Below are 57671 nucleotides of genomic sequence, written 5' to 3'. Positions count from 1 at the left end.
GGTCAGTGCGTTGAACAGCTTCGGGTTCTTGAGCATACCCCGGAAGATGGCGCGCTTGACCGGCGAAAGCCCGAAGTAGCCGGTCATTATGGCCCGGGCCTTGAGGAAGATGTCCATGATCTTCACGCCGCTTGGACAGTTGGACTGACAGGTGCCGCACAACAGGCAGCGGTTGAGCTTCTCGTTGACGCCTTCGGCGTCGGAAAGCATCTCGTGGGCCAGACCGTCGAGCAGGGCGAGCTTCCCACGGGTGACATCGGCCTCGCGCCCGGTCTGGGCAAAGACCGGACACACCGCCTGACACATGCCGCAGCGCATGCACCCGACCAGCTGGTCGTCCAGCTCCTGGAACATTTGGGCGAGCTTGTGGATGTCTGCCATGACTCCACCTACCCTTCGGACTTGGGGCCGATGATCTTGCCGGGATTGAGGATGCCCTTGGGATCAAGCACGGACTTCATGCGCCGGGAATATTCCAGCGTGGCGCGGGAGGTCTCCTGCTCCAGGTACTTGGACTTGGCCATGCCGATGCCGTGCTCGCCGGACAAGGTGCCGCCCAGGGCCAGGGCGCGGTCGAATATCTCGTCGATGGCGTGTTCCACCCGCTCCCACTCCTTCTTGTCGCGCTTGTCGGTAAGGATGGTCGGGTGCAGGTTGCCGTCGCCCGCGTGGCCGAAGGTGCCGATGGTCAGGTCGAACTTCTTGCTGATCTCGTCCAGGGCCTCGATCATGGCCGGAATCTTGGAGCGGGGCACAGTGGCGTCCTCAAGCACGCAGGTGGGCTTGAGCTTGGCCAGGGCGGGCAGCGCGTCGCGCCTCGCCTGCCAGACCGCGTCGCGCTCGGCCGCGTCCTTGGCCACCTTCAGCTCGGTGGCGCCGTTCTTCCGGCAGAGATCCTCCACCTTGGCGGCCTCGTCCGCCACCTGAGCGGGATGGCCGTCCACCTCGATGAGCAGCAGGGCCGCCGCATCCACAGGCAGGCCCGCGCCACGGAAGTTCTCCACAGTGCGGATAGTGAAGTTGTCCATCATCTCGAGGGTGGCGGGCACGATCTTGTTGGCGATGATGGCGGCCACGGTCTCGGAGGCGGCCTTCATGGACGGGAAAATGGCCATCATGGACTTGGCCGACTGGGCCGGGGGTATGAGCTTGAGGATGATCTTGTCAAAGACGCCCAGCGTGCCCTCGGAAGCGACCATCAGCCCTGCCAGATTGTAGCCGGTGACACACTTGACGGTGCGCGACCCGGACTTGACCAGTTCGCCATTCACGTCCCAGAAGTCCATGCCCATGACGTAATCCTTGGTCACGCCATATTTGAGCCCGCGCAGTCCTCCCGCATTCTCGGCCACGTTGCCGCCCAGGGTGGAAACGGTCTGGCTGCCAGGGTCCGGGGGATAGAAAAGGCCGCGCTTGGCCACCTCGGCAGCGAACTTGGCCGTGACCACGCCGGGCTCGACCACGGCGTACATGTCCTCCTCGTTGATTTCGAGGATACGATTGAGGCCGTTGGTCAGGACCACCACGCCGCCAGGATGGGGAATGGTGCCGCCCGAAAGATTTGTTCCCGCGCCGCGCACGGTGAGCGGCAGGCCGTTGTCGTTACACAGTTTGGTGGCCTTGCCCAGCGCCTCGCTGGTTGTGGGCCTCACCACCAGGGCGGGCATGACGGAATCGAGCACCGCCGCATCATAGGAATAGGCGTGACGGTCGGTCTCGCTGGTCATGACGTTGTCCGCGCCGACGGCGGCCTCGAAATCCTTGGTAATGGCGTCTTTGCTCATTTCTGGCTCCTTGGATCATGAAAATTGTTCTACAGAACCTTTTTGTCGGTCATGTCCCATTTGCAATGAGGATCATGTTCCTAAACTACCACATCTGACCGCATTGGCAACGGGGAGGGACGGCGGACCGTCCCTCCCGCATGTCTCTAGAAGAGGTGGGGCAGGAACACGAAGCTCATCAGCGAGGCCACGATACCCACGACCAAGCCGTAAAGCAGGAAGGGCCAAACGGTCCGCTTCAGGATCGCACCTTCCATGCCGGACAGACCGACAACAGCGCACACAGCCACAATGTTGTGGATGCAGATCATGTTGCCCATGGCGCCGCCGGTAGCCTGAGCGGCCACGATGATCTGGCGCGGCAGTTCCAGGTTGGCGGCAACGCCCCACTGGAATTCGGCGAACAGCAGGTCGGAAACCGTGTTGGAGCCGGTGATGAATGAACCAAGACCACCCACGAAGGAGGCGAACATGGGCCACGCGTTGCCCGCGTAAGCGGCGACGGCCTTGGCCATGGCCAGAGGCATGGACGGGTAGTTGTTCGGGTTCAAAGCGACATCGGCAATGCCGGAGCCTTGGAAGATGGAGACCAGGGCGACCGCCGCGAACAGGGCGATGGTCGGGTTTTTCATGGTCGAAAAGGCCTGTTTCCAGGTGAGCTTGACCTTGTCGGCAGGCATGCCGTGAATGAACACGGTCAGGATGGCGACCAGGGTGAATGGAATGGTGCCCGGCAGGTAGAGGTAGGCGATGGCCGCGTTGACGCTCTCGTAGCCGAGAATGTTGCTGAAGGTGACGGCCTGGGCTGCCAGGAAGCCCTTGAGGCCCAGTTCGGGAATGCGGGTGACGACCAGGATCAGACCGATGAGAATATACGGCAACCAGGCCTTGAACTGACTCATGTGGGCCTTGAACTCGGAGGACTCGGCGGAAACACTGCCGGTCCATTCGGCACTCCACTTGTCGGCGGGGCCGAAATCCCAGCTATCCTTGGGCATGCAGAAACCGGCCTTGGCACCGGCAACGATGATGCCCAGGCCGACGAGACCGCCGATCAGGGACGGGAATTCCGGGCCGACGTTCCAGGCAAAGATCAGGTAGGGAACGGCAAAGGAAACGGCTGCGAATATGCAGAACTTCCAGGCGGCCAGGCCGGGTTTCCAGCTGCGTTCGGGGCCGAAGTAGCGGGTGATGAATCCGAGCATGAAGATGGGCAGGATGAAGATCATGCTCAGGTGCATGAGGGTGGCCCACTGGCCGACCAAGGCAATGAAATCACCCATGGAGCTGAAGTTGACACCGGCAGCTCCGGTGGCCACGGCCTGATCAACGCCCGGAGCAAGGAACTTCAGGCCGAGTACGACCGGGGTTCCGACTGCGCCGAAGGTCACGGGGAAGGAGTTGAAGACCAGGCAGATGATGGCGGCGGCCAAGGGGGGGAAACCCAGGGAAAGCAGCAGCGGCGCGGCCAGTGCTGCCGGGGTGCCAAAGCCTGCCGCGCCCTCGATGAAGGCAGCGAACATGTACCCGATGATGATCGCCTGGATGCGGCGGTCAGGCGTGATGTTCTGCATCCCGTGCTGGATGGTCTCCATGCCGCCGGAATGCTGCAGGGTGCGCAGGATGAGGATGGCACCAAAAACAATGATCAGGATGCCGATGGCCGTGACGAACCCCTGCAGGCTCAAGGCGGCAACGTATTTGACAGGCAGCCCCCAGACGACGACGGCTCCGGCGGCAGCGGTGAGCCAAGCCAAGGACATGGCCTTGGTGGCGGGCCAGCGCATGCCCACCATGAGAACAAGCGCCACCAGGATAGGGAGCAGCGCAACGAGAGCAAGAACCTCCAAAGACATTATGAACACCTCCATTGTTGTGAACGCCAGGGTTCACACTGTTACAAACAAGCGGGGCGCGGATCAGGCAGAGCCTCCGCAAAAATCCGCACCCCGCGCAAACCTCAAACGCTATCTACCGTCGTCGCACGGCTCGCCGGAGCCGGGGCTTTCGGCCGACACACCCGTGTCGCACGCGGCCTTTCCGGCTTCGTCGTCCTCAGCGGCTGCGCTGAAGTCGGCTTCGGCCATGTGGCTCAGGATCGCGTAACGCGTGGCGTAGTCCTTTTCTATTTTTGCCCGGAACGCCTGGGAGATTTCCGGGTGGAACTTCTCCAGCATGGCGTAGCGGTTTTCACCGGAGAGGAACTCCTGCAAGGTGCCGTCAGGAGCCTTGGATTCGAGTACGAACGGGTTCTTGCCCTCGTCCGCCAGAGCGGGATTGAAGCGATAGAGCGGCCAGTAGCCGGAATCGACAGCCAGCTTCTGCTCGTACTGGGTCTTGCCCATGCCCTTCTTGATGCCCTGGTTGATGCACGGCGCGTAGGCGATGATCAGCGAGGGGCCCTTGTAAGCCTCGGCCTCGCGGAAAGCCTTGAGCATCTGCTGCTTGTCCGCGCCCATGGCCACCTGGGCCACGTAGACGTAGCCGTAGGTCATGGCCATGCGGCCCAGGTCTTTCTTGCCCGTGGTCTTGCCCGCGGCCGCGAACTTGGCGATGGAGCCAAGGGGCGTGGCCTTGGAGGACTGGCCGCCGGTATTGGAGTAAACCTCGGTGTCCATGACCAGGATGTTGACATCCTCGCCAGAGGCCAGGACGTGGTCCACGCCGCCGTAGCCGATGTCGTAGGCCCAGCCGTCGCCGCCGAAGATCCAGACCGATTTCTTGGTGAAGAGGTCGGCCATGGAGGCGATCTCGACCAAGGTCGGATCGGTTGCGCCCGCAAGGGCGGCCTTGAGTTTGCCGCCCCACTGGCTGGAGCCATCGGCATCGTCGCGGTTGGCAAGCCAGCCGGCCAGGGCCTCCTTCAATTCGCCTGAGGCGGACTCAAGGGCCTTTTCGGCCAGCCGGGCCAGATGCTCGCGGCGATGGGACACGGCCATGTCGATGCCGTAGCCGAACTCGGCCGCGTCCTCGAAGAGCGAGTTGCCCCAGGCCGGACCGTGGCCGTGGCTATTGACGCAGTAAGGCGTGGTCGGAGCGCTGGCACCCCAGATGGACGAGCAGCCCGTGGCGTTGGCAATGACCATGCGCTCGCCGAAGAGCTGGGTCAGCACCTTGACATACGGGGTCTCGCCGCAGCCCGAGCACGCGCCAGAGAACTCCATGAGGGACTGGCGGAACTGGCTGCCCTTGACCGTGTCGCGCTTGAAGGCGTCCTTGTAGGAGATGGTCTCGGTGAAGTCGAAGTTGGGAACCTGCTCAGAGGTCTGGGTGGCGATGGGCTTCATGACCAGCGCCTTGTCCTTGGACGGGCAGATGTCCACGCAGTTGCCGCAGCCCAGGCAGTCCAGCGCGGCGACCTGGAGGCGGAAGCGGAGTCCCTTGACATCCTTGCCCTTGGCCTCAAGGGTGGTAAAGGTCGCCGGAGCGCCGGCAAGCTCCTCGTCGGTGGCCAGCACCGAGCGCAAGGCCGAGTGAGGACAGACAAAGGCGCACTGGTTGCACTGGATGCAGTTGTCCGCGATCCACTCTGGCACGTTGATGGCCACGCCGCGCTTCTCGAACCTGGAGGTGGCCAAGGGCATGGTGCCGTCCACGCTGAATGCAGAAACAGGGAGATCGTCACCCTTCTGGGCCAGCACCGGGCGCATGACCTTGCTCACGTATTCCGGCTCGCTGCGCACGACCGGGGCATCGTCGGCCAAGGTCTTCCATGCTTCGGGCACGGATATCGCGACGATGGCGTCCACCGCGCTGTCCACGGCGGCGTTGTTCATGTTGACGATCTTGTCGCCCTTCTTGCCGTAAGCCTTCTTGATGCCGTCTTTCAGCAGGGCCACGGCCTGGTCAAAGGGAATGACATCCGCCAGCTTGAAGAATGCGGTCTGCATGATCATGTTGATGCGCCCGCCAAGCCCCACCTGCTGGGCGATCTTGACCGCGTCCACGGTGTAGAACTTGAGCCCCTTCTGCGCGATGGTCCGGCGCATGGCAGCAGGCAGCTCGGCATCCATCTGTTCGGCGGTCCAAGGGCAGTTGAGAACAAAAGTGCCGCCGTCCTTGATGCCGTCGAGCACGTCGTAGAGGTGCACGTAGCTTGGGTTGTGGCAGGCGATGTAGTCGGCCGCTGAGACCAGGTAGGTGGACTGGATGGGCTTTTCGCCAAAGCGCAGGTGGGAGATGGTGATGCCGCCGGACTTCTTGGAGTCGTAGGCGAAATACCCCTGGGCGTAGAGATCGGTATTGTCACCGATGATCTTGATGGCCTGCTTGTTGGCGCCCACGGTGCCGTCCGCGCCAAGACCCCAGAACTTGCACTGCACGGTTCCCTCGGGGGTGGTGTCGGCCACGGCGGGCACGGCCAGCGAGGTCTTGGTCACGTCGTCCTCAATGCCCACGGTGAAGTGGCGCTTGGGCTCGGCAGCGGCCATGTTGTCGTACACGGCCTGGACCATGGCCGGGGTGAACTCCTTGGAGCCCAGGCCGTAACGGCCGGCCAGCACGTTCAGGCTCATGCCCTGCTCGCCGAACACTGTACGCACATCCTGGTAGAGCGGATCGCCCAAAGCACCCGGCTCCTTGGTGCGGTCGAGCACGGCCACTGTTCTGGCCGAGGCGGGCAAAACGGCCAGAAAATGCTTGGCCGAGAACGGGCGATACAGCCGGACCTTGATCAGACCCACCTTCTCGCCGCGAGCACACAGGGCGTTGACCACTTCCTCGATGGCCTCGCAGGCGGAGCCCATGGCGATGACGACGCGCTCGGCATCGGGTGCGCCCACATAGTCAAAGGGCTTGTAGTTCCTGCCGGTCAGGGCCGAAACCTTGGCCATGTACTCCTCCACGATGCCAGGGATGGCGTCGTAGTAGGCGTTGGTCGCCTCGCGACCCTGGAAGTAGATATCGGGGTTCTGGGCCGTGCCCCGGATGTCCGGATGCTCGGGGTTCATGGACCGGGCGCGGAAGGCGGCCACCTTGTCCATGTTCAGGAGCGGCTTCATGTCCGCATAGTCGATGGCTTCAATCTTCTGGATTTCGTGGGAGGTGCGGAACCCGTCGAAGAAGCTGAGGAAGGGCACGCTGGCCTCCACCGTGGCCAGATGGGCCACCAGGGAGAGGTCCATGACCTCCTGGACGCTGGCCGAGGCAAGCATGGCGAAGCCGGTCTGGCGACAGGCCATGACATCCTGGTGATCGCCGAAAATGGACAGGGCATGGGCAGCGATGGCCCGGGCCGAGACATGGAAGACTCCGGGCAAAAGCTCGCCGGAGATCTTGTACATGTTCGGGATCATGAGCAAAAGCCCCTGGGACGCGGTAAAGGTGCATGTCAGGACACCGCCGGCCAGTGCTCCGTGCACCGCGCCCGCTGCGCCCGCCTCGGACTGCAGCTGGCGGATACGCACTTTCTGGCCGAAAATGTTCTCGCGACCCTGCGCGGCCCATTCGTCCGCGATCTCGCCCATGGTGGACGAGGGAGTGATGGGATAAATGGCCGCCGTCTCGCTCATGGCGTAGGCAACCCAGGCCGCAGCCGTGTTGCCGTCCATGGTTTTCATCTTGGACATGTGGTCGTTCTCCTCTGAGGCGTTGTTGTCAGAAATATTCCGCGGGTGCGGTCACATGCGGACCGGACAATCCGGCCCGGCTTAATCAACATCCATGCCAAAAAAACTGCTTGGGAATTTATCACGCCATGACGGGGCGTTGGGTCTGGTCGGGTGGGAATAAGAACAGGGGGGGGGTCGCCAATGCGTCCGAAAAAACGGACTCCCCTGCCAGCGTGAAGATCGGGAGAAGACTACGGCTGATGGCGACTCTGCTCCATAAAGTTAGGCTGTTACGAAAAAAACACAACACGAAAATGAATCCGAAAAAACAGACGTGTCCGTTTTCATGGAAAGAACAAGGAAACAATCCCCTGCCCGGACATGAAAAAAAAAGAGGGAGCCCTCCCGAAAACCGGGAGGGCTCCCTCGCCAACAGCGCGGGCGCGAACTACTTAACAGCTTCCTTCAGAACCTTGCCGGGCTTGAACTGGGCAACCTTGCAGGCGGGGATCTTGATGTCCGCGCCGGTACGGGGGTTGCGGCCGGTGCGTGCCTTGCGCTCGCTGACGCTGAAGGTGCCGAACCCGGTCAGGGTCAGCTTGTTTCCGGCGGCCAGCTCGGCCTGGATGACTTCGAGAATGGCATTCATGGACGCCTCGGCCTGGGCCTTGGAGGTGCCGTTCTTCTCAGCGATTTTGGCAACAAGTTCTGCTTTGGTCATCTGTCTCTCCTATGTTGATGAAAATGGTTTCCGTGCACGGAACGCAAAAGTATTAGCCCTCCATACACACATGACGAAATGAAAGGAAGCCCAAAAAAGCCCCTGCGCAAAAAAAATTGCGGCTATTGGGGGTTAACCGGACCTCCTGACGGCAACCGACATGAGAATCGTCCGTTTTTTCCCCAGCCCGTCAGAGGGACAGCCCATATTTCTTGAGCAGGGAATACAAATGAGAGCGGGAAAGACCGGACACTTCCAGGATTCGTGCCAGATCACCCCCGGATTGGCGGATCAACTCGCCCAGATAGACTTTTTCCGCCGTTCCCTTGAACTCGCGCAGGGAAGGGAGCGCCTGGTCGAAGATATCCTCGAAAACATCCTGTCCGATTTTTCGGACGACCATGCCGTCCACCAGCCCCACGTTTTTCCCGGGCACCACCTCTGAGCCGGTCATGCGCTCGATCTGCGCCTTGGCCACCTCAATGCGCAGGGCGCGTGGCAGGTGCATGGCGTAGATGGTCTTCTCGTTGCCCGCCGCTATCACGGCCCGCTCAAGGATATTGAAGAGCTCACGAACATTGCCCGGCCAACTGTAGCTTTCGAGCACGGTGAAGAAGTTGGAGCCAAAGCTCTTGCGCTCCATGCCGTACTGACTGCACAGCCGCTCCACATGGAACAGGGCCAGAGAGCGGATGTCCTCCGGCCGCTGGGATAACGGCGGAAGATGGATACGCATGGTCTTGATGCGGAAAAGCAGATCGGCACGGAACTGGTCCTTCTCCACCATGACATCAAGGTCGCGATTGGTAGCGGCCACCAGCCGGAAATCACTGGTCTGTTCCCTGGTATCGCCCACCGGGCGGAAGGTGCGCTCCTGGAGCACACGCAAGAACGCCTTCTGAATGGACAGGGGCATCTCCCCCACCTCGTCGAGGAAGAGCGTGCCCTTGTCGGCCAGCTTGACCAGGCCGATACGGTCGGCCTGCGCTCCGGTAAAGGCTCCCTTGCGGTGGCCAAAGAGCGTGGACTCCACCAGGGTCTCGGTCAGCCCTGCGCAATCCACCACAACAAATCTGCCGTCCCGGCGGCGCGAGTTCTCGTGGATGGTGGAGGCGAAAAGCTCCTTGCCCGTGCCGGTTTCGCCAGTGATGAGCACGTTGGTGTCCGTGCGGGCCGCCTGGGCCAGCAACTCGAAACTCGCCCGGATCAGCGGGCTCTTGCCCACCACATCCGAAAGATCAAGGGACTCTATCTCCGACTTGCCCGCCTTCTCTTCCCGATACTTCAGCGCACGTCCCAGGGTGAGCGAGATTTCACGCACGCTGGACGGCTTGAGCAGGTAGTCCCACACTCCGCCCTCGATAGCCATCTCCGCCCCGTCCGGGTCGCCCTGGCCAGTGAGGATGACCACCTCGGGAGGATTGGGGAGCGCCATGAGCCGGGGCAGTATGTCGAGCCCGTTCCCGTCGGGCAGCCGCACATCGAGAAAAACGACATCATAGGACTTGCCCTCGGCCAGGGACAACCCCCGCCCCAGGGTCTGGGCCGTGTCGCAGTCGTGCGAGAGTCTGCCGATGAGGCTCTCCAGGGTCTCGCAGACCTCGATATCGTCGTCTATCACCAGGATGTGGGCCACGTCCTCTTCCTCGCTTGTCCGGTCACTTCGTTACCTTGAGCGCGCCCGCTATGGCGGCCGCGAGATCGTCCTTGTCGTAGGGCTTGATAACCACCTGCCGGATATTGGGCAAGAGGACGGCCGCAGATGCCGCATCCTCGCGCCCGGAAACCAGGACCACCGGCAGAAGCGGAGCTATCTCCCCCAGCCGTCTGGCCAACTGTGTGCCGCTCATGCCCGGCATGTCATAATCGGTGATGAGCAGGTCAAAGGGGCACGGCAGGGCCTCGGCCAGGGCCAGGGCCTGATCCGGGGCGTCTGCCGCGGTAACGCGGTAGCCCATGGATTCGAGTAGGCGGGGAGTAGACTCCAACTGATCCCGGTCGTCCTCCACGAAGAGGATGCGGCCCCCGGGCAGGACCGGGCCGGTCGGCCGCGCCGGGCTCTCCGAATCAATGCCCTCGGCCAGGGGCAGGAAAACCTCGAAGACAATGCCTCCGCCCGGCTTGGGCAGAACCCGCAATCCGCCCCTGTGGCTCCTGACTATGCCGTGGACAACGGCCAGTCCCAGCCCGGTACCCTCGGTCTTGTCCTTGGTGGAGAAAAAGGGGTCAAAGATCTTGTCCAATATCTCCGGCGGAATGCCCGGCCCGTTGTCCTCAATGCACAGGCATACATGTTCGCCCGGTTCAATGCCCATGGCCGTCGCCTCGTCCTCGGCGAGAGCCATCTGGCCGACACGCGCCTCAATGACCCCGCCGGTCTCGCGAAGGGCGTGGAAGGCGTTGGTGAATAGATTCATGGCCACCTGATGCAGCTGGGTGGGGTCGGCCAGTACGCAGGGCAGATCCGGGGCCACCCGGGAGCGGACCTCGATGTTGCTCGGCATGGACGCCTCCAGCAGCCCCAGGGCCTCGGCAACCACCGCGCCTGCGTCCGTGGGCCGGAACCCCTCGGTGGACGGGCGGCTGAAGGCGAGGATCTGCTTGACCACACGTCCGCCGCGCCGGGCGGCCTTGAGCACCCGCTCCAGGTCGCGGCGCGTCACCGAATCCGGCTCCACATCGCTCAAGGCCAGCTCTGTGGAATTGATTATTGAAGTCAATATATTATTGAAATCATGCGCTATCCCTCCGGCCAACGTGCCGATGGCCTCCATCTTCTGCGACTGGAGAAGCTGTTTTTCAAGATTGTGTTCCTTGGTGATGTTCTCCGCCGTACTCAGCACACCCACCACCCTGCCCGACTGGTCGCGAATGGGCACTTTGTTGACTTCGAGCCATGCCTGAGCCCCTGATCCGTCCGCCAGCTTTCGCCGCACCTTGCGCACCGCCTCCGGATCGTGCATGGCCTGCTGGTCTCCGGCCATGGCCCAGCGCACATACTCCAGGTCGTCAATGACCTCGCTGGTGGTCCTGGAGACGATGGACGAGGAGTCGCCATGGCCGAAGAACTCGGCAAAGGCGCGATTGGCCCCGAGGTAGCGGCCGTTCATATCCTTCCACGAAAGCAGTTGGGGCACGGTGTCCATGAGGGTTTCCTGGAAGGCGAGCTGATCCTTGATCTTGCGCTCCACCTTGCGCCGCTCAAGCATGGCGAAAACCAGGAACACAGTGACCACCAGCAGCAGGGCGAAGCTGACCATGATGGTCCAGAACAGTTCCTTGGGCATCTCGTAGAACGCCTTGGGCGCGTTGATGATCCGACTGCCGCGAGGCAGCATGCCCTCGGTCAGGCCCAACCGGGTCATGGCGATGTGGTCGAAGACGAACTCGCCCCCGACATCATAGAGCACCTTGATGCTGTCGGTCGATCTGCCGGCCAGGATGTCAAGGGCCATGGCCGCAGCGGTCTGACCGTGCAGGAAACCGGAAAGCACATGGCCGCCCACAGCTCCATGCCCGATGAGAAACTCCCATGCCGTATAGATGGGAACGCTCGAATGGGTGTAAATGGCGGAGACCACCTCTTCTGCGGTGTAGAAGTTATCGCCCATGGTCTGATAATAGGGAATGAAGAAGAGAAAGGTCTCCGACGGAAGCTTGGCCACGCGGGCCAGGACTTCGGCAAGCGAGATGTGCGTCCAGTAATCCACCGAGAGATCGGGGCCATAGGAGGACACGGCCTCCTCCACCTGCTGCTTGATGGCCAGCCCGGCCGTGGAGGCATCGCCCACCACCACCATGTGACGCTTGTCCGGGTGGAGCCTGCGGGCCACATCCAGAGTCAGGGAGAGGTCGAAATGTTCATTCACGCCCGTGATGTTGCCCACGGCGAGTTCTTCGGGCGCAAGGGCGTTGACCCCGCAAAAGACAAGCGGGACGCCTGGAAAAAGCTCATCGCGATAATGCCGGGCGAAATTGAAGGCATCGTTGTCCGAAACCAGCACCACGTCGAACCGCTCTCCACGGAACTTCTCCTTGTACAGGCGCAGGAGCATTCCCGTGACATCCTCGTAATTGTATTTCTTGGCATCCATGTACTCGATTTGGAGGTCGATCTTGTACGGCCCCGCCTCCAGCACCGAGCGTATGCCGTCGAAAATGTCGTCGGACCACTTGTAGCCACGATGGTAGGAATTGAGGTAGAGGACGTTCTTCTTGGCCATTTCGGCCAGCCCCGGCGACGGAGCCAGGCAGACGAGAACCAGGAAGACAAGGGGCATCAGGTATGTCATGCGTCGCATCGTTCACCTTTGGGGCCGGAGTTCAGCAAGAGCCCGGATACGGGCCTGCGGCGATCCAACAAATACTGCAAGAGACGGGCCTGAAAAGTTTCACAGGGCATGGATACGTCCACGGATTTATGTTAGCTTCACAAAAAAGCACTCCCTCCTTCTGTACAAGGCGGGCGGATTGAGGCTATCATCAAACCAACCTGAAAAAAAGGAAGGTACCCAATGAAACATACCGCGATCATCGCCCTTCTCATCTGCTTCCTGACCGCTGGCTACGGCTGCGCCAACAAGGCCCAGCAGGGAGCAACGGTCGGCGGCCTGGCCGGCGCCACCATCGGCGCCCTGACCTTCAAGGATAAGCTGCTCGGCGCAGCCGTGGGCGCGGGAGTCGGCGTCCTCATGGGCTATATCGTCGGCAACGAATGGGACAAGCACGACGAGGCCCAGGTCCAGCGCTCCCTGGAAAACAACCGTAGCGGCCAGCCCACCAAATGGACCAACCCTGACACGGGCCACGCCTACACGGCCACGCCCAAGGAGCCTTACATGGCCGACAACCGCATCTACCGCGATGTGGTCATCAAGGACGAAAAGTCCGGCGAGTCCATCATGGCCAAGGCCTGGCGCGACGAAAACGGGGTCTGGCACCTCAAGCAGTAACCGCCCGGCCCCAACCGGAGCCGACAACCGACCGAGACTAAAACAAGCCCGTGCGCAACTCACTCAGCGCACGGGCCTTTTCTTCTCATGCAGCCATCAGAGTCCTGAGTCAGCTGACGATATAACTCGTGGGAAAGGAGCGCTTGAGCCGCTCCAGCACCTGCTCGGCCTTGTCGCGACTGTCGAAACTGCCTGCCTGGACGACGTGCAGCACGGTTCCGTTACGATCCTCCATGCTCACCCGCGCCTCGGGATAACCGCTCTCCACCAGCTGCCGATGAACACGATCGGCATTGGCCCGGACGGCAAAGGCCCCGACCCGGACATGATAATGCTTGACGGCAGCGCCCGCAAGCCGCGTGGCCGAGGGCGCCACGGTGTCTACGGCCTCCACGCGCACCCTGACCACCCCGCGCTCCACCGTGCCCAAATGCCGCGCCGCCCCATAGGACAAATCAATGATCCGCCCGTCCACAAACGGACCACGGTCATTGATCACCAGGGTCAGTGTTCTGCCGTTTTCGAGATTGGTCACACGGACGCGGGTACCCAGAGGCAACAGCTTGTGCGCCGCCGAGATGCCGTACATGTCGTAGATCTGGCCGTTGGCCGTGGGTTTGCCGTGAAAGTCCTTGCCATACCAGGAAGCATGGCCCACTTCGTCGTAGCCGTGGGCCGAAATGAGCGGGTAGTAGGTGCGCCCCATCACCGTATAGGGCCTGGTCTTGGGGTCTGTGGTCGGCTGGACGACCGGCGCATCACGCTGGCTCGGCGGCGTGGAATGGATGCTCTTGGGAAACGGACTCAACGAGGCGCACCCGGCCACCGTCAACAGGCCCAGGCCCAAAGTCAGTGCAATGATCCGACGCATGCTCCCTCCTTGTCCATGGAAGCAGGAATGAGGCGCGGTCAGGCTCGCACCGCCCCTCCGGCCCCGACGGGCATCCGGTACACTCTGGATAATGTCTAGAAAGATAGCGCAAATCCGGGCCAAAGGCAAGAGGGACGCCTCTCGCCAAGCAGACAGCCAGCGCAGCTACCGCCCGAGAACATAACGCGGCCTGACCATGTTCTCGGGCTTGAGGATGTCCTCAAGCTCTTCGCGGCTCAGGTACCCCTTCTCCAGCACGATGTCGTAGACCGAACCGCCGGTTCGCAGCGCCTCCTTGGCGATCTCGGCCGATTTCTCGTAGCCGATATGGGGATTGAGGGCCGTGACCAGACCTATGGAATTCTCCACCAGTTCGCGGCACCGCTCGCGATTTGCCGTGATGCCCGAGACGCACTTGTCGGCCAGGGTCAGGCAGGCGCGCCGGAGCATGTTGATGGTCTGGAAGAGCGACAGGGCGATGACCGGCTCCATGACGTTGAGTTCCAGCTGCCCGGCCTCGCTGGCCATGGACACGGTCACATCAAGGCCGATAACCGCAAAGGCCACCTGGTTGACCACTTCGGGGATGACCGGGTTGACCTTGCCCGGCATGATGGACGATCCGGGCTGCATGGGCGGCAGGTTGATCTCGTTGAGTCCGCACCGGGGACCGCTGGAAAGCAGACGCAGGTCGTTGCATATCTTGGAGAGCTTGACCGCCACCCGCTTGAGCACGCCCGAGAGCTGGACATAGGCCCCGGTATCCTGGGTGGCCTCCACCAGATCCGGCGAGGAGACGAGCTTCAGCGTAGTGATCTCCACCAGCTTCTCGGTCACGGTGCGCGTGTAGTCCGGGTGGGAGTTGAGGCCGGTGCCTATGGCCGTGGCCCCCATGTTGATCTCGAAAATCAGGTCCTCGGCCTCGTCCACGCGCTGCACGTCCTCGCCTATGGTCACCGCCCAGGCCGAGAACTCCTGCCCCAGGGTCATGGGCACCGCGTCCTGCAACTGCGTACGGCCCATCTTGATCACGTCCGCAAACTCCTGTCCCTTGCGCCAGAAGGCTTTGCGCAGATGCTCCATGGCGTCGATCAGCTCGCGCAGATCGAGGATGAGGGCGATGTTCAGCGCCGAGGGATACACGTCGTTGGTGGATTGGGACATGTTCACATCGTTGAGGGGGTGGAGAAATTCATACTGGCCTCGCTGGTGGCCCATCATCTCCAAGGCGCGGTTGCAGATGACCTCGTTGGCGTTCATGTTGGCCGAAGTCCCTGCTCCGCCTTGCAAAACGTCCACCACGAACTGGTCTCGCAGCAGACCCGAGGCAACCTCCTCGCACGCCCTGGCAATGGCCCTGGCCTTGGACTCGTCAAGGAGTCCCAGAGAGGCGTTGGCCCTGGCTGCGGCATGCTTGACATGGGCCAGGGCGGTAATGAACCGGGGATAGTGGGCCATGGTGATGCCCGTGATATGAAAGTTCTCCATGGCCCGCAGGGTCTGGATGCCGTAGTATGCCTCGGCCGGAACACGCATTTCGCCCAAGCTGTCGCGCTCGGTTCTGTACTCGCTCATGATTCTCCTATTGCCCTTGTCGGGCGTTCCAGTATTCGATGTCGGGCGTGATATGGACAAGGCCGGTCATCTGGGCCAGCTCCACAAGCAGGACCAGGGAGAAGACGCAGACAATGACCCATCCGGCCAGCCGTTTGCGCGAGCCGGGCTCCCCCTGACGGATGAGCAGCAATCCAGGCAGGATGCCGAACAGGCTGCCCACGCCCAGTCCGCCGACCACGTTCAAAGCGTCTATGAAGATGTCCGGGTACAAGGCACCCACGGCCAGGGGCGGGACAAAGGCGACGAGCCATACCGCCAGCCGGTTTTTCCCCAGCCGCCCGGCCACGTCGCGCAGGAAACTCAGCATGGCCACCCCGGTGGCCATGTAGGCCGTGGTCATGGCCACCACGGCAAAGGCCACGGACACGTCGACGAAGGCCCTGGTGGCGATGAGACGGCCAAGAGGGACTGTGGCCGGCTCGTTGTGGCTGAAGGCCGAGACGATATCCACGGAATTGGCGGACTCCATGGGCAGGGTCATGAGCACGGCCAGGGTCCAGATGAAGGTCATGACCATGCCAAGGCCGGAGCCGAGCCAGATGGCGCGGGTGATGGACTTTCGGTCGTGACCAAGCACCCGGCACACGGTGGGAATGACGTTGTGGAAATTGAAGGCCACCACCAGGATGGGCAGGGCCGAGGTGAAGAAAACCAGATCGATCCCGCGGACGCCATGGCCCTCGAAGTGCGGCAGGACCATGACCACCATGGCGGCAAAGAGCAGCCACATGATGGTCATGAACACGGTGGCCCCCTTGCGCAGCACCGCGTCGCCAAAGGAGGCGAAGAGCGTGGCGACGCAGAAATAGCCGACCAGGGCGGCCCATCCGGGCACATCAAGCCCCAGCGACCCCACCAGCACCGAGGCGGCCCCGGCGAGGTACGCGGTGAGCAGGCCGTAGAAGATGACCAGGTTGGCAGCCACGCTGACCCACTTGCCCACCGGGCCGAGGACCACTTCGAAGAAGGTGGGGAGGTCCGCGTCCCTGTTCTGTGCCAGGAAGGGCTGGCGGGCGATGATCAACGCGTTGCAGGTCATGAGCGCCCAGATTCCGAGCAGACCGAGCGCAGCGGGCAGCAGTCCGGCCGGGCCGAGGTCGATGGGCAGGGCCAGGATGCCTGCGCCGAGCATGTTGCCGGTGACGATGAGGGAGGTTGTGACGACCTTGCCCGTTGAGGGAGTTCCTTGGGCCATGCGATTCTCCAGATAATGGCGGATTCTGAGTCGCGCCCACGCTATCCGATTTCAGACCGAATTCAAACGAAATTCTTGCACGACACACATTCTCCGCTTGCCAGCCACCACGCTTTCGGCTAACCGCTTGCCTGCGCGTATGCGCCCATTACTATATACCTATGCCGGAGCCCCCATGAGCAGCAGGATCAACAACCAAAAAGTTCGCAATATCGCCATCATCGCCCACGTCGATCATGGCAAGACCACCCTGGTCGACGCCATGTTCAAGCAATCGGGCCTGTTTCGGGAAGGCCAGAGCGTGGATGAACGCATCATGGACTCCATGGACCTTGAGCGGGAACGCGGCATCACCATCGCCGCCAAGAACTGCTCAGTCACCTGGAAGGGCGTGAAAATCAATATCATCGACACTCCGGGCCACGCCGACTTCGGCGGCGAGGTGGAGCGTTCCCTGTCCATGGCCGACGGCGCCATATTGCTGGTGGACGCCTCGGAAGGCCCGCTGCCCCAGACCCGCTTCGTACTCAAGAAGGCCCTTGAGCAGCGGCTGGCCCTCATGGTGGTCATTAACAAGGTGGACCGCCAGGACGCCCGGCCGGATGAAGTGCTCGATGAAATCTACGACCTGTTCATCGACCTCGACGCCCGCGAAGACCAGCTCGACTTCCCCCTGCTCTACGCCGTTGGCCGTGACGGCATCGCCATGAAGACCGCCGAGGAACGGGGCGAGAACCTGCACATCCTGCTGGACATGATCATCGAGAAGGTGCCCGGCCCGGTCCACGATCCTGCCGAACCCTTCCAGATGCTCGTCTCCGATCTCTCCTACTCCGACTACCTTGGCCGACTTGCCATCGGCAGGGTCCACCACGGCAAGGTGCGATCCAACGACGTCCTGGTCTGCCTGCCCGAAAACGGCAAGCCCATCCCCCTCAAGCTGACCAAGCTCCAGACTTACGACGGCCTCAAGGTGACACCCACCGAAACCTGCGAACCCGGCGACATCGTGGTCATCGCGGGCATTGAGGATGTCCACATCGGCGACACCATCTGCACCCGAGAATCCCCCAAGGCCCTGCCGCGCATCACTGTGGACGAACCCACCGTGGCCATGAAGTTCGGCATCAACACCTCTCCCCTGGCAGGCACCGAGGGCAAGCTGGTCCAGGCGGGAAAGATCCGGGAGAGGCTGTTCAAGGAGACCCTGCTCAACGTGGCCATCCAGGTGGAAGAAAGCGAGACACGCGAATCCTTCATCGTCAAGGGACGCGGAGAATTCCAGATGGCCATTCTCGTGGAGCAGATGCGGCGCGAGGGCTTCGAGCTCTCCGTGGGTCGGCCCGAGGTCATCTTCAAGCACGAAAACGGGACCAGGCTCGAACCCATCGAGCACCTCTATGTGGACTGCGACGAGGCGTTCATGGGCATCGTCACCGAAAAACTCTCGTCCCGCAAGGCCAGGATGACCAACATGGTCAACCACGGCACCGGCCGCGTACGCCTTGAGTTCTCCGTGCCCTCGCGCTCCCTCATCGGCTATCGCGACGAATTCCTGACCGATACCAAGGGCACCGGCCTGATGAACTCCTACCTCGAAGGCTACGGCGAATACCGGGGCGACTTCCCCTCGCGCTACACCGGCTCCCTGGTGGCCGACCGCGCAGGCAAGGCCGTGGCCTACGGCCTGTTCAACCTGGAGCCACGGGGACGCATCTTCGTGGTCCCCGGCGACGCCATCTACGAGGGCATGATCATCGGCGAGCACAACCGGGACAACGACATCAACGTCAACCCGGCCAAGGAAAAGAAACTGACCAACATGCGCGCCTCAGGCAAGGACGAGGCGGTCATCCTCACCCCGGTCAAGCCCATGACCCTGGAGTTCGCCCTCAATTTCATCAAGGACGACGAAATGGTTGAGGTCACGCCCAAGTCCATCAGACTGCGCAAGCAACAGCTCTCGGCCCTGGTCCGTCACCGCGAGGATGGCAGGAAAAAGAAGGCCGACGCCTAGGAGGCTGTCGAAAAACGGAGAACTGCGGACGTTAAGCGACTGTAGGCGAGTCTTCGAGCGTACAGAAAGCTCATTCAAAAAGTTCACCAATCCGCAGGACAGCGGATTTGGACGGGGCGAATCAGATCCTCGCGTTCCGGGAGTACTTTTCTGCTCTCATGGTCCGTAAGGCTCGAAGACTCGCCAACGGCTCAAGAGCTTCGGCCTCGTACTTTTTTCGCGCCGAGCATCTCGCCCGTTTTGAACAGCCTCCATGTGGTGACTTTTGCAGCGGTCAGCCAGGCCTAGGCTGACACCGACCCGCCACGCCATGCAACCCGCCGGGGGGAGGTCCGTCCATCGGGCCTCCCCCTTTTTCGCGTGTCGGCCAAATGGACCGGAACCATTGACTTTGGCCTGTGCGCAGGTACACTTTCAATCATCCCGCATCACCTGAAAACCCGGGGCCGACGACCATGCACATCCCCTTCATCAAACCGTCCACCCGCAACTACTTCCGCATGGCCCGCAGCCAGGGCATGCCGCTTTTCGACAGGCTCCACGGCTATGTCTACGGCCGTTTCGCCTACCACTACATCGGCATGGCAGGCGACAAAAAACCCTGGTGGCGTTTCCTGCTGGCTCCGCTGGTGATGCTGCTCAACCGCCACTCCCCCTTCCTGCCCACCAAGGGCAGCAGCACAGGCGATCCAGCCCAGGAAAAACCCACCTTTGCCGACACCTACCACGGCAAGGCCATGCCCCTGGCCGAAGCGAGCAAGCTGGTCAGGCTCGACCGGCCGGTGAGCACCCGCGTTTCGGAACAGGTTCTGCCCTACACCCGCGCCCGGGACATCGTGCTGGCCAACCCGGAGAAGATCGTTCTTCTCGACTGTCCCTGCCGCTCGGGCATGAAAAACCCGTGCACCCCCATTGATGTCTGTTTGCTGGTGGGCGAACCCTTCTGCTCTTTCATGCTCGAACACCATCCCGACAAGACGCGCCAGATCGACGCCGACGAGGCCGTACGCATCCTCAAGGCCGAGAATGCCCGAGGCCACGTGGCCCACGCCTTTTTCAAGGATGTCATACTTGGCCGGTTCTATGCCATCTGCAACTGCTGCGCCTGCTGCTGCGGGGCCATGAAGGCCCAGCGGGCCGGGGTGCAGATGCTCTGTTCCTCGGGCTATCTGGCCGAGGTGGATCAGGATGCCTGCTCTGGCTGCGGCACCTGCGTCCGGTTGTGCCAATTCAAGGCGGTCGGGCTGCGCCAGGGCAAGGCGTTCATTCGGGCAAAGAGATGTATGGGCTGTGGCGTGTGCGAACAGGCGTGCGCCAAAAGCGCCATCACCCTGCGGCTGGCTCCGGAAAAAGGCGAACCCCTGCGGGTGGACGCCCTGTAGGCGATCTCCCTTCACGCAAGAAATCGGCCGGAGCCGACGAGCGGGACAGGCTCGTCGGCTCCGGCCGATTGTGATGCCAACGGCTCGGCGTCCTTGTCAGGCGTTGCCCTTGGGCGTGTCGTCGTCGCCTTTGGCGGCCTGCGCCACGCGGGACATCTGCGCCCGGATGTAGTTCGCCGCCACATCGCCCAGATCAGAACCGGACGCCTTGAGCCCGTGCTCGCGCAGATCGGCGTCGATCTGCCGCTCCATGCGCGCCGATTCGAGAAACATGACATAGGCCAGGACCAGGGCCGCGTTGTTGTCCGCGCTGCCGTCGCAGAGCAGCTCGATGTTGCGAGCGTCCACGGTTTCAAGCAGGCGGTCCACAAACAGGGAAATCCACTTCTCGTACAACTCGCGCATGATGGGCGGAATCAGGTCGGCCACTGTCTCGACCGCATTGCCGGCAGTGCCGGTCACGGCCATGAACTCGGCCAGGGCCTCGGTGCGCCGGGCCTCGTCCTGTTCCTCCACCTTGCTGATGATCACGGAAAAAATGTGCTCTCGAAGTTGCCTGGGGGTCATGGCCATGCTGTCTTGTCTCCCGAATGTCGCCAAAGGGTCGCGCCAATATGGCGCAACAGACTCTATCCCATCCCGCTTCTTCCGGCAAGGGTCGGCGTCTCATTGCCAAAACCCGCTCCACGCCTCAACGCCAGTCCGAAATTCGCCGTTTTCTTTCGTTCGGAATGGGGGTACCACCTTGCCTGGGAACACGCTCAACCCTCCCGGAGGCCCTCAACATGGAATCCCTGCTTCTCAAGCTTGCGCCCTTTCTCAAGATTCTCTTCGCCTTCGCCATCATGCTCGCAGGTATGCGCCTCAAGGTGGGCCTTGGACTGTCCATCCTGACCGGCGGGATCATCCTCGGCCTGACTTTCGGCATGGCGCCCATGCCCATCGCCCTGACGGGCGCGGCTGCCCTGGGCCAGAAAAGCTTCCTCTTCCTCGCGGCCATCGTCGGACTGATCCTCGTCCTCTCCGACGCCATGGAACGCTCGGGCCAGTCGGCCAGGTTGATGGAGGCGCTCTCGGGCTACCTGACCAGCCCCCGGCTGAGGCTGGTTTTCTTCCCGGCCCTGATCGGACTTTTGCCCATGCCCGGCGGGGCGGTCTTCTCCGCGCCCATGATCAAGACCGTGTCCGAAAGCATGAGCATCACAAACAGCGACCGGGCCGTGCTCAACTACTGGTTCCGCCACATCTGGGAGCTTTGCTGGCCGCTGTACCCCGGCATCATCCTGACTGTGGCCCTGGCCGACATCACCCTCATCGAACTGATCTCCAAGACATGGCCGGGCACTCCCGTCATGCTCCTGACCGGGTGGTTCTTCTTTCTGCGGCCCGGCGTCCTCGGCGCCGGGGACATCGCAGTGGCCGTCCCGCAAGCCGGCCCCGGCAAACGGGCCGCCCTGCGCCAGGGACTGCCGCTGCTCATCGCCATCTGCGGGGCCATAGGGCTGGAGAGCGCCATCGCCGCCCTGACGCCGAACATCGCCTTCGAGTGGGGGGTGCTGGCCGCCCTGGCTGCGGCCGTAACCTGCGTCATGGTCCAGAACACCCAGCTCGGTCTGCCCTTCCTCAAGCAGGTGCTGGCCAAGAAGTCGCTGTGGTCCATGCTCTTCGTCATCGTGGCCGTCTTCATCTTCAAGGACATCATGCAGGTCTGCGGGGTGGTGGAGGAGATGTCACGCGCCGCGGGCGGCGGGGCCGCGCTCATCGCCTCGGCCACCTTCCTGCCTTTCCTGGTGGGCATGGTGGCGGGAATCAACGTGGCCTTCGTGGGTGCCACATTCCCCCTGCTGCTCGGCGTGCTGAACACCCTGGGCATGCAGGACCAGACCATCCCCTATCTGGTGCTGGCCAGCTTCTGCGGCTTCACAGGAGTCATGATCTCCCCCATCCACATCTGCTTCGTGCTCACCTGCCAGTATTTCAATTGCGATCTGGCGGGCACCTGGCGCAAGGTGGTCTGGCCCTCCATAGCATTCCTGCTCTCGGGGGGCGGTGTGTTCTGGGTTTTGCTGACACTCTCCGTCTAGCGCGAAAGCCCTTGAAGGCCACGTTGATTTTTTGTAGAGAACTCGTTGCTGCACATCTGTACACACAAGCACACTGGAGAAACGGCATGGGTCATTATCAGGATGTCTTCACCCGGGAAAAACTGGCGGAGCTTTTTCCTCCCGACCGCACCGAGCAATTCTTCGAAGCCCTGTTCGGCGATGCCGAGGAAGGAAGCTACACCATCGAACTCGGCTACTCCGGGGGCTGTGACACCAGATTGCAGTTCGAACTGCGGCTTTTGCAACGGCCGGGCAAATGTCTGGCCTGCAACCTGACCTATGGCCTGCCCCAGGTCTTTTCGCGCCATCCCATCATCAACGTGTCCGGCATAGCCGAGGCCGTGGCCCAGGCCACGGGCAAGGGCAACGCCTCCTGGAAGCTCGGTGCCACCCGCGAGGTATCGGCCACCCTGCACGTCATCCCCCTGCTCATCGAAGTGGCCTGACAGACGGCCCGCTGCCCATCAAGAATAATCAAAGGCGCTTCCCGCGAAGCGCCTTTTCCTTTGCCCCCGAACCGACCCATGGTAAAAGCTTTCATTCGCTGACGGGTTGCAAATTTTCCAAGGGCACCCATCCTTCAGTATTTGCGGCGGCATGCCGACACCAAACCCATCCGTTCAGTTTTCGCGCCCCGATCAGCACGTCGCCCTCGTCCACGTCCAGTTCCATGGCGGTATAGTCTTCCAGGGCCTGAGCACCACCGCCTTCTGTGCGTTCAATGATCTGCCGAGGCACCCAACCGCCTTCGTGTCCGGGAATGGTGCAATAATACCAGTCCTCCCAATCTTCTGGCCCTTCATACTTTTCCCCGATGATGATGAAGGCTCCCTTTTTAAGCTTGATGGGATTGGGAAACTCGCTTCGATGGGCTTTGACGACGAGATAATTCAAGGGAGGCTCCTTTTCTGAAAAACAAATAGCCAGACCGCCAGGCCCGCTCCTCCAGCTTCACTGCCCTTTTAGACCCATGTCGTGATGAAGTGGGATACCCCTAGACCATGCGTGTCGCAACCCAGTCGAGGACCATGGCCGGATTGACCGGCACCTGGGTATTCAGGGCATCCTGGGCTTGGTCGAGGGCCAGGCCGATGCGGCGCAGGCCGCGAGAATCATAGGTGCGGGCCAGACTGGCCGAAAGCGGTGTGGCGCACGAGCCGGAAAGGGCCTCGCGCAGTTCGCGCTGCATACCCAGCACCACCCGCATGGCCAGATGCCGGTCCACCGCCCCCTTGGTCGAGGTGCGCTCGAACCACCCCCGGCCCGACTGCCAGAACCCCGCCATGGCCGCGGTCCACTCCGCGATCTCGGGATCGTTCTCGCGAATGTCCGGCCACGACAGCGTGATCACCCAGGACCGCGAGACCAGGGTTTCGAGCAGGCGTTCGCGCTGGGGCGCGGCCAGGACAAAGACATTGCCCGGCCGGGGCTCCTCCAGCGACTTGAGCAAGGCGTTGGCCGCCTCGGTCATGAACATCTGAGCCTCGGCAAAGATGGTCACGCGCCAGCCGTCGCCGTGGGGCGGCTGGCCCCAGGTGGAGCGGCGTTCGCGCACGGATTCCACCTTGATCAACCCCTCGCGGCCGTCAAAAAAGAGCAGATCGTTGAAGGCGAGATCCGCGATCTGGCGACATGCCGGGCACTGACCGCAGGGAACCGAGCCGGTCGCGCAGTTGAGGCGCATGGCCCAGTACAAGGCAAGGGCGACGCGGCTGTCCGCGTCGCCGCCCTCAATGACGATGGATTGCGGGGGATCGTTGGCGATGGCGTTCAGACGCCTCACTGCATGTTCCTGCCCGGCGAGGGCGGCCAGCGGGTCGGCGTGGGAAATCATCGCGCCCTCGACCTCAGAAGGTTTGCGCCCTGTCCGGCCCGACGGAGACCATGCCGATGGACACCCCGGTGATGGCCTCGATACGGCGCAGATAGCTGACCGCGTTGGCAGGGAGGTCGTCCCAGGATCGGGCGGCCGAGATGTCCTCGTCCCAACCGGGCATGGTTTCGTAAACCGGAGCGACATGGGCCATGCCGTTCTGCTCCTGGGGCGGATAGGCCACGGTCTGGCCGCGGTATTCGTAGGCCACGCAGAGCTTCAGTTCCCCAAGGCCGGAGAGCACGTCAAGCTTGGTGATGGCCAGTTCGGTGGGACCATTGAGACGCACCGACTCCTTGAGCACCACCAGATCGAGCCAGCCGCAACGGCGCTTGCGTCCTGTGGTGGCCCCGAATTCGTGCCCCTTTGCCTGAAGATATTCGCCGTCGGCGTCAAAAAGCTCGGTGGGAAAAGGCCCGCCGCCCACCCGGGTGGTGTATGCCTTGACGATGGCCACGATGCGATGCAGATCACGCGGGGAGCAGCCCGACCCGGAGGCCGCATTGGCCGTAACCGTGTTGCTCGACGTGACAAAGGGATAGGTGCCGTGGTCTATATCCAGGTGCGTGCCCTGGGCGCCCTCGAAGAGAACCATGCCGTCCTCCTGGGCCTCCTGGATGGCCGTGGACACATCGCCCAGGTAAGGCACAAGCCGCTGGGCAAAGGGCTGCACCTCGGCGAACACCGCATCGGCATCAAGCGGATCCAGACCATAGAGGTGCTTGAAAAGAACATTCTTTTCCTCAAGAGCCAGGCCGATCTTCTCCCGCAGCAGTTCCGGGTCGGCGAAATCCCCGGCGCGGATGCCGCAACGGTGCATCTTGTCCTCGTAGCAGGGACCGATACCGCGCCCGGTGGTGCCGATCTTCCCGGCCTCGGACTTGACCGTTTCGCGGGCGCCGTCGATAAGCCGATGATAGGGCATGATGACGTGGGTTTTCTTGCTGACCATCATCCTGGCCGGGGAGACATCGAGCCCCTTGGCTGCCAGCTTGTCGATCTCCTGACAGAAGACGACCGGGTCGAGAACCACGCCATTGCCGATGACACAGAGCTTGCCGGGATGCAACACGCCCGAGGGAATAAGGTGCAGGATGCACTGCTCGCCGTCCACCACCAGGGTGTGGCCCGCGTTGTTGCCGCCCTGAAAGCGGACGATGGCGCTCGCCTGCTCGGCGAGGATGTCGACGATCTTTCCCTTGCCCTCGTCCCCCCATTGGGAGCCGAAAACGACAATATTGGCCATGCCTTGCTCCTTGAAAACCGGGATCGCTCCCCGGCGTGAATTGCGCACACAAACGGTTATCTTCCGTAAGGATAAACGTGCGCGTATGTCAACCTCACAGGCGGACGACCTCGCCATCGCGTTCGGGACGGCAGGGCGGTCACGCCGACGGAATCGCGCCGATGTTCGACTATTTCTTCTTTTTCGGCTGGAGGGTGAGCAGCTTGCCCTTGCGGTCCGTCCGGGCGGGGGACGTGGAAGCGGCGTCCGATTCGGAAGCCGCACCCTTGCGGGATTTCGGTACCTCGCGCATGGTCGGCCCTGGTGCGGTCAGGGCGGCCAGATCCACATCGGGATGCGGATCTCCGGGCATGCGGGATTGTGCCCAGTTGAAATTAAAGAGCTGATTCTTCAAGCGCGTGGACTGGATGAGGTTGAAGACGAGCACCGCCTCCTCCCATCGCTTGGTGGGCTCGAAATGACGCACCTTCTCGGCGTATTTCTCCCACAGGCTCATGAGGGATGCCTCGTCGTAAGCGTTGAGCTGTCTGGCGAGCTTGACCAGGGCCTTTTCCATGTAACTCTCGGACATCATCTTTCCTTGAAACAGATTCTCGATCAGGACGCGGCACCATGCGACGCCGACGGCGCGACTGTCTGCATAGCAGAAAGACTTGCCCCGCGCCACGCAAAATCCGCGCATTCCGCGCCCGGCCTTCTCTTGACCGGCCAATGCCTAGTAGATGCCGCGCTCGTTGAAAAACGGGCTGTACTTCTTGTCTACGCCCTTGATGTGCTTGACCAGCCAGTCCTTGAGGAAGTTCATGACCTCCATGGTCACTGACGACTTACCCGAGAGGATCTGCTGCTCGAAGTCCAGCACCTTCTGCACAAATGCCTTGTGCGTGGCCACGTGGTTTACCTGCCCGGCGTAGCCGTGCTCCTCGAACATCGCCTCCTCGCTCGAGAAGTGGAACACAGTGTACTGCTTGAGTTCATCAAGTACCGCAGCCGTGGCCTGCATACCCTTGCCGGAACGCATGGCGGCATGGAGCTTGTTGATCAGATTGATCAGCCGCAGATGCTGCTCGTCGATCTCCCGGATGTTGACCGACAGGTCGTCGGACCACTGCATGATGCCGTCCTTGTCCTCGGCCTTGAGCCCCGAGCGATCGGACTGCCGGAGCGCACCCTTGGCCTCGGGCGCGGGTGCGGCATTGGCATGGCCGTTCCCGGCGGAGGCCGCTTTGGCAGAGGCGCTTTTGGAAGGAGCCTTTTTCACGGGCTGCGTCTCCTTGCGCGGGGTCTCGGCTTGCCTTGACAGCGTGTCTTTCTGTGCCGTCGGGCCTGCGGTAGCCCCGTCGCCGGTCATGTCGCGAATCACTGCATCCAGATCAGCGGCCATGGCGGCCATGGCGTCCAGCGCCTGTGCCGCCCGGCTCATGCCCTGGGCAGTCTCAAAGGCGATGCGGGTGACATCGGTGACCGCCTGATTGATCTCCTCGCTGGCGGCGGACTGCTCTTCCGACGCAGTGGCGATGGACTCCACCTGGGCGGCGGTCTCACCCACGATGGACACGATCTCGGCCATGAACTCCCCTGACTCATTGGCCGCGGCAGTGGACTTGACGATGTCCTGCACCGAGGTCTCCACCGCCTGGATGTTGGCCCGGGCCTGGGCCTGGATGCGCGACACGGCGTCGCCCACCTCCTTGGTGGCCTGCATGGTCTTTTCGGCCAGCTTACGCACCTCGTCGGCCACCACAGCGAAGCCGCGGCCGGCGTCGCCCGCCCGGGCGGCCTCGATGGCCGCGTTGAGCGCCAGCAAGTTGGTCTGGTCCGCGATGTCCGTGACCACATTCATGATTTTGCCGATGTTCTCGGCCTGATTGCCCAGTTCGCCCATGCTCGAGTTGAGTTCAAGGATCTGGTCCTTGATGGCGTCAATGGAGGCCACGGCTGCCCGGACCCCCTCGGCCCCGGTCCTGGCGTTCTCCCTGGCCCGATCGGCGGAATGGGCGGCGTTGGAGGCGTTGCGAGCCACCTCAAGCACCGTGGCATTCATTTCCTCCATGGCCGTGGCCGTCTCGGCCATGCGGTCGCGCTGCACGTCGGTGCCATGGTTGACCTCGTCCACCTGCCTCGCCAACTGGACCACCGAGGCGGCCACATCGCGAGAAATGTCGCTGGCCTTGGCCGCGGCCCGGCTCATGGTCTCAAGCAGGGTCCGCACCTGCGTCTGCCGCTCGTCGGCCTTGGCCACGGCACGGCGAGCCTCCTCGGCACTTCGCTCCGCCTCCCTGCCCCGGGTCTCGACCTTGGACATGGTCTCGCCAAGGGCGTCCACCATGGTCACGATGGCGTTTCGCAGGTCAAGCAACTCCTCGGTGTATTCCCCCCGGCTGACCGCCTTGAGATCTCCCCCGGCCACGGCCTCGGCGTATCGTCTGAGATTGCCAAGGGGCATGGTCAGCTTGGTGCGCAGATTGTAAAGCACCAGCAGCACGATGACCACACCGACGCCCACGCAAACGGCCTGACTGACGAGCAGCGTTGCCACGCGGCCCTCGGATTCGCGCTGCAGCAGGACCACGGCCTCGTTCATGGCCGCGACCACGGCCGCACTCCGGGCCGTGATGCCCGCCACATCCGGACTGCCCGAAGCCACGCCCTGCTCCACCAGGGCGCGGTAAGCATCCCAATGCTGGCGGACCTTGAGCAACTGCGCCTTGGCCTCGCGGCTCGCCGCGGGCAGTTCACCCTTGGGACCACGCGGATCAAGGGTCAGAGGAACGGGGCCTGAGGCGACAAGGGCCGCAAGGGAGGACTCGAAAAGGCCGAGAGTCACCTCGATCTGACCGCGCAAGGCCGCATCGCGGCTCATGCCGAATGCCATCGTCTCCTTGCCGAGTTTTTCGGCAAGCATACGCTGGCGTCCGGCGATGTTGATGACCAGGCTGTCGCTCTCCTGACTCGATGTGACCACCCAGGTGGCGGTGAACATTCCGACGATAATGAGAAAAACAAGAACGATGGAGCCGATGAGACGAAACGAGATGTTCACGGGGGTTCCTCCGACAATGGGAAATCAGGTGCAGATCGAAACGACGGGCTCCCGCCGCCTGACCATTGCGGGACTCGCAGACAACTCTACATGCTCGCCTGGCAAAAGACAACGGCGGAGCCGCCCCTGACCGGGGCGGCTCCTGTGGTGCCATAGGGCTCTGCCCGTTAGAAGCGCTCGAATCCTGAGTCGTCGTCCATGTCGAGATCCACCCCGCCGTTTGAGGCCTTCGCACCTGGCGCTTTGGCGGTCGGCAGAGGCTTTGGCGGATTGGCGGGCCGGACCACCGGCCCTGACGCACCCTTGCCGGCGGCCTTGGCAACCACCTTGCCCGTGGTCGGGTCAAAGACCTTCTTGCCCTTGCCTGCCCCTGTCAGCGGAGCGGAGATGTCTCCCGAGTCCACCTTGAAGAACCGGATGGTCTGCTGCAGCTGCACGGCATGGCTCGACAGTTCTTCGGCGGTGGATGCCACCTCCTCGGAGGCCGAGGCGTTCTGCTGGATGACCTTATCCAGTTCCTGGATGGCCTTGTTGACCTGCTCGCCGCCCGCGTTCTGCTCATTGCTGGCCGCCGCGATCTCTTGGACCAGTTCGGCGGTCTTGCGAATGTCGGGCACGATCTTGGCGAGCAGTCCGCCCGCCTCCTCGGCCACCTTGACACTGGAAGTGGACAACTCGCTGATCTCGGCTGCGGCCGCGCCGCTTCGCTCCGCCAGCTTGCGCACCTCTGCCGCCACCACGGCGAAGCCCTTGCCATGCTCCCCGGCCCGGGCAGCCTCGATGGCCGCGTTAAGGGCGAGCAGGTTGGTCTGGCGGGCGATCTCCTCGACGATGAGAATCTTGTCCGCGATCTGCTTCATGGCCTCCACCGTCTTGGCCACGGCCCGGCCCCCGCTGTCGGTATCCACGGCGGCCTGGTTGGTCATGGAGTTGGTGGTCTGCGCGTTTTCGGCGTTCTGTCCGATGCTTGAAGTCATCTCCTCCATGGACGCCGAGACCTCCTCGACGCTGGCCGCCTGCTCGGTGGCCCCTTGAGACAACTCTATGGCCGAGGCGGCCAACTCTTCGCTGCCCGCTGCCACCTGCTCGCTGGCCGAACGAACCTCGCCCACCACGCGCCGCAGTTCCTCGACCATGTTGGCAATGGCACCTGAGAGCTGGCCAACCTCGTCGTGGCTGCGCACCGCGACCTGGATATTCAGATCGCCTCCGGCCATGCGGTTGGCGGCCTTCACCGCTTCCTCAAGAGGTGTGACCATACTCCTGACCACGAAAATAACCACCAGCACGATAAGCCCCATGACCAGGACGGTGGGCAGGAGAATCTGCCAACGCAGGGAGGAAATCTGCGCATCCACGTCGTCCACGTAGATGCCGCTTCCCACCATCCAGCCCCAGGGCTTGTACAGCTTGACATAGGAAACCTTGGGCTGGGGTCTATCCGCCCCGGGCTTGGGCCACAGGTAGGGCACAAATCCCTCGCCAGCCCTCTTGGCGACTTCGACCATGTCCACAAAGAAGAGCCGTCCCGCAGGGTCCCTGACCTGGGACTGATCCTGCCCGTTCATGTCCGGCCGGATGGGATGCATGATCATGGTCGGGCCCATGTCGTTGATCCAATAATAGTTGTCGCCCATGTAGCGCATGGCTCCAATGGCGGCCTTGGCCCGATTCTGCGCCTCGGTCTGCTCCAGGGCTCCGGCCTCGGCCATCTCCCCGTAATATTGCAAGACCGAGTAGGCCGTCTCCACGGCGCTGCGAGTGGCCACACGCTTCTCCTCCATCAGCGATTCGCCGACAACGGGAATGAAATACCCAAGCAACCCCCCGACGACCACGATGACGGCCGCGAAAAACAGGCTCAACACCTTGGTCCGCATTCCCCAATCCCTAAAACGTCGCATGGTGCCCTCCGTCGTTTTTTCCGCGCCCAATGGCTGACCATTCTCCCCGGGACACGGAGCCTGACTTTGCGCCACCATGCCAGATATTTCAGTCTGGAGGTATGATAATCTTCGCTTTTCCGATTGATCGATTGCTCAATCCCGTTTTCGGGGCTGGCAGGGAACCATTTTCTGCATTTATTGGCCGGGCCGGTCGGCGCACATCATCCCTTCCGATTTGCCCGCCGGGGCAACCTGTGCTATGAACGCCTCCTTCCGAAACACAATCGGCCAGGGAAGCCGCAAGGGGTAACGTCATGAGTGATCTGAAAAAAATGTACACCACGCTCCAGGAGGACCCGTTCCCGGCCGACCTGAAGCTGACTCTGGGCGACCAGGAGCTTGTCTTCGCCAAGCGTGGATGGGAGATAGACGGCCAGACCAAGGGGCTGCGCTACGGCGAGAATCCCGACCAGCCAGCCGCCCTTTATGAGCTCAAGAGCGGCAGCCTGGAGATCGGCGGCGTACGATTCATCGGCGCGGGCCAGGGGCTTGTCTCGGCCCTGACCGAGGAGCACATGATCCAGGCGGGCAAGCATCCGGGCAAAACCAACCTCACCGACGTGGACAACGCCCTGAATATCCTTCAGTATCTTTCCGCCAAACCCGCCGCACTCATCCTCAAGCACAACAACCCCTGCGGCGCGGCCTGGACCGACGAGGGGGTGGCCGTGGCCCTCAGGCGCGCCTTTGAGGCTGACCGCATCGCCGCCTTCGGCGGGGCCGTAGTGGTCAACCGCCCCCTTGATCTGGCTGCTGCCGAACTGATCAACTCCGCCTATTTCGAGGTGGTGGCAGCGCCGGACTTCGACGACGACGCCCTGGCTGAACTGAAGAAGAAAAAGAATCTGCGCATCCTGAGGATTCCGGGCATCGCCGGGCTGGAGAGCCTCGCCCGTACCCCGTTCCTGGACATCAAATCCCTGTCCGATGGCGGTCTTGTGGTGCAGTTTTCCTTTCGCAACGCCATTCTCAAAGCCGAGGACTTCCTCCCTGCCAAGGCCGAAAAGGACGGCAACGTCTTCCTGGCCCGCGCACCGGGCAAACAGGAGGCCGACGACCTGCTCTTCGCCTGGGCCGTGGAAGCGGGCGTGACCTCAAACTCCGTCCTCTTTGTCAAGGACGGGGCGACCACAGCCATCGGCACTGGCGAGCAGGATCGCGTGGGCTGCGTACTCCTGGCCGTGACCAAGGCCTACACCAAATATGCGGATCTGCTCTCATCTCAGGAGCTTGGCCTGTCCATCTTCGAACTCAAGCTCAAGGCGCTCAAGGATTCTGACGCCAGGTCCAAGCTCGCGGACATTGAACGGCGTACGGCCGAGGCCAGGGGCGGTCTGCCCGGATCGGTGGTGGTGTCGGACGGATTCTTCCCCTTCCGCGACGGCGTGGACCTGTGCATCGACCAGGGTGTGACAGCCATCGCCCAGCCCGGCGGCTCCATTCGCGACCACGAGGTCATCGCCGCGGTCAACGAGGCGGTTCCGCAGGTGGCCATGGTCTTCACCGGCCAGCGGTCCTTCAGGCACTAAGCCTGCGGGCCGGATGGCCATGGGCTGACCGGCCACCGGCCCGCCGCCTCAAGGAGTCCGGCGCCCTGAAGAATGAGCCGAACCGCGCCCGAACACGAGTTTCATGACCAGAATCGCGGCGGCCAGAAGCAGAGTGACCGCATTGGCCAGCAACACGGCGGGCGAGCCGATAAGGGCGCCATAGACGAGCCACAGCGACACCCCGAGGCACAAGAGCAGGTACATGCGCAGGGAGATGTCGGCCACGGACCGGGTCCGCCAGGTACGGACCACCTGGGGCACGAAGGATGCCGTGGTGCAACATCCGGCCACGATGCCGATGCCCTCGACGAATTCGCGTTCCATACGGTCCCTGTACCCCGCCCGGCTTACGCTGACAATCGGTTCATGATACCCTGCGTCACACCCGGCGCTCACCGCAGATCAAAGAAGTTCAGATGGTAAAAAAAACCGCTTTCGGCCCATTCATCCGCCCCGGCACGGTGGTGGAATTCATGCAGGGAGATCACCCGCAACTGGCCTGGGTGCTCGAGGAATCCTCGGGCAGGCTCAGGCTCCTGACCATCACCAAGCGGGAGATGAAGCTCCCGACCGCCCGGATACTGCCCTGGACAGGGCCGACCCACGATGCCGAAGCCAACAGGCAGACAATACAGGACGTACTCAACAGCCACCAGGAACGGCGTGGCGAGATACAGGCCGGGCTCGACGTGATGGAACTATGGGCCCTTGCCCAGGGGGAGATGGAAAGCGCACCCCTGGCATGGTTTGCCGACCTGCTCTTCGACGCCCCGGAACCGGACGAGCTGGCCGCCTTGGGCCGGGCCATGCTCTCGGCCAAAACCCATTTCAAGTTCCGCCCCCCTAATTTCGAGATATGGCCCGCAGAAAAGGTCGAACAGCGGCTGCGCGAAAAAGCCGAAGAAAAGGAGCGTGAAGCCGTCACCTCGACAGGACAAACCCTGATCCAGGAGCTTTGGGCGGCATACAGCCAGGGCCGCACGCCCCAGCTCCCAGACCTGGAGCCCGAGCTGGCCGGAATCATTCAACGCCTGCTCAGGCAGGCCATCGCCTCCACCCTGGACGAGACCGGCGCCAAGGTCTGGCAGGCCATTTCCAAGGGGTTGCCAGACACCCCGCACCTGCCTCTGCTCCTGGCCCAGACCTGGGGGACTCTTCCTCTGCACCACAACCACCTGCTCGACGAGGCAGCATACGCGTGGGGGGATGAATGGCACGAATCATTCTCCAATGAAATCGAATCAATAGAGACAGAGTTTTTCAATGAAACCGTTGAAGATTGCCCCCTGAGGCTGATCAGCATCGACGCGCCCACCACCCGCGACATAGACGACGCCTTCCACATTGAAACGGAAGGCGACGGCTTCGCCCTGTCCATCGCCCTGGCCCGTCCAGAGGCCCACTGGCGCTTCGGGTCGCCCCTTGACCGGGCTGTGGCCGACAGGGCCACCAGCCTCTATCTGCCCGAAGGCACGGCCCACATGCTGCCCGAGAGGTTCGGCACAGGGCTTTACAGTCTGCTGGCCGGAGAGCGGCGGCCGGTGCTCTTGGCGCTCTTCCGCCTGGACGGCCGGGGGGAGTTGCTCTCGGTCTCGCCGCGCCTGACCTGGGCCACGGTCAAGGCCAACATCAGCTACGAGGAAGCCGACCGGACCATAGCCGAGGGAACGGACCCCATGCTGGTCCTGGCCCATCGGCTGGCCAAGGAACGCATCAACCGCCGCATCGAGAACGGGGCCTGCGTCATCCGCAAGCCAGAGCCCGTGGTCACGGTAACAGGCCAGGGCAGTCAGGCAGTGGTGGACATCTCCCTCAAGGAGCCGTGCCCCCTGGCCGAGCTGGTCATCAGCGAATTCATGATCCTGGCCAATTCCGGCCTGGCCCTCTGGGCCAGGGATCAGGGACTGCCCCTGCTCCACCGCACCCAGGACATAGCCCTGCCCCAGGAGGCGGCCGGCATCTTCACGGAGCCGGCGGAAATCCTGCGCTCGGTCAAACTCCTGCTGCCTCCGGCTCTGGAGACCACCCCCAAACGCCACGCGGCCCTTGGCGTCCCGGCCTACGCGCCCATCTCCTCGCCGCTTCGCCGCTACACAGACTTTATCAACATGGCCCAGGTCAGCAGCCTGCTTCTGACCGGGAGCCCGCGTCTCGACGCCGAAGCCCTGGACCATCTCGCCATCCAGCTCGGGACACGCATCAGGGCGGTGAGCGCGGTGCAACGCTTCTGGCCGCGCTATTGGAAGCTGGTCTATCTCGCCCGGCATCGCAAGTCGCTGCATCCGGCCGTGCTGGTGGAGGACACCGGGCCCATGGCCACCCTGGCCATGCCCCAGTACCAGATCAACGTCCGCGCACCGCGCAAGCTGCTGGGCGACAAGCTCTATCCAGGCCAACGGTTTCAGATCAACTTTTCCCGAATCGACCCGCTGACCAACGAAATCAAACTGGGCGAGGTCCTTGAAGACTGAGCCGCCGGTCCGGGCAACCGCCTCTTCCAATCGAGGCCCAAAAGCGCTACATACACCGCATTACACGCTCGGCATCAGGAGTATCCCGCATGTCCCTCATCTTCTGGATCATCACCGCCTACGTGCTCGGCTCCATCCCCTTCGGACTGGTCGTGGCCAAAGCACTCTGCGGCATCGACCCGCGCACCGACGGCAGCCGCAACATCGGCGCCACCAACGTGGCCCGGCTGTGCGGAATGAAATTCGGCATCGCCACCCTGGTCCTCGACATCTCCAAGGGACTGGTGCCGGTCCTTATGGCCTCGGCCTGGGTCGAGTCGAACCTCGGCCTGAGCCTGGTGGTGCTTGCGGCCATCCTCGGCCACGCCTTCTCCTGCTTCATGCGCTTCAAGGGCGGCAAGGCCGTGGCCACCACGGTGGGCGCGTTTCTGGCCGTCTCCTTCTGGGGCACCCTGCTTTCGGCGGCCATGTGCCTTGCCGTGGTCGGCCTGTCGGGCCATGTGTCCATGGGCTCGCTGACCTTGGCCCTGGCCCTGCCGGTATTCATGCTCATTACAGGCAACGTGGCCTTCGTTCCCGTGGCCCTGGTGGTCATGGTTCTGCTCTTCTGGCGGCACAAGGAGAACATCCGCAGACTGGCGAGGGGCGAGGAAAACCCCTGGACCAAGCCCAAGGCGTAGCAAATCATGAACGGCACGTCCCCCAGGCGATACGCCGTCTACTCCATCATTGCCTCGGTGGTCACCCTGGCGCTCAAGTTCGGGGCCTGGGGCATGACCGGGTCGGTGGGCCTGCTCTCGGACGCCACCGAGTCCGTCATCAACCTCGCCGCCGGAGTGCTGGCTCTCACAGCCCTCACCATCGCCCTGCGACCCTCGGACCGCAAGCACGCCTATGGCCATGGCAAGGCCGAATACTTCTCAAGCGGCATCGAGGGAGTGCTGATCATCGCGGCTGCGCTGGGTATCGCCTACGCGGCCATAGACCGATTCCTCAACCCTCGGGAACTGAGCAACCTCGGCCCCGGTCTGGCCCTGGCCCTGGTCGCCTCTGTCATCAACTTCGCCACAGCCCGGATCATGCTCCGGGCCGCCGCCCATTTCGACTCCATCACCCTGGAGGCCGACGCCAGACATCTGCTCACCGATGTCTGGACCTCTGTGGGCATGGTGGCAGGGCTGGCAGTGCTCCTGGCCGCACCCCAGTGGCAGATCCTCGACCCGGTCATCGCCATCGTCATGGCCGCGAACATCGTCCGCACGGGCGTCAGCCTTGTCCGGCGGTCGGTAGGCGGTCTCATGGACAACGCCCTGCCGCCCGACGAACTCGAACGTATCGGCGCGGCCATCCGCAAACACCAGGGGGAACGGGCCACCTTCCACGGCCTGCGCACCAGAAAGTCCGGGCAGCGGCGATTCATCGACTTCCATCTGCTTGTGCCGGGCGCAACCTCGGTCCGCGAGGCCCATGACCTGTGCCGAGTCATCGAGGACGCTATCGAAGCGGCCCTGGACAACGCCGAAGTCACCATTCATGTGGAGCCGCTGGAATGCGCCTCGTCCTACGATGGCAGAGAAGTGGGCGGAATGAGCGAGGCAAGCGTCATGGCCGACAGGAAAGGCCGGAACTCCTGAGCCCGAAAGAGGCTGCGAGGCGTCCGGCTGGCGTGGCGGTTCAGCTGTTCCCTGGTCTGCCCCAGGGGATGGCGGCCAAAATGGCCTCCACCACCGGCTCCAGGGAGGAACGATCCACGGCAGAGGCCGGGATGCCCTCCGGAAAGACATTGCGCATGGTCTCCCGCCCCGCTTCGTCAAGACGGTCCCATTTGTTGAGCACCAGGATGGAGGCGATGGCGTCAAGCTCCATGTCGGCCAAAATGTTGCGCACGGCCGCCACCTGCTCCTCCACCTCGGGATGCGAGGCGTCGCAGACAAGGACCAGCAGGTCTGCCGACTCCAACTCCTCCAGGGTGGCCCGAAAAGCCTCCTTCAGGTCAGGCGGCAGACGGCGGATGAACCCCACGGTGTCGGTCAGCACCACCTCGCGCTCCTCGGGAAAGCGGATGCGTCGGCTGGTTGGGTCAAGAGTGGCGAAGAGCTTGTCCGCAGCCAGCACCCGTGAACTGGTCAGGGTGTTGAGCAGGGTGGATTTGCCCGCGTTGGTGTAGCCCACCAGCGAGACGATGGGCAGCCCGGCCTTGGCCCGCCGCTCGCGGGTCTGGCTGCGCCGCTTGCGGACCTGGGCCAGCTCCTTCTTGAGGCGGGTCAGCCGCTCGTCGATGCGGCGGCGGTCCATCTCGAGCTTGGTCTCGCCCGGTCCGCGCCCGCCGATGCCCCCCATGAGGCGCGACATGGCCCGGTTTTTTCCCACCAGCCGCGGCAGGGTGTACTTGAGCTGGGCCATCTCCACCTGGAGCTTGCCCGAGGCGGTGGTGGCGTGCTGAGCAAAGATGTCGAGAATGAGCTGGGTGCGGTCGAGGATCTTTCGTTCCGTGACTTCGGCCAAGTTGCGGATCTGGGTGGGGGATAGCTCCTGGTCGAAGATGATGACCGAGGCATTGGTCTGCAACGCCTTGACCTCAAGCTCGGCCAGCTTGCCCTTGCCCACAATGAATGCCGGATTCTTCTTGCGTACGCGCTGGACCATGGTACCTGAGGCCACGAGCCCCGCCGTGTCCGCCAGCTCCGCCAACTCCTCCAGGGATCGCTCCTGCACCCCATGGGGCGTGTCGTCCACGCTGACCAGCAGCACACGCTCCGCGCCGTCCTCCATATCTCGAGCGTCGAGCTGGCGGCCGAACTCATCCTCCAACGCCTCCACTATCCCGGCCAGATCAAGATCAAGCCGGTCCCAGCGCACGGCATCAAAGACCTCGTAGCTCCTGTCGTCGGGGTTGGGGGGGAGCAGGTGGGCCACCTGGACGGTACGCGGCTCCCCCCCGGCCACTGTCAGGACGATGACCGCGTCAAGGCGCAGAAAAACCATGTCCATCAGGTCTTCCTGGGACAAAGCCTCGTCGGCCAGATGGGTGTGCAACAGCCGCAGACCGCGCAAACGGCCGGAACCAAGACGAGCCCGGGGCAGCTCGGGGATGAAGATGGAGCGGTTATCGCCCACCAGGACCATCTCGACCTTGCCCTGGCGATTGATGAGCAGGCCGATCTGGCGGCCGGTATCCGCGCTCAGGACGGCCAGCTCGCGAGCCTGTTCCGTGGTAAACGTGCCGTCGAGCGGGAACTGCCGTTGGGAGAGCCTGCCGAGCCGCTTGATCTGGTTGGGTTTCAACCCTTGCAGGTTGCCCTTGGGTTTCTGGGCTATGGACCGCTCCTTATGGGCCGGGAGGACGAGGCCGGAAACCCCGCCCATCCTGGCCGCTATGCGTCGTTTTCCGCCAGATAGGCGGCAATCATGGCGTCGTATTCGGACACCAGCCTGAAGGTCAGCGCCGCCATCTCCTTGCGAAGCGCCAGGGAAACGCCCCCTGACCCGGCAATCTCGGCCATGACCCTTGGATAGTGCTGAGGATCGGGAACCACAAGAATGGAGTGAAAATTCTTGGCCGAGGCGCGGAGCATGGTGGGGCCGCCGATGTCGATCTGCTCCACCGCGTCCTTAAGGCCCAGCCCCTTTGCCGCAGCCTGGGCGAAATTGTAGAGATTGACGCAGATGAGGTCAAAGGGCTCAATGCCGAAATCGCGCAGCGTTTCCATGTGGGCCGGGTCGTCCTTGTCAGCCAGGATGCCGCCGTGGATCATGGGATGCAGGGTCTTGACGCGGCCGCCCAGAATCTCTGGAAAATCAGTCACTTCGCTGACAGACGTGACGGGCAACCCGGCGTCGGACAACATCTTCTTGGTACCGCCGGTAGAGACCAGCTCGCAGCCGCTCTCCACAAGAAACGCACCGAAGTCGGCCAGGCCGGACTTGTCGGTGACCGACAGAATAGCTCTTTTAACAGGCAACAGGTTCATGCACAGCCCTCTCTTGGTGATTTGAGAGGCTGTGCCAGATTTGCCGGGCGAAGGCAAGCGGCGTTCGGCCAAAGGCCGGGCGTCCCCGGAAGAAGCTGGTCTCCCGCCCCGTCCGCCGAAACGGGCGGGACGGGAAACCAACGGGGAGGGGAGACCGTGGTTCTAAGCCTGGAGCTGTTCGAGCAGTTCGCTGGCGGCGGCGAACTCGGGGCTGGCTTCGAGAATTGTCTCAAGCTCGGCCCGGGCCGCGTCTTCCTGCCCGGTGCACATCAGGCACCCGGCCAGGGAAAAACGAACCTCGTGCTTGGACGGATCAATCTCCAGATAGCTCCGAAGATAGGGAATGATGTCCGCCACTCGCTCCAGTTCGTGGCCGAGCCTGATCAGGCTGAACAGGGCGACCATGTTTTCTGGGTTCATCCTGATGGCCTCGACGAACAGGGAATAGGCATTCTCCTTTTCGCCGTTCTCCATGCGGATGAGGGCAATCCCGGAAAGACTCTTGTCGCTGGGAGCAACCTTGTGGGCCTTCTCGTACATGACCAGCGCCTCGGGCAGATTGCCTCGCTGAACGGCCACTGTGGCCAGCCCCAGGAACGGGTCGGGATGCACCCCGTTGGAGCCGGCGGCCTTCCTGTAGTATTCCTCGGCCTTGTCGAGCTCACCCATGAACAGGTAGCACTCGCCGAGTTCCTTGTTGATTTCGTAGTCCAGATGTCCACTCATGACGTTCCCCTCCGTTTCTCCTTTACCCGGCGACCGGGTTGAAAAAAATCGTCCGGGCTCACTCGGCCCGCGCTGATGCCAAGCAAGCCCTGTGCCAATGGCAACAATATTCACCTCTCATAAAGAAGAGGCAGCAGCCAGAGCCAGAAGACACTGAAAGATGCACGCTAAACATCTTGAAATCAATCGATTTATCTCTCATGCGGCAAAGAACTCCCTGCCTTGGCAACGGTTGCCGTTCAACAGGCACCCCGTGGCACATTACAAGGAATGGTGCGTTCCTCTGCCCGCTCTCCCCACGGCCCTGCCGAAGGGAATCAAGACACCAAAAATCATAGCAAACACTGCAAAATCAGACTGTTACAAACTTGGAACGCTAGTTGCTAGCCCCATCGCGGGAAAGGCGGAAAAAAATACCCGCCACCGACACCAAGCCGGTGAAACGCAGGAGGATCAAGGCATGAAGGGACTTTTCGGGAACCACATTCATTTGACATCAAAGGTGCTCGACATGCGCCTGGAACGTCAAAATATCGTCACAGGCAACATCGCCAACGTCGATACACCCGACTACAAGGCCCGCCGCCTCGAGTTCGAGGACAAGCTTCAGCAGGCCCTCAACCTGGATGCCCGCGGCAAGATGACGCGGACTCAGCAGAACCACCTGCCCGCCGTCTTCAATGCGGACGGATTCAAGGGCGACGGACTCAAGGAGTTCAAGCCCCGCCACGTCTACGGCGAGGACAGCGTGGACATGGACAAGGAGATGGCCATCATGAGCAAGAACGGGCTCATGTACAACGCCCTGGCCAGTGTCATCAAAAAGAACTTCGAAGGCTTGCAGAAAGTCATCTCGGAAGGAGGCAAGTAAATGGACTTCATGACCGCACTCGACATCGGCGCATCAGGCCTCAAGGCGCAACGCGCCACCCTCAATGTCATTTCCATGAACATGGCCAATATTCGGACAACCAAGACCCTGGAGGGAGGCCCCTACCAGCGCAAGTCCGTATCCTTCGAATCCAGCCCGGTATATTCGCCCTTTGACGAGGCCATGAACGAGCAGCTCAACCGGGATCTGCACGGGGTCAAGGTGCTTGGCGTCACGGCCGACCAACGGCCCTTCAAGCAGGTCTACGAACCACACCACCCGGACGCCAACGAACTCGGCTACGTCTACTACCCTGACATCAACGTGGTCGAGGAGATGACCTACATGATGAACGCCACACGCGGCTACGAGGCCAACGTCCAGACCATCGAATCGGTCAAGCAGATGTTCAACAAGGCGCTCCAGATCGGCGTCTAGTGTCTATTAAAGATCAAGGAGCAGCACAATGGTCGTCAAAAGCGTCGCCATCAATGCCTACCAGAGCGCAATGGACATGCGCCGCAGGTCCGTGGATTCCACCGTGGCCGCCCGGCTGCAAAAGCCGACCCCGCCGGCCCAGGGGTTCAACGAGACCCTCAAGAACTCGCTGACCAAGGTGAACGACATGGAGTCGGAAAAAAAGCTGATGATCGAGGAATTCGCCTCGGGCAAAAAGCAGAACGTCCACGAACTGATGATCACCATGCAAAAGGCCGGGCTGGCCATGTCCATGACCAGCGCGGTTCGCAACAAGGTGATGACCGCCTACCAGGAAATAATGAAGATGCCGCTCTAGGGCCGCATCAATCAACACCTAACCCGGACAACCACTTTCCTCGGGAGAATTAGAGATGCCTCCGTTCGTCACAGAATACCTCTCCAAGATGCAAGGCTTCTGGTCGGACCGCACCGCGGCCCAGCGCATCCTCATCGCGGGCTTGGCCGTTTCCGTGGTCTTGGCCTTCGCGCTGATGATCTACTGGATGAACAAGCCCGACTACAAGGTGCTCATGACCAATCTCTACCCTGAGGATGCCTCAAGGGTGGTGGGCATGCTCCAGTCCGCCAAGGAGCGATACAAGATCGACGACAACGGCAGCACCATTCTGGTTCCGGCCGACCGGGTCTACGAACTGCGCCTGAAGGTGGCTGGCGAAGGCAACCTCCACGGCCAGGGCATCGGCTTTGAAATATTTGACGATGTCAAGATCGGCCAGACCGACTTTGTGCAACACATCAACTTCCAGCGCGCACTTCAGGGCGAACTCTCCCGCACCATTTCCGAATTTCCGCAGATCGACCAGGCCCGAGTGCACCTGGTCATCCCCAAAAAGAGCCTGTTCATCGAAGACCAGATGCCCCCCTCGGCGGCCATCATCCTCCAGCTTCGCGACAACACCAAGCTCGCGCCCAACGAGGTGCAGGGCGTGGTCAACCTGGTCTCCATGGCGGTCGAGGGCCTCCAGCCCAAGAACATCACCGTGACCGACATGAAGGGCCGCCCTCTCTACACCCCGGAGGATGACTCGTCGGGCCTGGCCCTGTCCAGCACCCAGCTCGACTTTAAGGCCGACATGGAAAACACCACCCAGCGGCGGATCATGGAGCTGCTCGGCCCGGTGGTCGGCCCGGACAAGGTCATCGCCAGGGTCAACGCGGACCTTGATTTCAGCCAAAAAACCATCCGCAAGGAGAGCTTTGACCCCGACGGCTCGGTGGTCCGCTCCGAGACCCGCAGCGAGGAAACCACGGCAGGTGCCGCGTCCCTGGCCGGGGGCGAGCCCGACGCCAACTTCCGCGGCGACGGTTTCACCGGCACGCGCACCACTCAGGATTCCACCCGAGAGTCGCGCACGACCAACTTCGAGATCAACAGGCAGGAAGAAAATATCATCGCCCCTGTCGGGGAGTTGAAACGGTTGAGCGTTGCGGTTATCGTGGACGGAACATGGCGGACCGACGAGGAAACCGGCAAGTCGGTGTATGTCCCGCGCTCGGAAGAAGAGCTTGAACGCATCAGGAATCTGATAGCCGGGGCCGTGGGCTTTGACAGCATCCGGGGCGACTCCATCGAGGTGAGCAACATCTCCTTTGGCGAACCGACCCTCTTCGACGGCGACTCGCTGATGCGCACCATGCTCGAATACGCCCAGCGGCTCGGCAAGCCCTTCCTCAACGGTCTGCTCATCTTCCTGTTCCTCATCCTGGTGGTGCGGCCGGTGATCATGGCCCTGATCCGCCCCCGCGTTGCAGAGCAGGAGATCGAGGAGATGGCGGGCCTGCCCGGCTCGCAGCGCCTCGCCCTGGAAGAGGACGAGATCGACGAGGAGGCCATGGACATGTCCAGACGCCTCGAAAACGCCAAAAACCACGCGGTGCAACTGTCCGACGACAACATGGATCAGGCCGTGCACCTGCTCAAGAGCTGGCTCGCCCAGGAGGCGTAGGAAATGGCCAACTTCACCGGACCGCAAAAAACAGCCATCGTGCTGCTCGCCCTGGGCGACAAGTTCACTGGCGACGTGTTCAAGCGGATGGAGCGCAACGAGATCGCGGCCGTGTCCAAGGCCATGCTCGAGACCGACTCCGTTCCCCGTGAACAGGTGCTCGAAGTGCTCAAGGAGTACAACGAGGCCCTGGCCTACGGCGCGGAACTGCTCATGGGCGGCGCGGAGACGGTCAAGCGGCTGCTGACCAAGTCCCTGGACAGCGAGACAGCCAAGTATATCATGGATTCCCTGGACCTGGACACCGGCCCGACGCCCTTCCAGGAGCTGGAGAACGTCAGCCCGCGCATCCTGGCGCAGATTCTCAGGAACGAGCATCCCCAGACCCTGGCGCTCATCCTGGGCCACCTGCACCCCGATCAGGCTGCCGAACTCATCCAGAACCTGCCCGCAGGCGTTCGCGCCGAGGTGCTCATGCGTCTGGCCAAGCTCGAGGCCGTGGCCGAGGAGATGCTCATGGAAGTGGACAAGGTTCTGCAAAGCCAGCTCATTGCCATGGGCGGCAAGGAAGGCAAGAAGGTCGGCGGCGTCTCGGCCGTGGCCGAGATCCTCAACGCTGTGGACCGCAACACCGAGGAAGAGGTTCTCTCCGAGATCGAGGAGGAGTCCACCCAGATGGCCGAGGACATCAGAAACCTCATGTTCGTGTTCGAGGATATCAAGGGCATCGACGACATCGCCATTCGCGAACTGCTCAAGGAGGTCTCCAACGAGGACCTGACCATCGCCCTCAAGGGTGCCAGCGACGAGCTCAAGGACAAGTTCTTCAAGAACCTCTCCGAACGCGCCAGCACCATGATCAAGGAAGACCTGGAGATCATGCCGCCCAAGAAGCTCTCCGAGGTCGAGGCCGCACAGCAGAACATCGTCAAGACCGTCCGCCGCCTGGAGGACGAGGGCAAGATCGTCATCAGCAGAGGTGGAAGCGATGTCTTTGTCTAGACCCCACAGCGCGACCAGAGGCCCGCTGAGCGGCAAGGTCATCATCGGCATGGACTCGCCCGGACCGGACGAAATGACCATCCAGGAGCTGGAAGGCAAGCGCCAGCTTCTCTGGGATGAATCCATCAACGAGGAGTACCTGAGCAAGGTTCGCCAACGCGCCCAGGAGAAAGCAAAGGAAATCATACTGTTCGCCGAGCTGGAGGCTGAGGCCCTGCGGGCCACGGCACGCCACGAAGGCTACCAGGAGGGATTGGCCCAATCCCAGGCGGACGTGGAACAGCACACCAGGGCCATGTCCGAGGAAATGGAAAAACTCCTGACCATGCTCGGTGCCCACGGCACGGATATTTTCGAGGCCCGCAGACGCGACGTGGTGGCCCTGGTCAGGCTGGCCGTGGAAAAGACCCTGCGCATCGAAATGAGCCAAAGCCGCAAGGCATCTCTCGAATCCCTCATGCGCGAGGCCCTTGAACGCATCGAATCTAAAAGGCAGTTGGTCATCCGTTGCGCCGAGGAGGACGCGGCCGATCTGGACGCCTTTCTCAAGGACATCCAGGCGCGAACCCCCTCCCTTGAACAATGGACGGTCAAGCCCGACCCGTCGCTGGCCGACGGCGGCGTGGTGGTCGAAGCGGCAGAGGCCAAGGTGGACAACTCGGTGGCCACACGCTGGAAGGGAGTGGGCGCCCTCCTCGACCAGCTCGCCGATGCTGTCACCCACGACGAGCCCCCCGCAGACGGAGAATGATCGTGGCGGCCAAATCCCGACTCGGCCTGCTGGAGCAGTTCGACCCCTGCCAGACCTTCGGCAAGGTGACCAAAGTGGTGGGCCTCATCGCCGAAGGACACGGCATCAGAGCCCCGCTCGGCTCGGTCTGCCATCTCATCCCCGAAAACGCCAAGCCCATCGCCGCCGAAGTGGTTGGCTTCCGCGACGGCGCCTGCCTGTTCATGCCCTATGCCGACATGCGCGGCATCGGGCCGGGCAGCTTGATCCGCAACGCGGCCACCCCGCCCCATGTGCCGGTCGGCAACGCCCTGCTCGGTCGCGCAGTGGACGCCTTCGGCGACCCCTTGGACACCAAAGGCCCCATCACGCCCGAAACATTCGTCCCCCTGCACCGGGACCCGCCCAACCCCCTGGAGAGACCGCGCATCTGCGACCCCCTTGATGTTGGCATCCGCTCGGTCAACGCCCTGCTTACCCTGGGCAAGGGCCAGCGCGTGGGCATCATGGCCGGTTCCGGTGTCGGCAAATCGACCACGCTGGGCATGATCGCCCGCTACACCAAGGCGGACATCAACGTCATCGCCCTGGTGGGCGAACGCGGCAGGGAGGTGGTGGAGTTCATGGAGCGCGACCTCGGCCCCGAGGGCATGGCCCGCAGCGTACTGGTGGTGGCCACCTCGGACAAAAGCCCGCTGATCCGTATGCGCGCTGCCTATGCGGCCACGGCCGTGGCCGAATTCTTCCGCGATCAAGGCAAGGACGTGTTGCTGATGATGGACTCCGTCACCCGGTTTGCCATGGCCGGACGCGAGGTGGGACTGGCCGTAGGCGAACCCCCCACTCGCGGCGGCTACACTCCGAGCGTTTTCAGCCACCTGCCCCAACTGCTGGAGCGTGCGGGAAAAAGCGCCACAGGGTCCATCACCGGCATTTACACCGTGCTCGTGGACGGCGATGACTTTTCCGAACCCATCGCCGACGCCACCCGATCCATTCTCGACGGCCATATCGTGCTCACCCGCGAACTGGCCGACCTCGGCCACTACCCGGCCATCGACGTGCTCCGCTCCGTCAGCCGCCTGCGCTCGGACATCGTCACCTCCCAGGCCCAGGCCGACGGGCAGGCGATGCTGCGCCACATGGCCACCTTCAAACGCGTGGAGGATATGGTCAACATCGGAGCCTACCAGAAAGGGGCCAACGCGGAAGTGGACAAGGCCATCGCCATGGTCGCCCCCATCAACGGCTTTCTGCGCCAGCAGGTGGCCGAACGCGAGTCTCTCGACTCCGCCATGGAAAAACTCCACTCACTGGTGGCAGACAACGACCAGAAAGGTCAGCCCGGCGCCAAGGCAAATCAGCCCGGCCAGCAGGGCAACGCCCAGTCCCCCAGATTCCAGACGGCCAAGCCCCAACAGGTCAAGCGGGTCCCCATCCCGCCGTCCGCCATCCCCGTGACCCGGTCCTAGCTGGCTGCATCGGAGCAGCCTGCCCCCTGTCGTTCGGCTCAGTCTTCCAGACTGCCCGGCAACCCGGCGACCATGGCCCGAATCTCGTCTCGCACCCGGCGAAACACGTCGAGCCGAGCCGCTTCGGTCGGCAGCCCTGCCGCCAGACTTGGCGGGTCATCAAACCCGCGATGCACCCGTCTGGCCCGTGAGGGAAAAAACGGGCAGTTCTCGGCCGCGTGGCCGCACAGCGTGACCACATAGTCAAACGCCACGTCAGGCAGGTCGTCCACTGTCTTGGAGGTCTGGGCAGAGATGTCCACCCCGGCTTCCAGCATAACGCGGACCGCGTCGGGATTCATGCCGTGGCGGACCACCCCGGCAGACCAGCACTCGATGTCCGGGTGCAGATGGCGGGTCCATCCCTCTGCCATCTGGCTACGGCAGGAGTTGCCGGTACATAGGTAAAGAATCTTCATTGATCCCCCTGGAATTCTGATGAAGGAGCAATACTGACAGAACTCGGACGCCCAAGGCCGCGCCTCGCCGACAATCCGGTGACAATCCGGTGGCGCACCGGCCTGAAGCCAGTCCCGGAACCGGCGTCAGAACAGGCCGAAGAAGCTCCGCTTTCCGTCGGCACCCCCTTCCCTGGTCTCCTCGCCGCCGACAATGGCCTTGCCTACGTCCTTGAGTACACCGCTCACTCCTTCGACAACGCTTTCGGCAGTGTCCAGGACCGCGCCGCCCAAGACCCTGATGTATTCCTGAATGGAAACCCGGTAGCGTGGATGCTCCACGGTACCCGTCACCCGGATGGGAACCATGACCCCATAGAGATTGTCCGAGGATCTGCCACCCTGGCCCTGGGCCGTGGGCACCAGTTTGACCTTGATCAAGGAGTCGATGCGTCCCGAGGGCAGGTCGACGCTTCCCTGGCCGTCGGCCCGCAGCCCCGGCGCCTTGACCTCCAAGTCGCGACTGCGCAAGACTCCGTTGCTGACCACGCCCGTGGCCGTGATGGACCCGAAACGGGTGGAATCCGTGTCGGCCGCTTCCACCGATCCCTGTCCCTGTGCCCGGCGCTCCTGGGCCGTCCGGGCCAGCCCCATCAGGTCCACGCCAGGAAATACGCCGTCGGAAAGCCCCAGGGTGAACCGGCCATTCATGCTGCGCAGCATGGCCTCGCGCCGGGTGCCCTGGCAACCCAGCGCGGCGTTGAGGGTCAGCACCCCCTGATATTCCCCGCCGCCCCAAGCGTCTCGCGACAGGCCGCACACATCCACACGTTCCACGCCGACAATCAAATCACTTGCCGGATGGTCGCTCACCGCGTTGACGGTCAGCCCCAGGGCCGCCTGGCCGCCATAGAGAGCCGCCTTGACCGGGCTGATGCGGACCAGTCCGTGCCGCGCTCCGGCAGCAGCCTGCACATCGGTCATCCTGACCCCGCCGAACCGAAGGGACTGCACTGTGGCCTCAAGGTCCAGGCTCAACCCGCGCAGCCAGGCAACGTCCATGAGCGGGACTGCATCGCGGAGCCCTTCTTCCGCAGGGGGCGGACCGGGCCGCTCCGCCTTGGACAAGGGCAGATAGCGGTCCAGGTCAAGGCTGGTGATGGCAAGCCGCAGCACGTACCGGGCCGAGCCCTCGCGCTCGCGCCGGGAGAAGGAGCCGGAAACGGCCGTGTCGTCGATGACGGCCTCCAGCTCGCGCACATCAAAGCCGCCCGCATCCACCACCAGAGCCGCCGTGGCTCCTGCCCGGCTCAGGGCGGCCGGGTCGGCCATCCGGGGCGCATCCATGCCCAGGGCCGCCAGTGTCTGGCGCACAGCAAAAGGGTCCACCCCCACGGAGGCTGTGAGCCGGGCCGCAGAGCCCACTCCGGTCACGGAGCCTGAAGCACGGGCCGTCACCCCGTAGCCGGAGACCGTCAGCCCGTCCACGCGCAGGGTATGTCCGGCCTGCCCCGATCCGCGCAACTCCACGGACGCGCTCTCCGCCCTGACCAGAATCCCGGCCCGAGAGCCGGGCACGGCTGCCCCGGTCAGCACGGCCCTGAGGGTCGCGTCAGTAAAATCAACTCGGGGCAAGTCTGCCGGGAAGGCCGCTGCCGCTGACACTTCCAGTGTACCGGCCAATTCCGTGTCCTCGACGCAGACAGCGCCCTGGAAGCTCACGCCAAAAGGCGCTCCCCGGACGATGGTCCCGGTGGTCAGGGAGACATCGCTCAGGGAAACGCTCGCCCCCCCGGCGCGATCAATCCAGGCCAGGGAGGAATCGGTAACGCTCACTCCCTCGATCTCCAGCACCAGAAGCCCGTCCGCGGCCTCACCGCCCCCGGCGCGGCGCTCCGCCGCCGATCCAGGCATTGCCGCCCGGCTGGTCAGGTCGTCCCAGTTGGTCCGGCCAGAGGGATCGCGTCGCAGGGCCACGCTAGCCCGCTGAATATCGAGATGGCCAAAACGCACCTTGCCCGAAACAAGGGACAGCGGGCAGACATCAAGCCGGGCCGTTCCCACGGTGGCCATGGGACCGTCGCCAAAACCCGGCGCATCGCTCAGGGAGACATTCTCCATGCACACCCCGAGCCTGGGGAACAAGGTCAGGGAAATGTCCCCGCCAAAGGACAGCTCTCTGCCGGTCTTCTCAGCCACCATGCGGGCAATGACGCCCTGATAGTTGTTGATGTCAAAGGTGATGAAGAAGACGCCAAGGACCAGCGCCGCCAGCGACGCGGCGACAACCGCTCCGACGATGCCCACTTTCGCCAGCTTGTTCATGGTCAGACCCTCTTGCGGCCAAGACGGATCACCGCCGCAGAAGATTTCGGATAGTCAGGAGTTCGTCATGAATCTCGCGCAGCAGCCCCCCTTGCTCGCGGCTGCGCAGCTTGCGCTTTGCTCCGTCGATGGTCAACTTTTCGTCGTACAGCAGGCGCTTAATTTCACGAATTATTTCAAGATGTTCTTCGGTGTAAAGGCGCTGTCCGCTTTCGGTGCGGATGGGCTCGATCTCCTCAAACTCGCCCTCCCAAAAACGCAGCACATAGGTCTTGACCCCGATCTCGCGTGCGGCCTGACCTATCTTGTACCGTTTGAACTCCTGCAACTCTTCCATTTGTGCAAACTAGCAAATCACCCCGCTCCCTTCAACAGCTTTGCATCCCGTTGCACCGCGAAGAAAAACGGCCCTGCCCCTCGCGAAAGGAACAGGGCCGAAGAAGGCAACAACAGGGCCGTACAGGTTAGAACCGAACCGGAAGGGCGGATGTCAGGGCGTCGAGAATCCTGGCGTGTTCCTTGTCCACCTGGGTGTCCTTGAGGGTCCGGGCCGGGTGGCGATAGGTCAGCCTGAAGGAAAGGTTGCGCTCCTCGCGACCCTCCTGCTGATCCTGGGGCACGAACTCGGCCACCAGCTCCACGGATTCCAGAATGTCCACCCCCACTCCCTCGATGACCTCGCGGATGGCCTGGGCCTTGAGGGTGGTGGGACCGATGACAGTCACGTCGCGGCGGCTGGGCGGGAACACGGGCAGCGGAGAGAACCCGATCCTGTGGGCCGCGGACAGCTCGCGCAGTGCGTCGAGATCCAGTTCCGCCAGCCAGACCTCTTTGCGGGCATGATAGAAGTCGGCCATCTCCTCGCGAACCCGGCCCATAACGCCCACAAGGCGACCCTCCACCCGCACCTCCACGCACGGACTGAGGAAAGGATGCTCACCGGCCAGAGCGCACTGGGGAGCGGAAAGCTTGAGATGGCTCTGCACCAGATGTTCCACATGCCCCTTGAGGTCGAGATAGTCCGCGTCTCCGCCCTGCCAGGGCCACTCGGCCGCATGGCGCGGGCCATAGAGCAGAATGCCCAGACCCGAGTGCTCTCGCGTTTCGGTGTCCGACTCTGGGTCGGCCACGAACCGCTTGGCCACCTCAAAGACGCGGATATGGTTGTTTCCCTTGGAAAGATTATGTTTGAGAGTATTGAGCAGACCCGGGGCCAGGGCAGTACGCATGACGTTCTGCTCCTCGCTCAAAGGGTTGGCGATGAACACGCGCCCCTGTGCGGGCAACCCCAGGCGGTCGAGATCGTCGGCGCCCACGAAGCTGTAGTTGATGGCCTCGTTGAGGCCCACTCCCGCACCCCAGGACTTGACCCGGCCGATGAAGCCGTACTCGGTCTCGCCAGAGACAATGCCCTCCAGCGACTTGGCCACCCGAGGCAGCACGGCCGGAATCCGGTCCAGCCCGTAGACACGGCCCACTTCCTCGTACAGGTCCACCTCGCGCTCCAGGTCGAGCCGGTGCGAGGGCGAGGAAACGGTCCAGCAGGCAGGATCGCTGTCGTCCACGCCGCACCCTTCGAGGGTGAAGACCTTCCTGGCGAACTCCGGCTCCAGATCAAGGCCGAGCAGCCGCATGCAGCGATCATGGCGATAGATGTGGGTGCGGTCGCGCCAGGGCTTGGGTTCGGCGCTGGTCACGCCCGAGACCACCGAGCCGCCCGAGGTTTCGGCCATGAGCTGCGCTGCGCGGTCAAGGCAGAAACGGTTCATGACCTGGTCCACCCCGCGCTCGAAGCGGTAGGAGGCGTCCGAGGGCAGCGCGAGCCTGCGAGCGGTCTTGCGGATGGTGCCTGGCCTGAATATCGCTGCTTCGAGCAGGACATTGGTGGAGCCGTCGTGCATTTCGGAGTTGAGTCCGCCCATGACGCCCGCCAGGGCCACGGGCTTGACCCCGTCCCAAATGAGCAGGTCGGCCGCGGTCAGGGTGCGCTCGTGGCCGTCCAGGGTGGTGAAGCGCATGCCGTCCGTGGCCGGCGCGACACGGATGGTGCCGCCCTCGATCAGGTCGAGGTCAAAAGCGTGCAGGGGCTGGCCCAGCTCGAACATGATGTAGTTGGTGCAGTCAACAATGTTGCTGATGGGCCGCTGACCAAGGGCCAGGAGGCGGAATCGCATCCAGTCCGGCCCCTTGCGCGTGGTCACGCCACGCAGGATACGCCCGTTGTAGAGCGGGCACAGCTCGGGATCGTCGATGACGATACGCACCTCGTCGGCCGCGTTGCCACCCGCTTCGACAAGGTCGAGGGCTGGCAGGGTCAGAGGCAGGTCAAAGGCCAGGGCCGTCTCGCGGGCAAAGCCGAGAATGGAAAGACAGTCGGCCCGGTTGGGCGTGATGTCGAAATCAAAGACCACGCGCTCCAGACCCAGGGCATCGGTCAGCCGGATGCCGGGCTTCAGGGCGCTGTCGAGCACCCAGATGCCTTCATGATCGTCGGAAAAGCCCAGCTCGCGCTCGGAGCAGATCATGCCGTTGGACGGGACGCCGCGCAGCTTGGCCTTCTTGATCTTCAGCCCGCCGGGCATGGTGGTGCCCACTCTGGCCACCGGAACCTTCTGTCCGGCTGCCACGTTGGGCGCTCCGCAGACGATATCGAGCACCTCGTCGCCCACGTCCACGCGGCAGACCGAGAGCTTGTCCGCCTCGGGATGCGGTCCGCACTCGACCACATGGCCCACCACCAGATCGCTCACGGCCTCAAAGGGATCGTGGATGCCGTCGAGCTCGAGGCCGAGCATGGTGAGCCGGTCGCCCAGGGCCTGGGGTTCGCCCTCAAAGGGCACGAATTCACGCAACCAATCTAGACTGACAAGCATTGCACTACCGTTGTCGATGAGAAGTTAATACACGGTCAGCACCGACCCGCAAGGCCGGGCTAGGCGAACTGTTCGAGGAAGCGGACATCGTTCTCGAAGAACATGCGCAGATCGCCGATGCCGTATTTGAGCATGGCCACCCGCTCGACGCCCAGGCCGAAGGCGAACCCGGTGTAGACCTCGGGATCGTAGCCCACGGACTTGAAGACATTGGGATCAACCATGCCGCACCCGAGGATTTCAACCCAGCCCGTGCCCTTGCACACGCGACAGGCTGCGCCGTCCCTGGCCCCCTGTCCGCCGCACATGACGCAGGAGATGTCCACCTCGGCGCTGGGCTCGGTAAAGGGAAAGAAGCTCGGCCGGAAGCGCACCTCGGTATTTGCCCCGAAGAGCTGGCGGACAAAGGCGGTCAGGGTGCCGCGCAGGTCGCCCATGGACACGTCGCGGTCCACCAGCAGCCCCTCGATCTGGTGAAACATGGGGGTGTGGGTCAGGTCCGAGTCGCGGCGGTAGACCTTGCCGGGCGCGATGACCGCCAACGGCGGCTGGCGCTTGAGCATGCTCCGTATCTGCATGGGCGAGGTGTGGGTGCGCAACACGATGCGCTCGGAGACGTAAAGGGTGTCCTGCATGTCTCGCGCCGGATGCTCAGGCGGAATGTTCAGGGCCTCGAAATTGTTCCAGTCGTTTTCCACCTCAGGCCCTGCCGCATGCTCGAAACCGAGCCCGGTGAGCACATCGCATATTTCGCCCATGACCAGGGTAACGGGATGAAGCGAGCCGGCCCAGGGTCTGCGTCCGGGCATGGTGGGATCAAACCTGGACAGGGTGCGGTCGGTCTCGGCGCGGTCAAGCTCGTCCTGCCACGAGTCGAGCAGCGCGGTGATGCGCTGCTTGACTTCGTTGGCCTTTCTGCCGCCAGCGGGCTTGGCCTCGCCGTCCAGACGGCCGAGTTGGCCCATGGACTGGGCCAGCCTGCCCTTGCGACCGAGGAACTCGATGCGCAGCTCCTCCAGCTCCTTCAACGAACAAGCCTGGCCCTTGCGCGATTCGCAATCCCGGGCCAGGCTGTCGAGTCCTTCCAGGAAGGACTTCAATACATCACTCACGTCTAGCTCACCTTGACTTTGGCGGCCTCTGCGACTTTCGCGAACACCTGGGGATCGCGCACGGCCATATCGGCCAGCACCTTGCGGTTCAGCTCGATCCCGGCCTTTTTCAGACCGTCCATCAGGCGGCTGTAGGACATGCCGTTGATGCGGGCGGCGGCATTAATACGCATGATCCACAGTTTGCGGAACTCGCGTTTCTTGGCCTTGCGGTCGCGGTAGGCGTGGCACAGGGCCTTCTCTACCCGCTCCCTGGCAGTGCGGTACAGGCGGCTGCCGGCTCCGCGGTAGCCCTTGGCCATCTTGAGATATTTCTTGTGACGCTTCTTGGCGGCGACGCCGCGTTTAACTCTCATGTCAAACCTCCATCTCTTAATACCTCCCGGGCCGGACGGACTCCCCCGACGAGGCGGATTGCTTTGAATTGTTTACGAATTCACACTTCGCTTCCGACCGTCTCCGGCCTGATGCGTTGAATCCCGGCCACCCGGAATTCATGAAGAACGCACCCGGCTCGCGGCCTGAAACGAACTAACCGTTGGGCAGCTGGCGGCGAACCGCCTTCATGTTGGTGCTGTCCACCGTGGTGGACTGGCCCAGGCGACGCTTCCGCTTGGCGTTCTTCTTGGTCAGAATGTGCCGCAGGTTCTTCCTGCGACGCTTGAACTTGCCGGTCGCGGTCTTGGAGAACCGCTTGGCGGCAGCGCGTCTGGTCTTGATCTTGGGCATCGTATCCTCCTTGGAAAGGGAGCGTGTCCCTTGCAAGTCTCGACTATTTTTTCACAGGAGCAAGCATCATTGTCATAGTCCGTCCCTCTGACATGGGCCTGCTCTCGACTTTGGCGATTTCCGCAGTATCGGTCACGACCCGCTCAAGCATCTTGAGCCCGCGGTCCTTGTGGACGATCTCGCGTCCCCGGAAGAAGACGGTGACTTTGCAGCGGTCGCCGTCGTCCAGGAATTTCAAAATTTTACCGAGCTTGGTCTGGTAGTCGTGCTCATCGGTCTTGGGCCGGAACTTGACTTCCTTGATCTTGATTACGGTTTGCTTCTTCTTGGCTTCCTGCAGCTTTTTCTGCTGCTGGTACTTGAATTTGCCGTAATCCATGATCTTGCAGACCGGCGGGTCCGCATTGGGCGCGACCTCGACCAGGTCAAGGCCCTTTTCCCTGGCGCGATCAAGCGCGTCACGGGTGTCGAGAACACCCAGCTGCTCGCCGTCTTCATCCACAACCCGCACCTTGGGGATGCGAATCCGCTCATTGCGCCGGACCAGATCTTGCTTTTTCTGGCCGCGGCGGTCGTTACCCCGAAAAGCTATAGCGCATGCCTCCTCGTTTGAAAGGGGCCTGGGCAGCGTCGAGAATGAGCTGCGCGGCCTCTTCCAGTGTCACCAAACCGGGGTCCTCGCCATCGCGAGAGCGAATATTGACGCACCCGGCCTCCACCTCTTTGTCGCCGACCACCAACATGTACGGGATCTTTTCGACCTGTGCCTCCCGCACCTTGAATCCGAGCTTCTCGTTGCGGGTGTCCGCCTCGACGCGAATCCCCCTGCCCGCCAGATAGGCCCGTGCTTTCTCCGTAAATTCGGCCTGGGCGTCTGTCACGTTCAACAGACGCACCTGTACCGGAGCAAGCCACACAGGCAGCGCCCCGGCGAAATGCTCAATGAGCACACCTATGAACCGTTCGATGGAGCCGAGAATGACCCGATGCAGCATGACCGGCCGGTGGCGCTCACCGTCCTCGCCGACATATACCAAGTCAAACCGCTCTGGCAAGGTAAAATCGCATTGGATTGTAGCGCATTGCCAGCGCCGTTCCAACGAATCGCGCAGGATGATGTCGATCTTGGGTCCATAGAAGGCGCCGTCGCCCTCGTTGATGGCATAGGGCTTGCCCAGCGCGTCGAGGGCGTCCTTCAGTGCGGCGGTGGCCAGCTCCCAGTCGGCATCGGTACCCACGGACTTTTCCGGCCGGGTGGAAATCTCGGCCTCAAAGGTGAAGCCGAAGAGGTCCATGATGTCGCGCACGAAGTTGAAGACGCCGATGATCTCTTCCTGGAGCTGGTCCGGGCGGCAGATGAGATGGGCATCGTCCTGGGTGAAGGAGCGCACGCGCATCAGGCCGTGGAGCACGCCTGACTTCTCGTGCCGATGCACCACGCCAAGCTCGAAATAGCGCTGGGGCAGGTCGCGGTAGCTTTGTATCTTGCGCTTGAAGATGAGCATGTGCGAGAGACAGTTCATAGGCTTGATGCCGTAGCCCTGCTCGTCGATCTCGGTGAAATACATGTTTTCGCGGTAGTTGTCGTAGTGGCCGGACTTCTCCCACAACTCGCGCTTGAGGATGAGCGGCCCCTGGACGATCTGGTAGCCGCGCTTGAGGTGCTCCTTGCGCTCGAAGTCCTCAAGAATGGACCGGATCAGCCCGCCCTTGGGGTGCCACAGGATCATGCCGCCGCCCACGTCCTCGTGGGTGGAGAAGAGGTCGAGCTGGGCGCCCAGCTTGCGGTGATCGCGCTTTTTGGCCTCCTCGATCCTGTCGAGGTATTTCTTGAGGGCCTTGGGCTCGGACCAGGCCGTGCCGTAGATACGCTGGAGCTGCTTGTTCTTTTCGCTGCCGCGCCAGTAGGCTCCGGCCACCGAGAGCAGCTTGAAAGCCTTGAGCATACCAGTGCGCGGCACATGGGGCCCCCGGCACAAATCCGCAAACTCGCCATGGGAATAGACGGTGAAGGTGTCGCCGCCCAGATCGTCGATGAGTTCGCCCTTGTAGGTCTCCCCCATGGCCGAAAAGAAATCCCGCGCCTCATCGGCGCTCATGGTCCGGCAGGAAAAATCCTTGTTGGCACCCACCGAACGCTGCATCTCCTGCTCAATGGCCGCAAGGTCCTCGGGAGTGAAGGGGCGTTCGAAATCGAAATCGTAATAAAAGCCGTCCTTGATGGCCGGGCCAATGGTCACTTTGGCCGTGGGAAAGAGCTTCTTGACCGCCTCGGCCATGAGGTGGGCGGTGGAGTGGCGGATGATGTCGAGCCCTTCCCCGCTGTCGGCGAAGACGGGCTCCAGGGCAGTGCAGGTGCCGGGAACGGGCGCGGTCAGGTCAAGGACGGTCGTACCGCACCGGGCGGCCACCACGTTCTTGAACTGCTTCTTGGAGACGCCCTGTTGCAGGGCATCGGCGCACGACGCGCCGTCGGCCACGTCGATCCGGTTCCCGGAGACTTCGATCTGCACTGTCAGGCTCCTTCCCCGCGCCGTGGCGCGGGCCGTCTAAATAATGAAAGGGAGGCTCATGGCCTCCCTTCCCGGGGATCTCTGGTAGGCGCGGAGGGATTTGAACCCACGACCCTTTGCACGTCAAGCAAATGCTCTCCCCCTGAGCTACGCGCCTTCTTGTTGAAGCGGAGTGAATATCTATCCGCGACCTGTCCGGTTGTCAAGCACGGGGCAGACATTTTTTGCCTTTTTTACGCGGACGCCGCCTTTGCCCACCCACGGCCTGTCACGCCCGGCCCCAAGAGGCCGGAGTTGCCTTTGCCGCGCCTCGCTGTTATTGATATTTTCAATGAAAAACAAAAGGAGTTACGGCTGATGCAAATACTCATTACCCTGACCAGCACGGACCCGGAAGTAAAGTGGAACGCCGTACGGTACGGCAATTTCCTGCTCAACGCAGGGGAGGATGTGACCCTCTTTCTCAACGGCCCGGCCGTGGATCTCGCAGCCGGAGACAGCAACCGTTTTCCCATCGCAGAGCAGGCCAAGGTCTTCAGCTTGAGCGAGGGCGTCCTCGTTGCCTGAGGCAAGTGCATGGCCATCCACGGCGTGGATGAATCAGACCTGGTCAGACTCTCCAACATGCAGTTTCTCTACGACGAAATGCGCAAGGCCGACAGGATCATGAACTTCTAGAGACAGGCAAGGCCGTCCGGTCTGGGTGGCCTTTTCCTCAACCCAGGGATTCCAGCGCCTCGGCCGCCATGCTGCCGACGGTGGTGTCGACCAGTTCCCGATCGAGATAGGTGCGTACGGACGCGGAATCTGCGCACAACCCGTCCAACGCTCCGCGGGCCGCGTCGGCTCCGATGAGGCCGAGGGTGCGGGCCGCGTGAGCCCGGCTGAAGGCGTCGTCCTCGTTCAATGCGGCCGTGAAAAAACGCTCCCCGTGGACCACCAGCCCGGGCCGGACCTCGGCCAGCCGCGCCAGACCCCAGAACACGTCGCGCCGCAGCTCGGCATGCTCAAGGTAATTGCCGTCGCACGCCTCGTCGCAGAAGATGTAAGAGACGAGTATCTTGTGGTATTCACTGGCGATACGCTCGCTCACAGCCATGGCCTCGCCCATGAAATGAGGAATGCCCCACCCAAGGTTGCCCGACTCCTCGTTCATGTACCACATGCAGGTACGCATCAACACCCTGGCCTTTTCCATGGAAGCCTCGACCATGCGTGCCGCTGTCAGCCCGAAGGCCGTGGCCGAATGCCAGCGAACCGCCTCGTCGCGATCCAGACGCAGCGACAGCAAAGGGGGCACAAGGATTCCCGCAGGCCATTGTTCCAGCCCCTCCAGCCGTTCCTGCCAGTTCTCAAGGGCCAGAATGGACCGCACCTCGCGCTTCACTTGGCGGAATCTGGACATCGCGCCTCCGATGACGGGGTCAGGGCGCGGCCGGGCCGCACCCATGAAAAAGGAGGACCGCACACCGCGATCCTCCTAATGATAAGCATTTCTCTTCGGTCCGCAAGGGCGGCCGGGCACGGGTCAGTTGTTGGCCTCGACTTCCTTCTTGAAATCCTCGGGCACTTCAAAACCGTTTTCCTCGGCCCGGACCATGCACGTGGCGGCATCGGCCCATTCCTCCTTGGCCGCGTGGATGAGGGCCTTGTTGTTCCAGGCCGGGCCGAAGTTAGGGTACTTTTCCAGGATCTTCTTGAGCAGTTTGTCCGCTTCCTCGTAATCGCCGATGGTGATGAAGAGGCTGGACATGGTGGCCTGGGCCTGGACGAACTCGGGGTCCAGCTTGAGCGCCTTCTTGAGGGCCTTGTGGGCGTTGTCCGTATCGCCGAGCTGGAGCTGGACAAAGCCAATGTTGCCCCAGGGCACGGCAAAGAAGGGACGCTGCTGGGTGGCCTGAACATTGTAATTCAGACAGCTTTGCAGATCGCCCCGCTGCATGGCGATACCGCCAAGCTGGACATATCCTTCGGCCAGACGCGGCGAATGGGCAACGGCATCCAGAAATTCGCGCTCGGCCTCCATGAAGTCCCGGCGCGACAGATAGGCAACGCCGAGGTTGTAATGGCTGTTGCCGCACTGGGGGTTTTTCTTCAGCTTGGCCTTGAGGTCGGCGATATACTCGTCGAGATTGTCGAAT

At 62.6% G+C, this 57671-nt stretch carries 49 protein-coding genes and 1 tRNA gene (2 of these 50 running past the window's edge); 17 read left to right on the top strand and 33 right to left on the bottom strand.

From position 1 onward, the window contains the following. The 7 genes from GKC30_RS10490 to GKC30_RS10460 form a co-directional block, all read right to left on the bottom strand. A protein-coding gene (locus tag GKC30_RS10490) for a (Fe-S)-binding protein (RefSeq protein WP_155934678.1) crosses the window boundary here: on the bottom strand, positions 1-381 show its start. Its footprint begins 900 nt before the window's first position; only the first 381 of its 1281 coding nucleotides appear in the window; the start codon lies at positions 379-381; its stop codon lies beyond the left edge, outside the window. A gap of 8 nt (positions 382-389) precedes the next feature. Then, the gene (locus GKC30_RS10485; protein WP_155934677.1) at positions 390-1784 is read right to left on the bottom strand and encodes an FAD-binding oxidoreductase; all 1395 of its coding nucleotides are present in this window, start codon (positions 1782-1784) and stop codon (positions 390-392) included. A 146-nt stretch (positions 1785-1930) separates the two neighbouring features. After that, entirely contained in the window at positions 1931-3640 is a 1710-nt protein-coding gene (locus tag GKC30_RS10480; protein ID WP_155934676.1) for an L-lactate permease, read from the bottom strand. A 111-nt stretch (positions 3641-3751) separates the two neighbouring features. Beyond that, entirely contained in the window at positions 3752-7351 is a 3600-nt protein-coding gene (gene nifJ, locus GKC30_RS10475; RefSeq protein WP_155934675.1) for a pyruvate:ferredoxin (flavodoxin) oxidoreductase, read from the bottom strand. Positions 7352-7781: 430 nt separating this feature from the next. After that, positions 7782-8054, bottom strand: a complete 273-nt coding sequence (locus GKC30_RS10470; protein ID WP_155934674.1) for an HU family DNA-binding protein — start codon at positions 8052-8054, stop codon at positions 7782-7784. A 190-nt stretch (positions 8055-8244) separates the two neighbouring features. Continuing rightward, on the bottom strand, positions 8245-9690 hold the full coding sequence (locus GKC30_RS10465) for a sigma-54-dependent transcriptional regulator (protein WP_367614086.1): 1446 nt from the start codon (positions 9688-9690) through the stop codon (positions 8245-8247). Between the two features lie 22 nt (positions 9691-9712). Beyond that, positions 9713-12346, bottom strand: a complete 2634-nt coding sequence (locus GKC30_RS10460; RefSeq protein WP_231117129.1) for a hybrid sensor histidine kinase/response regulator — start codon at positions 12344-12346, stop codon at positions 9713-9715. A 222-nt stretch (positions 12347-12568) separates the two neighbouring features. On the opposite strand from GKC30_RS10460, the gene GKC30_RS10455 reads away from it, so the two are divergent. Next, on the top strand, positions 12569-13006 hold the full coding sequence (locus tag GKC30_RS10455; RefSeq protein ID WP_155934672.1) for an RT0821/Lpp0805 family surface protein: 438 nt from the start codon (positions 12569-12571) through the stop codon (positions 13004-13006). Positions 13007-13115: 109 nt separating this feature from the next. Here the strand turns inward: GKC30_RS10455 and GKC30_RS10450 are convergent, their stop codons facing one another. The 3 genes from GKC30_RS10450 to GKC30_RS10440 form a co-directional block, all read right to left on the bottom strand. Beyond that, a complete protein-coding gene (locus GKC30_RS10450) occupies positions 13116-13877 on the bottom strand; it encodes a septal ring lytic transglycosylase RlpA family protein (protein ID WP_155934671.1) in 762 nt (253 codons plus the stop codon). Between the two features lie 165 nt (positions 13878-14042). Continuing rightward, on the bottom strand, positions 14043-15452 hold the full coding sequence (gene aspA, locus GKC30_RS10445; RefSeq protein WP_155934670.1) for an aspartate ammonia-lyase: 1410 nt from the start codon (positions 15450-15452) through the stop codon (positions 14043-14045). A gap of 7 nt (positions 15453-15459) precedes the next feature. Beyond that, on the bottom strand, positions 15460-16689 hold the full coding sequence (locus tag GKC30_RS10440; protein WP_155934669.1) for an aromatic amino acid transport family protein: 1230 nt from the start codon (positions 16687-16689) through the stop codon (positions 15460-15462). 175 nt (positions 16690-16864) lie between these two features. Between GKC30_RS10440 and typA the strand changes: the two genes are divergently transcribed. Beyond that, positions 16865-18706: a translational GTPase TypA gene (gene typA / locus GKC30_RS10435; protein WP_155934668.1), complete on the top strand. Its 1842-nt coding sequence runs from the start codon at positions 16865-16867 to the stop codon at positions 18704-18706. Positions 18707-19161: 455 nt separating this feature from the next. Continuing rightward, on the top strand, positions 19162-20088 hold the full coding sequence (locus tag GKC30_RS10430; protein WP_155934667.1) for a 4Fe-4S dicluster domain-containing protein: 927 nt from the start codon (positions 19162-19164) through the stop codon (positions 20086-20088). A gap of 96 nt (positions 20089-20184) precedes the next feature. On the opposite strand, the gene GKC30_RS10425 is transcribed toward GKC30_RS10430, so the two are convergent. Further along, positions 20185-20661: a hypothetical protein gene (locus GKC30_RS10425; RefSeq protein WP_155934666.1), complete on the bottom strand. Its 477-nt coding sequence runs from the start codon at positions 20659-20661 to the stop codon at positions 20185-20187. A gap of 212 nt (positions 20662-20873) precedes the next feature. On the opposite strand from GKC30_RS10425, the gene GKC30_RS10420 reads away from it, so the two are divergent. Continuing rightward, positions 20874-22172: a DUF401 family protein gene (locus tag GKC30_RS10420; RefSeq protein ID WP_155934665.1), complete on the top strand. Its 1299-nt coding sequence runs from the start codon at positions 20874-20876 to the stop codon at positions 22170-22172. 86 nt (positions 22173-22258) lie between these two features. After that, positions 22259-22639 (top strand): pancreas/duodenum homeobox protein 1, encoded by a 381-nt coding sequence (locus GKC30_RS10415; RefSeq protein WP_155934664.1) that lies wholly within the window; start codon positions 22259-22261, stop codon positions 22637-22639. A 91-nt stretch (positions 22640-22730) separates the two neighbouring features. Here GKC30_RS10415 and GKC30_RS10410 read toward each other — a convergent pair whose 3' ends face one another. The 6 genes from GKC30_RS10410 to GKC30_RS10385 form a co-directional block, all read right to left on the bottom strand. Beyond that, on the bottom strand, positions 22731-23087 hold the full coding sequence (locus GKC30_RS10410; RefSeq protein ID WP_155934663.1) for an SH3 domain-containing protein: 357 nt from the start codon (positions 23085-23087) through the stop codon (positions 22731-22733). Positions 23088-23187: 100 nt separating this feature from the next. Then, positions 23188-24027 (bottom strand): DNA polymerase III delta subunit-related protein, encoded by an 840-nt coding sequence (locus GKC30_RS10405; protein WP_155934662.1) that lies wholly within the window; start codon positions 24025-24027, stop codon positions 23188-23190. A 13-nt stretch (positions 24028-24040) separates the two neighbouring features. Next, positions 24041-25312 (bottom strand): adenylosuccinate synthase, encoded by a 1272-nt coding sequence (locus tag GKC30_RS10400; RefSeq protein WP_155934661.1) that lies wholly within the window; start codon positions 25310-25312, stop codon positions 24041-24043. A gap of 169 nt (positions 25313-25481) precedes the next feature. Further along, the gene (locus tag GKC30_RS10395) at positions 25482-25883 is read right to left on the bottom strand and encodes a hypothetical protein (RefSeq protein WP_155934660.1); all 402 of its coding nucleotides are present in this window, start codon (positions 25881-25883) and stop codon (positions 25482-25484) included. A gap of 144 nt (positions 25884-26027) precedes the next feature. Then, a complete protein-coding gene (locus GKC30_RS10390) occupies positions 26028-28355 on the bottom strand; it encodes a bacteriohemerythrin (protein ID WP_367614085.1) in 2328 nt (775 codons plus the stop codon). Between the two features lie 167 nt (positions 28356-28522). Further along, a complete protein-coding gene (locus GKC30_RS10385) occupies positions 28523-30259 on the bottom strand; it encodes a methyl-accepting chemotaxis protein (protein WP_155934659.1) in 1737 nt (578 codons plus the stop codon). A gap of 296 nt (positions 30260-30555) precedes the next feature. On the opposite strand from GKC30_RS10385, the gene GKC30_RS10380 reads away from it, so the two are divergent. Next, positions 30556-31830, top strand: coding sequence for an IMP cyclohydrolase (locus tag GKC30_RS10380; protein WP_155934658.1), 1275 nt, complete (start codon positions 30556-30558; stop codon positions 31828-31830). 48 nt (positions 31831-31878) lie between these two features. Here the strand turns inward: GKC30_RS10380 and GKC30_RS10375 are convergent, their stop codons facing one another. Beyond that, positions 31879-32175 carry a SemiSWEET family sugar transporter gene (locus GKC30_RS10375; RefSeq protein WP_155934657.1) on the bottom strand — a complete coding sequence of 99 codons (297 nt, stop codon included), beginning with the start codon at positions 32173-32175 and terminating at the stop codon, positions 31879-31881. A 92-nt stretch (positions 32176-32267) separates the two neighbouring features. Between GKC30_RS10375 and GKC30_RS10370 the strand changes: the two genes are divergently transcribed. From GKC30_RS10370 to GKC30_RS10360, 3 genes are all read left to right on the top strand, one after another. Next, positions 32268-34322: a ribonuclease catalytic domain-containing protein gene (locus GKC30_RS10370; protein WP_155934656.1), complete on the top strand. Its 2055-nt coding sequence runs from the start codon at positions 32268-32270 to the stop codon at positions 34320-34322. A gap of 89 nt (positions 34323-34411) precedes the next feature. Next, positions 34412-35002 (top strand): glycerol-3-phosphate 1-O-acyltransferase PlsY, encoded by a 591-nt coding sequence (gene plsY / locus GKC30_RS10365; RefSeq protein ID WP_155934655.1) that lies wholly within the window; start codon positions 34412-34414, stop codon positions 35000-35002. A 6-nt stretch (positions 35003-35008) separates the two neighbouring features. Next, a complete protein-coding gene (locus tag GKC30_RS10360) occupies positions 35009-35956 on the top strand; it encodes a cation diffusion facilitator family transporter (RefSeq protein ID WP_155934654.1) in 948 nt (315 codons plus the stop codon). Between the two features lie 40 nt (positions 35957-35996). Here GKC30_RS10360 and hflX read toward each other — a convergent pair whose 3' ends face one another. The 3 genes from hflX to GKC30_RS10345 form a co-directional block, all read right to left on the bottom strand. Next, positions 35997-37688: a GTPase HflX gene (hflX, locus tag GKC30_RS10355; RefSeq protein WP_155934653.1), complete on the bottom strand. Its 1692-nt coding sequence runs from the start codon at positions 37686-37688 to the stop codon at positions 35997-35999. 8 nt (positions 37689-37696) lie between these two features. Next, entirely contained in the window at positions 37697-38293 is a 597-nt protein-coding gene (locus GKC30_RS10350; protein ID WP_155934652.1) for an IMP cyclohydrolase, read from the bottom strand. A gap of 162 nt (positions 38294-38455) precedes the next feature. Then, positions 38456-39019, bottom strand: coding sequence for a tetratricopeptide repeat protein (locus GKC30_RS10345; protein WP_155934651.1), 564 nt, complete (start codon positions 39017-39019; stop codon positions 38456-38458). A 460-nt stretch (positions 39020-39479) separates the two neighbouring features. Here GKC30_RS10345 and flgB point away from each other — a divergent pair, with 460 nt between their 5' ends. The 7 genes from flgB to GKC30_RS10310 are packed head-to-tail and all read left to right on the top strand — an operon-like array spanning position 39480 to position 45541. Next, on the top strand, positions 39480-39890 hold the full coding sequence (gene flgB, locus GKC30_RS10340; protein WP_155934650.1) for a flagellar basal body rod protein FlgB: 411 nt from the start codon (positions 39480-39482) through the stop codon (positions 39888-39890). Beyond that, positions 39891-40328 (top strand): flagellar basal body rod protein FlgC, encoded by a 438-nt coding sequence (flgC, locus tag GKC30_RS10335; RefSeq protein ID WP_155934649.1) that lies wholly within the window; start codon positions 39891-39893, stop codon positions 40326-40328. Between the two features lie 28 nt (positions 40329-40356). Further along, positions 40357-40686, top strand: coding sequence for a flagellar hook-basal body complex protein FliE (fliE, locus tag GKC30_RS10330; RefSeq protein ID WP_155934648.1), 330 nt, complete (start codon positions 40357-40359; stop codon positions 40684-40686). Positions 40687-40741: 55 nt separating this feature from the next. Beyond that, positions 40742-42337 carry a flagellar basal-body MS-ring/collar protein FliF gene (gene fliF, locus GKC30_RS10325; protein ID WP_155934647.1) on the top strand — a complete coding sequence of 532 codons (1596 nt, stop codon included), beginning with the start codon at positions 40742-40744 and terminating at the stop codon, positions 42335-42337. Positions 42338-42340: 3 nt separating this feature from the next. Continuing rightward, positions 42341-43339, top strand: coding sequence for a flagellar motor switch protein FliG (gene fliG, locus GKC30_RS10320; protein WP_155934646.1), 999 nt, complete (start codon positions 42341-42343; stop codon positions 43337-43339). Beyond that, on the top strand, positions 43326-44090 hold the full coding sequence (locus GKC30_RS10315) for a FliH/SctL family protein (protein ID WP_155934645.1): 765 nt from the start codon (positions 43326-43328) through the stop codon (positions 44088-44090). The genes fliG and GKC30_RS10315 overlap by 14 nt, the downstream gene beginning before the upstream one ends. Continuing rightward, positions 44087-45541 carry a FliI/YscN family ATPase gene (locus GKC30_RS10310; RefSeq protein WP_155934644.1) on the top strand — a complete coding sequence of 485 codons (1455 nt, stop codon included), beginning with the start codon at positions 44087-44089 and terminating at the stop codon, positions 45539-45541. The genes GKC30_RS10315 and GKC30_RS10310 overlap by 4 nt, the downstream gene beginning before the upstream one ends. Before the next feature lie 38 nt (positions 45542-45579). Here the strand turns inward: GKC30_RS10310 and GKC30_RS10305 are convergent, their stop codons facing one another. From GKC30_RS10305 to GKC30_RS10260, 10 genes are all read right to left on the bottom strand, one after another. Then, positions 45580-45999, bottom strand: coding sequence for an arsenate reductase ArsC (locus GKC30_RS10305; protein WP_155934643.1), 420 nt, complete (start codon positions 45997-45999; stop codon positions 45580-45582). Between the two features lie 126 nt (positions 46000-46125). Then, the gene (locus tag GKC30_RS10300) at positions 46126-48303 is read right to left on the bottom strand and encodes an AsmA family protein (protein WP_155934642.1); all 2178 of its coding nucleotides are present in this window, start codon (positions 48301-48303) and stop codon (positions 46126-46128) included. A gap of 28 nt (positions 48304-48331) precedes the next feature. Then, the gene (locus tag GKC30_RS10295; RefSeq protein ID WP_155934641.1) at positions 48332-48640 is read right to left on the bottom strand and encodes a MerR family transcriptional regulator; all 309 of its coding nucleotides are present in this window, start codon (positions 48638-48640) and stop codon (positions 48332-48334) included. A 127-nt stretch (positions 48641-48767) separates the two neighbouring features. Then, complete coding sequence (pheT, locus tag GKC30_RS10290) at positions 48768-51176, bottom strand: phenylalanine--tRNA ligase subunit beta (RefSeq protein WP_155934640.1); 2409 nt, start codon at positions 51174-51176, stop codon at positions 48768-48770. Between the two features lie 59 nt (positions 51177-51235). Next, positions 51236-52288: a phenylalanine--tRNA ligase subunit alpha gene (gene pheS, locus GKC30_RS10285; protein ID WP_367614084.1), complete on the bottom strand. Its 1053-nt coding sequence runs from the start codon at positions 52286-52288 to the stop codon at positions 51236-51238. 2 nt (positions 52289-52290) lie between these two features. After that, on the bottom strand, positions 52291-52644 hold the full coding sequence (rplT, locus tag GKC30_RS10280) for a 50S ribosomal protein L20 (protein ID WP_155934639.1): 354 nt from the start codon (positions 52642-52644) through the stop codon (positions 52291-52293). A gap of 175 nt (positions 52645-52819) precedes the next feature. Continuing rightward, a complete protein-coding gene (gene rpmI / locus GKC30_RS10275) occupies positions 52820-53017 on the bottom strand; it encodes a 50S ribosomal protein L35 (RefSeq protein ID WP_015416378.1) in 198 nt (65 codons plus the stop codon). Between the two features lie 43 nt (positions 53018-53060). Next, positions 53061-53609, bottom strand: coding sequence for a translation initiation factor IF-3 (infC, locus tag GKC30_RS10270; protein WP_367614088.1), 549 nt, complete (start codon positions 53607-53609; stop codon positions 53061-53063). After that, positions 53593-55530, bottom strand: a complete 1938-nt coding sequence (gene thrS, locus GKC30_RS10265) for a threonine--tRNA ligase (RefSeq protein WP_367614083.1) — start codon at positions 55528-55530, stop codon at positions 53593-53595. The genes infC and thrS overlap by 17 nt, the downstream gene beginning before the upstream one ends. Before the next feature lie 82 nt (positions 55531-55612). Next, positions 55613-55687: transfer RNA gene (locus GKC30_RS10260), tRNA-Val, on the bottom strand. A 200-nt stretch (positions 55688-55887) separates the two neighbouring features. On the opposite strand from GKC30_RS10260, the gene GKC30_RS10255 reads away from it, so the two are divergent. Beyond that, positions 55888-56208, top strand: a complete 321-nt coding sequence (locus GKC30_RS10255; protein ID WP_231117128.1) for a DsrE family protein — start codon at positions 55888-55890, stop codon at positions 56206-56208. Between the two features lie 37 nt (positions 56209-56245). Here GKC30_RS10255 and GKC30_RS10250 read toward each other — a convergent pair whose 3' ends face one another. Continuing rightward, positions 56246-56935 (bottom strand): DVU0298 family protein, encoded by a 690-nt coding sequence (locus tag GKC30_RS10250; RefSeq protein WP_155934635.1) that lies wholly within the window; start codon positions 56933-56935, stop codon positions 56246-56248. 123 nt (positions 56936-57058) lie between these two features. Next, positions 57059-57671, bottom strand: the 3' portion of a protein-coding gene (locus GKC30_RS10245) for a tetratricopeptide repeat protein (protein ID WP_155934634.1). The gene runs 8 nt beyond the window's last position; only the last 613 of its 621 coding nucleotides appear in the window; its start codon lies off the right edge, out of view; it ends in the stop codon at positions 57059-57061.

The organism is Pseudodesulfovibrio alkaliphilus, assembly GCF_009729555.1.
Taxonomy (GTDB): domain Bacteria; phylum Desulfobacterota; class Desulfovibrionia; order Desulfovibrionales; family Desulfovibrionaceae; genus Pseudodesulfovibrio; species Pseudodesulfovibrio alkaliphilus.
This window is presented reverse-complemented; position numbering and strand designations above follow the sequence as displayed.

Bases quoted from the DNA above. Each gene is read 5' to 3' on its own strand.
- GKC30_RS10485 (WP_155934677.1), bottom strand. From the start codon at position 1,784: ATGAGCAAAGACGCCATTACCAAGGATTTCGAGGCCGCCGTCGGCGCG.
- GKC30_RS10480 (WP_155934676.1), bottom strand. From the start codon at position 3,640: ATGTCTTTGGAGGTTCTTGCTCTCGTTGCGCTGCTCCCTATCCTGGTG.
- nifJ (WP_155934675.1), bottom strand. From the start codon at position 7,351: ATGTCCAAGATGAAAACCATGGACGGCAACACGGCTGCGGCCTGGGTT.
- GKC30_RS10470 (WP_155934674.1), bottom strand. From the start codon at position 8,054: ATGACCAAAGCAGAACTTGTTGCCAAAATCGCTGAGAAGAACGGCACC.
- GKC30_RS10460 (WP_231117129.1), bottom strand. From the start codon at position 12,346: ATGACATACCTGATGCCCCTTGTCTTCCTGGTTCTCGTCTGCCTGGCT.
- GKC30_RS10455 (WP_155934672.1), top strand. From the start codon at position 12,569: ATGAAACATACCGCGATCATCGCCCTTCTCATCTGCTTCCTGACCGCT.
- GKC30_RS10450 (WP_155934671.1), bottom strand. From the start codon at position 13,877: ATGCGTCGGATCATTGCACTGACTTTGGGCCTGGGCCTGTTGACGGTG.
- aspA (WP_155934670.1), bottom strand. From the start codon at position 15,452: ATGAGCGAGTACAGAACCGAGCGCGACAGCTTGGGCGAAATGCGTGTT.
- GKC30_RS10440 (WP_155934669.1), bottom strand. From the start codon at position 16,689: ATGGCCCAAGGAACTCCCTCAACGGGCAAGGTCGTCACAACCTCCCTC.
- typA (WP_155934668.1), top strand. From the start codon at position 16,865: ATGAGCAGCAGGATCAACAACCAAAAAGTTCGCAATATCGCCATCATC.
- GKC30_RS10430 (WP_155934667.1), top strand. From the start codon at position 19,162: ATGCACATCCCCTTCATCAAACCGTCCACCCGCAACTACTTCCGCATG.
- GKC30_RS10425 (WP_155934666.1), bottom strand. From the start codon at position 20,661: ATGGCCATGACCCCCAGGCAACTTCGAGAGCACATTTTTTCCGTGATC.
- GKC30_RS10420 (WP_155934665.1), top strand. From the start codon at position 20,874: ATGGAATCCCTGCTTCTCAAGCTTGCGCCCTTTCTCAAGATTCTCTTC.
- GKC30_RS10415 (WP_155934664.1), top strand. From the start codon at position 22,259: ATGGGTCATTATCAGGATGTCTTCACCCGGGAAAAACTGGCGGAGCTT.
- GKC30_RS10405 (WP_155934662.1), bottom strand. From the start codon at position 24,027: ATGATTTCCCACGCCGACCCGCTGGCCGCCCTCGCCGGGCAGGAACAT.
- GKC30_RS10400 (WP_155934661.1), bottom strand. From the start codon at position 25,312: ATGGCCAATATTGTCGTTTTCGGCTCCCAATGGGGGGACGAGGGCAAG.
- GKC30_RS10395 (WP_155934660.1), bottom strand. From the start codon at position 25,883: ATGTCCGAGAGTTACATGGAAAAGGCCCTGGTCAAGCTCGCCAGACAG.
- GKC30_RS10385 (WP_155934659.1), bottom strand. From the start codon at position 30,259: ATGCGACGTTTTAGGGATTGGGGAATGCGGACCAAGGTGTTGAGCCTG.
- GKC30_RS10380 (WP_155934658.1), top strand. From the start codon at position 30,556: ATGAGTGATCTGAAAAAAATGTACACCACGCTCCAGGAGGACCCGTTC.
- GKC30_RS10375 (WP_155934657.1), bottom strand. From the start codon at position 32,175: ATGGAACGCGAATTCGTCGAGGGCATCGGCATCGTGGCCGGATGTTGC.
- GKC30_RS10370 (WP_155934656.1), top strand. From the start codon at position 32,268: ATGGTAAAAAAAACCGCTTTCGGCCCATTCATCCGCCCCGGCACGGTG.
- plsY (WP_155934655.1), top strand. From the start codon at position 34,412: ATGTCCCTCATCTTCTGGATCATCACCGCCTACGTGCTCGGCTCCATC.
- GKC30_RS10360 (WP_155934654.1), top strand. From the start codon at position 35,009: ATGAACGGCACGTCCCCCAGGCGATACGCCGTCTACTCCATCATTGCC.
- hflX (WP_155934653.1), bottom strand. From the start codon at position 37,688: ATGGGCGGGGTTTCCGGCCTCGTCCTCCCGGCCCATAAGGAGCGGTCC.
- GKC30_RS10350 (WP_155934652.1), bottom strand. From the start codon at position 38,293: ATGAACCTGTTGCCTGTTAAAAGAGCTATTCTGTCGGTCACCGACAAG.
- GKC30_RS10345 (WP_155934651.1), bottom strand. From the start codon at position 39,019: ATGAGTGGACATCTGGACTACGAAATCAACAAGGAACTCGGCGAGTGC.
- flgB (WP_155934650.1), top strand. From the start codon at position 39,480: ATGAAGGGACTTTTCGGGAACCACATTCATTTGACATCAAAGGTGCTC.
- flgC (WP_155934649.1), top strand. From the start codon at position 39,891: ATGGACTTCATGACCGCACTCGACATCGGCGCATCAGGCCTCAAGGCG.
- fliE (WP_155934648.1), top strand. From the start codon at position 40,357: ATGGTCGTCAAAAGCGTCGCCATCAATGCCTACCAGAGCGCAATGGAC.
- fliF (WP_155934647.1), top strand. From the start codon at position 40,742: ATGCCTCCGTTCGTCACAGAATACCTCTCCAAGATGCAAGGCTTCTGG.
- fliG (WP_155934646.1), top strand. From the start codon at position 42,341: ATGGCCAACTTCACCGGACCGCAAAAAACAGCCATCGTGCTGCTCGCC.
- GKC30_RS10315 (WP_155934645.1), top strand. From the start codon at position 43,326: ATGTCTTTGTCTAGACCCCACAGCGCGACCAGAGGCCCGCTGAGCGGC.
- GKC30_RS10310 (WP_155934644.1), top strand. From the start codon at position 44,087: ATGATCGTGGCGGCCAAATCCCGACTCGGCCTGCTGGAGCAGTTCGAC.
- GKC30_RS10305 (WP_155934643.1), bottom strand. From the start codon at position 45,999: ATGAAGATTCTTTACCTATGTACCGGCAACTCCTGCCGTAGCCAGATG.
- GKC30_RS10300 (WP_155934642.1), bottom strand. From the start codon at position 48,303: ATGAACAAGCTGGCGAAAGTGGGCATCGTCGGAGCGGTTGTCGCCGCG.
- GKC30_RS10295 (WP_155934641.1), bottom strand. From the start codon at position 48,640: ATGGAAGAGTTGCAGGAGTTCAAACGGTACAAGATAGGTCAGGCCGCA.
- pheT (WP_155934640.1), bottom strand. From the start codon at position 51,176: ATGCTTGTCAGTCTAGATTGGTTGCGTGAATTCGTGCCCTTTGAGGGC.
- rplT (WP_155934639.1), bottom strand. From the start codon at position 52,644: ATGAGAGTTAAACGCGGCGTCGCCGCCAAGAAGCGTCACAAGAAATAT.
- rpmI (WP_015416378.1), bottom strand. From the start codon at position 53,017: ATGCCCAAGATCAAGACCAGACGCGCTGCCGCCAAGCGGTTCTCCAAG.
- GKC30_RS10250 (WP_155934635.1), bottom strand. From the start codon at position 56,935: ATGTCCAGATTCCGCCAAGTGAAGCGCGAGGTGCGGTCCATTCTGGCC.